Here is a 57671-nt window from a genome sequence, read left to right as displayed (position 1 = left end):
ATCAATGGTAAACGTGGTGCCCTCACCCTTTCGGTTCCGATGCCCGTGGCAACTTCCGCCATCTTTATATTTTGTACGAGTTGTGGATTAATATCCAATTCCAATAAAGGTAGAAACCATCGATAAATTTCCAACGCCTCTTTAATCCTGCCTGCCTTGGCCAATTCGTAGATAGCGCAAGTCTCCGCTGGAAAGGCACATACCAAACCGGCAACCCAACCATCGGCACCCATCAGAATACTTTCTAATCCCAAGGTGTCCACTCCGGTCAAGACTTTTAGCCTATCCCCAAATCTTGATTTAATTCTGGTCACATTGGAGATATCCCTGGTGGACTCTTTAACAGCTCTAATGTTTTCGCACTTTAGAAGTTCCTCGAACATATCTAAGGTTACTTCAATACCATAATCCACAGGGTTGTTATAAATCATGATGGGCAAGCTTGTACTAGTGGCCACCTCCTTAAAATAAGTCACCGTTTCATAATCATTGGCCTTGTATCGCATTGGAGGCAACATCATTAGCCCCATTGCCCCGCATTCCTCGGCAACTTCGGCAGCATGTATGGCGCCCTTTGTCGTCTGCTCTGCAATATTTATAATAACCGGCACCGCTTCCTGTACAATTTTGACGGTTTCCTTTATAAGCGTTTTCTTTTCCTCGTAAGTTAATGTGCTGGCTTCACCCAGTGTTCCCCCAAGTATAATTCCAGACACTCCGGCCTTGAGTTGTGCTTCAATATTAACTTTGAACATTTGCAAGTCCAACGTGTCTTCTGCGGTAAATTTTGTGGTAACGGCAGGCATTACCCCTTTCCATTGTATACTCATCTTAAGGATATTTTTAGTTGATACGAATTTAGGCAAGGACAGTGTAAAAAGAATTCATGAATCTTAACCATATATAAGACTATTTTAACCAAAATTTTGTCTAATTTTAATATCTAAGATAATTTAAGCCCACTATGAAGGTTTATCCTTTTGAAATACCAAAACCAGTAGCCGAAAACCTAACGGTTCAACAGGACAAAGAATATGTGTTTTTTGACAAGCTGCACCAGCACAAAGAAATTCAGATTAGCTTACTGGTCAAAGGCTCAGGTAAATTAATCATAGGAGATAGTGTGCACGGCTATGAACAAGGCGATATTATAGTGGTGGGAAGTAAAATTCCGCACCTTTTCCAAAGTGCTGTTTCCAAGGAACAATCGCACATGATATCACTATTCTTTACCAGAGATTCATTTGGTGCCGACTTTTTTAAGATTTCCGATGTCCAACAATTATCAGGTTTTTTTATTAAATCCGATCAAGGTTTCAAAATTATTGCTCCATCGAATAACTTAAAAGAATTGATACGCCAAATGCCCAATATGGATAAGTTTGACCGATTTGTTCATTTCTTACTTATTCTGAAGAAAATAGAGGAATCTGAAGTAGAAATTTTAACAGGTTTTAGACATCCAAAAGCACTAAAGTCCAACGAAGGAGAACGCTTACAATCAGTCTTGGAATATGTCATGCATCATTTTAACGAAGATATTAGGTTAGAAACCATATCAAAACTGGCCTACATGACGCCTAACGGATTCTGTAGGTTTTTTAAACAAAGAACCAACAAAACATTTTTTCAATTTTTAATAGAACTTAGAATAGAACACGTGTGCCAACTTTTAAATTCTAACAAGGATATTACCATAGCGGAAGCTTCCGAAAAGGCTGGATTTAAATCGATATCAAATTTTAATAGAAAATTTAAGAAACTAAAGGGAATGACTCCTAGTGGGTACATGTCCAAATGGAAAGTGAGAACAACATGAAAAAAAGTGCTGTTTCATATTGCTTCGACAAACTACATATAACTCGCCCCATTTTATTCTATTCGTTTTACTTTGATTTAAGAGATACCTTTTTATCTTTACCAATTGAGAAATTGCCTTGGCCCACGTGGTGAAATTGGTAGACACGCTACCTTGAGGGGGTAGTGTTCGCAAGGACGTGCTAGTTCGAATCTAGTCGTGGGCACTAAAAGCCGGGTCGCGACCCGGCTTTAATCTTTATGAATTTTAACTTCGCTTTTGGGATAAATAATCTTAAAAATTGTAGATTTGTTTAATCCTTTTTAAGAAAACATGAACAATGTAAAAAAGCATTTTAGTATCCGTGATCTTGAAAATCTTTCAGGAATCAAGGCTCATACCATTCGAATATGGGAAAAAAGATATGGTCTTTTAAAACCAGAACGAACGGACACCAACATTAGAACGTACGGTTTAAGCAGTCTACAAAAATTATTGAACGTAACCCTTTTATACCATAATGGGTACAAAATCTCTAAAATTGCCAAGATACCCGAGCAGAATATCCCAATTGTGGTGAGGGAGATAATTGCGAAAAAGAGTTTTAAGAATCATGCCATAAACTCCTTTAAACTTGCGATGGTCAATTTTGACCAGACCATTTTTTTTGAAACCTATAATAACTTAATTAGTGAAGGTTCTTTCCGGGAGGTTTTCAAGAATACCTTTATTCCTTTATTAAACGAAATTGGACTACTCTGGCAAACAGATACCATTAGTCCTGCTCACGAGCACTTTATCACCAATCTCATAAAACAAAAAATATTGCTGAACACGGAAAAACTTCAGCATACGAAACCAACCAAAACGGATAAGGTCTTTGTTGCGTTCTTGCCTGAAAATGAAATTCATGAAATTGGATTACTGTATTTAAATTATGAGATTGTTTTAAGGGGTTATAAGTGTATTAATCTGGGGCAAACCATTCCCATGGAAAACTTAACGGATGTTATGAATTATTTTGATAACATTTACTTCATCTCCTATTTCACGGTAGTTCCGGAAAAGGATAGAATTAAAAAATATATAAGCGATTTTGAAAAACTTGTCTCTGAGTATGACAATCCAAATTTCTGGATTCTAGGTAGGCAGGTACAGCATTTAGATGTCGCAGAGCTACCACCTTTCGTAAGGACATTTACTTCTATTGATGATGTTGTTAGCAAACTCTAATCATTTTGTAAAATCAATACTAATAAATGGATAAAACGGTCATCGTTATCGGTTCTGGTTTTTCGTCGCTTTCAGCTTCATGTTATTTAGCAAAAGCTGGGTTTGACGTAACCATCTACGAAAAGAATTCGACAGTTGGTGGTAGAGCGGCCCAGTTTAAGAAAGATGGTTTTACATTTGATATGGGTCCGAGTTGGTACTGGATGCCGGATATCTTTGACAAGTTTTTCTCAGATTTCGGAAAACAAACCAAAGATTTCTATGAATTGGATAAACTAAGTCCCGCTTATAAAATTTTCTTTTCTGACGACGTTATAACAATAGGCGATTCCATGGACAAGATTTGTATGGAATTTGAACGTGTTGAAAAGGGTAGTTCCAAGTTGCTACGAAAGTTTATTAGGGAAGCTCAAGAAAATTATGATATCGCCATTAATAAAATAGTACTTAGACCAGGTCTTTCCCCATTTGAATTGGTTACCAAAGAAACCATTCTTAAAGTGGATCAGTTTTTTAAGACCATTAGTTCTCAGGTAAGGAAAAAGTTCAAGAATCCTAAACTTGTTTCCACTTTGGAATTTCCTGTTTTGTTCCTAGGGGCAAAACCAGATAATACTCCATCTTTTTATAATTTTATGAATTTTGCCGATTTTGGTTTAGGTACGTGGCATCCCAAAGGAGGTATGTACGAGGTAATAAAAGCGATGGAAAGTTTGGCTAAGGAACTTGGGGTACAAATCAATACAGACCAAAATGTTGAAAATATTCTGGTTCAAAACGGCAAGGCTGTCGGCGTTAAATGTAACGGGATTCAAGTAGATGCTGACATTGTGCTCAGTGGGGCAGATTACCATCACTCCGAACAACTTTTAGAAGAAGGCTCAAGGCAATACTCTAAAAGTTACTGGGAGAATAAAACTTTTGCCCCTTCATCACTACTGTTTTATACAGGATTTGATAAAAAACTCAAAAATATTGAGCATCACAACCTGTTCTTTGATACAGATTTTGAGCAACATGCCCAAGAAATTTATGACGAACCCCAATGGCCTACTGACCCATTGTTTTATGCTAATTTCCCATCCGTAACGGATGAAACAATGGCACCAAAGGACTGCGAAACTGGATTTTTTCTTATTCCACTTGCCCCTGGTTTAGAGGATACACCAGTACTCAGAAAGCAGTATTTTGATTTAATCATGAAAAGATTTGAATTAAGAACTGAGCAAGAAGTCACAAATAATATTATATTCAATGAATCGTTCTGTGTGAACGATTTTATAGAACGGTACAACTCTTACAAGGGAAATGCTTATGGCATGGCCAATACGCTTTCGCAGACAGCCTTTCTACGACCAAATTTGAAGAGTAAAAAAGTGAAAAATCTCTTTTTTACTGGACAACTTACGGTTCCTGGGCCAGGAGTTCCACCTTCTTTAATTTCTGGTAAACTTGTATCAGAATTAATTGTAAAAGATAACTAGTAACAACGTATGAAAATTACTTTTGACAAAGTTTCGTATCAATGTAGCAAAGTTGTTACAGAGAAATATAGCACCTCTTTTGCTTTGGCAACAAAGATGCTACATAGCTCAATAAGGAGCGATATCTATAATATTTATGGCTTTGTGAGATTTGCTGATGAAATAGTGGATTCCTTTCACGATTACGATAAGGAGCGATTGTTCAACAAGTTTGAAGCGGAATTGGAAGCCGCCTTAATAGACAAAATTAGTTTAAACCCCATTTTGAATTCTTTTCAGCATACGTTCCATACCTATAATATTCCAAAACACTTGCTAGATTCTTTTATGAAAAGTATGCGCATGGATCTTTCTAAAAGTATTTACAGAACGGATGAGGAATACAGGCAATACATTTATGGTTCTGCAGATGTTGTGGGTCTAATGTGTCTAAAGGTTTTTGTAAAGGGTCACGAACAATCCTACGAAGAGTTAAAGGATTCTGCCATGGCATTGGGGTCGGCATTTCAAAAAGTAAATTTCTTGCGGGATGTAAAAGCTGATTTCGAAGAACTAAACCGTTCCTATTTTCCCAATACCAACTTGAAGGAATTGGACGAAGCATCTAAAACTCGAATTGTCGAGGAAATTAAGGCTGACTTCCAACTAGGATATACCGGCATTCTTCGGCTACCGGCGGAGGCCAAATTTGGTGTTTACACGGCGTATAAATATTATTATAAACTATTGAAGAAACTTCAAAACACCCCGTCTTTGGAAATAAAAAATGCTCGAATTCGCGTGCCAAACTATCAAAAATTTGGTCTCTTGGCGCGATCTTACGTTAAATATAAAATGAATTTGGTATAATGAGAATAGTACTTTGGATATTGATTTTTATAGGGACTTTTTTAATCATGGAATTCATGGCTTGGTTTACCCATAAGTATGTCATGCATGGATTTTTATGGAGTTTACACAAAGATCATCACCACAAGAATCATGATTCGTGGTTTGAAAGAAACGACGCTTTCTTTATTTTCTACGCCATAGTAAGCATGTCCTTGTTTTACGCCGGCGCTAATGGATTTTGGTATGGTTATCCGTTAGGATTTGGAATTCTTGCCTATGGCGTGGCCTATTTTTTTGTGCATGATATATTTATACATCAGCGCTTTAAGCTTTTTAGAAATGCCAACCACTGGTATGCCAAAGGGGTAAGAAGAGCCCACAAAATACACCATAAGCATCTGGGCAAAGATAAAGGTGAATGCTTCGGTATGCTATTTGTGCCTTTCAAATATTTTAAAAAATAAACATGCCTAAAGCTCTGGTAATCGGTGCTGGTATTGCTGGCATAGCCAGCGCTATGTACCTGTGTAAAAAAGGCTACCATGTTCAGGTATTTGAAGCCAATAGTTTCCCTGGTGGAAAATTACACGCCATTGAGAAAGATGGATACCGGTTTGATTTAGGCCCTTCCCTATTCACCATGCCTCATTTGGTTACCGAACTTTTTGAACTTTTTGATAAGAATCCAACGGAATATTTCAATTACAAAAGAAAGCAGACCCTTTGTAATTACTTTTGGGAGGACGGTCTACGTTTCTCAGCTAAAGGAGATTTAGAGGAATTTACTAAAGATGCATCCGATGCCTTTAGTGAACCTGCAGAAAATATAAAGAATTACGTTGAAAAGAATAAAAGAAAATACGATTTAACAGCATCACTCTTCTTAGAGAAATCGCTCCATAAATTAGACACCTATTTATCGCTAAACACCTTAAAAGCCATACTGAAGATTGGTTTACTCGATGTGAATGCAACCTTGCACGAAACCAACAAAGCCAATTTTCAAAACCCCAAACTGGTCCAATTATTTAATAGATATGCAACGTATAATGGGTCGTCTCCATATAGAACTCCAGGAATAATGTCCATGATACCCCATCTAGAAATGGGCTACGGAACCTTTTTTCCGCATGGGGGTATGCACCAAATTACATGTAGTCTCTATCAATTGGCTTTGGAAGAGGGTGTGAAATTCAATTTCGAAGAAAAGGTTCTTAAGATTAATGTAGACGGAAAAAAAGCTGTAGGAATTATGTCAACAAAAGATAATTATGAAGCGGATTGCATAGTATCCAATATGGATATTTTTCCAACCTACAAGCAACTATTAAAGAATCAGAAATTTCCTAAAAAGACGTTGGCCCAAGAACGTTCAAGCTCTGCTCTAATTTTTTATTGGGGCATTGAAAAGAATTTTCCCGAGTTGGATTTGCATAATATTTTTTTTAGTGAATCATACGAAAGAGAGTTTGATGGAATTTTCAATAAAAAATCGATAATAGATGACCCCACTGTTTATATCAACATATCATCAAAAGAGAACCCCTCTGATGCACCTGTTGGACATGAAAATTGGTTTGTGATGATCAATGCTCCTGGCAATTATGGACAAGATTGGGAACAACTTAAACAAGAAGCAAAAAGGAACATCATTTCTAAATTGAATAGGCTGCTAAAAATCGATTTAGAAAAATTAATTACTACAGAACATATTCTAGACCCTGTGGGTATTGAAACCGATACGAGTTCTTATAGAGGTGCTTTATATGGCGCGGCCAGCAATAGTAAGTTTGCCGCTTTTTTAAGACACCCAAATTTCTCGAGAGCAATTGACAACCTATACTTTTGTGGAGGATCAGTTCATCCAGGTGGTGGAATACCACTATGCCTTTTATCCGCAAAAATCGTTAATGATTTGGTTCCAAAAATTGAAAATCATGAATGATTTTCTTCTTAAACATAAAGTTTGGTTTAGTATAGGTGTCATTTGGCTTTTCCACATTTCTGCCATCATTGGTATTTCCCTTGGCAACGTGAATTGGTTTATTGAAAAGACACCGATAAACCTGGGAATCTGTTTTTTCCTTTTTCTTTTGGTCTATCCTATAAACAATTATAAAAAATTTGGGGCGCTCTTGCTCTTTTTTAGTGGTGGCATGTTCGCCGAATGGCTAGGTGTTAATCATCAGATTTTATTTGGGGAATATACCTACGGCCGTAATTTTGGCCCCAAACTGGACGGTGTTCCTTATTTGATAGGAACGTATTGGGCGCTTTTAACCTTCATAACGGCTAGTATTATGGACTACACGACACTATCCTCTAGCATAAAAATAATAAGTGCAGCTGGTTTAATGGTCCTACTTGATTTTTTTATGGAAAAGAGTGCGCCAGTTTTCGACTTTTGGCACTTTGAAGGTGGTTTGCCAACTCTAGAAAATTATTGGACTTGGTTTCTAGTGGGCATAATTTTCCAAATAATTCTTAAGGCATTTAAAATTAAAGGGGATAAAATTTTCTCTCTCAATCTATATTTGGCACAGCTTTGCTTCTTTCTATTTTTCTTTCTTAAGTCCTAAAAAGGAAGTTTACCTATCTCCTTGAAATATCCTAAGGATTTATAGGGTTGGAATCTTGAAAAAAGTTCCTCACTATACCAATTCAGTTCCTTCGTTTTAACAATTGCTTCAGCATGTTCTTTACTATTGTATGCATAATTCATGAGGGATTCCTTATCCTTCCATATACTAAAGGTTGCCATTTGAAAAAAAGGAACTTCCCCTATTCCTTTTGCATAAAGCAAACCTTCATTGTTTTCCAAAGGCCTCTGTGAGATAGGAACGTAATTCCAAAATTTAAATAAAAGTTTGGTTTTGATAGTGGCTCTAGTAATGACCGCAATGAAAGGATTTTGCGCATCTAGCGTATCGCTTTCCACAAAAGGGTTTTTACCTGACCATGCACCTTTAGCTCTCATATTTTTGAGGAAGAGCGAACAATTTTCCGAGCTTGTAGCCCGATATTTCTTCATTAAATTGGATTCTTCAAAGAAAACTTTTGCCGCTTCTTCATTATCCCAAATTTGAATTAGTGCGTAAACCGACCAGTCGGCAAAGGGATTAAAACCGGGTTTACCGCTTCCCATAAGCTTGTATAACTGTAAACCATTGACCTCTTTCAATGGTTTATGGGCAAATTGCATCATTCCAAAGGCCCATAACTTACTTCCTAGTGTTTTGTATTTGAAAAGAGTTATTGTGGTGATTTGGGACATCTTTTCTATTCTGAAATCAAAGAATTTAAAAGATTATCGACTTTGTCGTTGTCCCAATCGGATATTGCATTTTGATGTACGGCGATTGCGCCGTTTTTATCCAAAATATAAGAACCTGGCGGTTTCAAAATTGTTAACGGACTTGAATCACCAACGATTTGGTAGGTTACTGGAAAGGTATAACCATTTTTAAGCATGAACTCCTCTACGGGCTCCCGCTCCTCATTAGTGATAATATAAAATTTAACCTTGCCCTTATACTTATCGTACAGATATTGCACATCCTTCAGTTGTGCTTTTGAAGGTAGATGCCAAGAAGTCCAAAACGTTATAAAAACTACGTTACCTCTTGCTTCTTCAAAACTAAAAATATTCCAATCTTCATCTTTTAATCTCCAGGAATAATCCTCAATCTTTCCACGGTTTTCTGGCTTTATTATTGTTGGTGCCGTAGACAACCACCTGTTCAAGAGTAATTTACTATAATCACCCAAAGGGGTTACAAAGAAGGAAAGAACTAAGGCTATAACCAAGAGCGTGTAAACGGTCTGTCTTTTCATTAATTTTTGATAGGATTCAAAACTAAAAAACTCCCGATGATTATCAGGAGTTATGTTCAATTATTTAAGAATGTTAAGCAGCATTTTCCCTTTTTATAACGTTTAGGGCAGAGCCTTCATTAAACCATCCTATTTGCGCTTTGTTGTACGTATGATTGGCTTTGATGATATCCTTGCTTCCATCAGCATGAACTACCTCTAGAGTTAGTGGTTTGTCCGGTGCAAAGTCTGCAATATCAACAAAATTAAAGGTGTCATCCTCCTGTATTTTATCATAGTCCTCCTCATTGGCAAAAGTAAGTGCCAACATCCCTTGTTTCTTCAAATTGGTCTCGTGTATACGGGCAAACGATTTTACCAACACGGCAGCTACACCTAAATGCCTAGGCTGCATGGCTGCATGCTCTCGCGAGGAACCTTCACCGTAGTTATGGTCTCCGACAACGATGGATTTAATACCTGCCGCCTTGTAAGCTCTTTGGGTGTCCGGGACGCCATCATACTCTCCCGTCAACTGGTTTTTTACGAAATTTGTTTTCTTATTAAATGCGTTCACAGCACCTATCAAGGTATTGTTCGCAATATTATCCAAATGTCCCCTGAAACGCAACCAAGGTCCCGCCATAGAAATATGATCAGTGGTACACTTACCAAAAGCTTTAATTAATAACTTTACCCCTTGTAAGTTTTCTGGCCTCATCGGTTCAAAAGGCTCTAATAACTGCAAACGTTCAGAATCCTTAGCCACTTTTACTTCCACACTGGAACCATCGTCCGTTGGTGGTAAGAATCCGGCATCTTCTACTGCAAACCCTTTTGGTGGAAGTTCCCACCCCGTAGGCTCTTCAAACTGGACCTCTTGCCCGTCTTGGTTAATAAGTGTATCCGTCATAGGATTAAAATCCAAGCGACCGGCAATGGCTATTGCAGCCGTCAGTTCAGGAGAAGCAACGAAAGCATGTGTATTGGGATTACCATCCGCACGTTTGGCAAAATTCCTGTTAAATGAATGTACAATACTGTTTTTTGGTGCATTCTTAGGATCACTATATCTTGCCCACTGCCCTATACAGGGTCCGCAGGCATTGGTAAATATCTTAGCATCCAATTTTTCAAATACCTGTAGGATACCATCCCTTTCGGCGGTATAGCGCACTTGCTCTGATCCAGGATTGATTCCTAGTTCGGATTTCATTTTCAGGCCTTTATCCAAGGCTTGTTGTGCAATGGATGAGGCTCTGGACAAATCTTCGTAGGAAGAGTTGGTACATGACCCTATTAATCCCCACTCTACCTGGATTGGCCAGTCATTTTCAGTTGCCTTTTTCGTCATTTCCTTACCAACGCCCGTGGACAAATCTGGTGTAAACGGACCGTTCAATAATGGTCCGAGTTTGGACAGGTCAATATCTATTACTTGATCAAAATAATCCTCAGGATTGGCATATACCTCATCATCCGCGGTCAAATAAGGTGCTATCTTATTTGCAGCATCCGCAACGTCCCCTCTTTCCGTGGCACGTAAATAACGTTCCATGGACTCATCATAACCAAAAGTTGAAGTTGTAGCACCAATTTCAGCTCCCATATTGCAGATAGTGCCTTTTCCTGTACACGAAAGTGATTTCGCACCAGGACCAAAATATTCAACAATGGCGCCAGTACCCCCTTTTACCGTGAGTATTTCAGCTACCTTTAATATGACATCTTTTGGTGCGGTCCATCCGGATATGGTCCCGGTAAGTCTTACCCCAATTAGTTTAGGGAACTTTAGCTCCCAAGCCATTCCCGCCATAACATCCACTGCATCAGCACCACCAACTCCAATGGCAACCATACCCAGTCCCCCGGCATTAACAGTGTGGGAATCCGTTCCAATCATCATTCCTCCCGGAAAGGCGTAATTCTCAAGTACTACTTGATGAATAATTCCCGCACCCGGTTTCCAAAATCCGATTCCGTATTTATTGGAAACCGATTCTAAAAAATCAAATACTTCCGCACTTGTGCTGTTGGCAGATTTTAAATCGGCCGCTGCTCCACTCTTTGCTTGTATAAGGTGATCACAATGAACCGTAGTGGGCACCGCGACTTTAGGCTTTCCAGCTTGCATGAACTGCAATAAGGCCATTTGTGCTGTAGCATCTTGACAAGCGATACGATCCGGAGCAAAATCTACATAATCCTTACCACGTACGAATGCCTTGGTAGGATTACCTTCCCATAGGTGGGAATATAAAATTTTCTCGGACAGCGTTAGCGGTTTGCCCACTATTTCTCGAGCCTTATCTACCCGTTCCGCCATATTGGCGTAAACCGCCTTAATCATATCGATATCGAATGCCATTTATATTTTTATTTTAAGATTAAACCAATTCAGTAAAATTAAGAAAATACTAGGGGCAAATAAAATTTTTACACGAAGATTAATTGGGAAATAAAGGCCTATTGTCTATTGAAGCAATCGCCAAGGAGTCAAACATTGGGGGAAAGAAAATTCTAATCTCAGGACTACGAAAAGCTACAACAACTTTTCGATAATATCTTCTTCGGAAATGCCTTCAGCTTCTGCCTTGTAGTTCTTAATGATCCGGTGTCTTAGAATACCTTTTACCACAGCATGTACATCCTCAATATCAGGTGAATACTTTCCATGGATGGCGGCATTTGCCTTTGCTCCCAAAATCAGGTTCTGAGAAGCTCGTGGTCCGGCTCCCCAATCTACATATTGTTTAACAAAATCAGATGTGGTTGCCAAGTTAGGCCTAGTGCTATTGACCAGTTTTACAGCATATTCCACTACATTATCGGGTACTGGAATTCTACGCACCAACTCTTGAACCGTCAAAATTTGTTCCGCATCAAATTGTGCATCTACCGTATAGGTCATGGCAGAAGTAGTGTTTTTCACCACTTGGATTTCTTCTGCAACGGATGGATACGTTAGCTCTATCGCAAACATGAATCGGTCCAATTGTGCCTCTGGCAAGGGGTAAGTTCCTTCTTGTTCTATTGGATTTTGAGTGGCGAGAACAAAATACGGCAATTCTAGTTTGTGTTGAACGCCGGCAATAGTCACCGCGCGCTCCTGCATTGCCTCCAATAAAGCGGCCTGAGTTTTTGGAGGCGTTCTATTAATCTCATCAGCCAGAATAATATTGGCGAATATAGGTCCCTTGATAAACTTGAAGTTTCTAGCCTGATCAAGGACTTCGCTTCCTAGAATATCGCTGGGCATCAAATCTGGGGTAAACTGGATACGCTTAAAATCCAACCCTAATGCTTGGGCAATGGTATTGACCATAAGGGTTTTTGCAAGCCCGGGAACACCTATCAATAGGGAATGGCCACCGGTATATATGGACAGTAGTATTTGGTCGATTACGACTTCCTGGCCGACAATTATTTTTGCAATTTCCTTTTTAAGCGCAATATGTTTTTCAACAAGGAGCTTAATAGCGGCAACATCTGACATACAGTTATTCCTTTATCCAATTATTGGCAAAGTCGCAATCCGTGTTCGCCTCGTTCACACTAATATAAGTATCCTCAATATGCTCATCCATCCATTCTTTAATGGCGTTGAACTGTTTTTCGGTCAGTGCAAGCTGCTGTATTTTAGTATAATCCTTGGCGAAGTCCGCTACGTGTTCATCAAACCTATTGGTCACCTTCAAAATTTTATATTTTGGAGGTCCACCTCGGGGATCCTGCTCTAAAATAGGATAGGAAAGTTCGTTATCCTTCAGATTCCTGACTTGATTATATAAGGCAGGGTCCATTTTTGTCAACTCAAAACGGGAACTAAAATCTTGTGGATTCCTCAAAAGTCCACCATCAAACTTTGTCTCTTTTTCATCGGAAAAATTAAGTGCCGCTTCAGCAAATGTAAATTCCCCGTTCATTACTTTTAAACGGATACTATCCAATTCCGTCTTAGCTTCCTCTAAAGCATTTTCAGATATTTCGGGTTGAATCAAAATATGCCTTAAATCCAATTCTTGACCTCTTATCTTCTCAATAAAAATGATGTGGTATCCAAAAGCAGTCTCAAAAGGTTCTGAAATTTCACCTTCCTGTAGACTAAAAGCCACATCCTTGAATGTTTTGTCAAATCCAGTTTGCTTCGTAATACTATAAAATCCTCCTTTGGATTTAGACCCTGGATCCTGTGAGTATAGAATAGCCTTTACGCTAAAACTAGCATCATTATCCTCAACATCAGCTTTTATCTGATTTAGCTTATCAACCACCTTTTGCTTTTCTTCCTCGGAAGGCTCAGGAGACTTTACAATCTGTGCAATCTCCAATTCTGCCCCAAAAACAGGACGTTCGTCCTCTGGTATCTTATTAAAGAATTGACGTACTTCTTCCGGGGTTATCTCTATCTCTTTAATGATATCCTGTTGCATGCGTTCAGAAAGCATACGCAGTTTGTTAATTTTATAAAGCTCCTCCCTAAAACTGGCCTCATCTGTTTTTTTATAATATTTAAGCACCTTGTCCATAGAGCCAATCTGTTGTACCAAAGACTGGAGTTGACGGTCTCCCGTAGCATTTACTTCGTCATCGGAAACCAAAATACTGTCCTGCACCGCTTGGTGTGCGTACAGACGATCCTCCATTAACTTACCTAAAAGACCGCATCGTGTAATATCTGCCGTATTCGCACCCTGACTTTTTAGATCTATCAACGTTTTCTCAATATCAGAATCCAATATTACATAATCGCCTACCACTGCTGCGATGCCATCGAGTTTGATTCTTTTGAAATTATTGGTTGAATCTTTTTTCTTAGGTGTAGCCTCAGCAATATTTTCCATGGGCTCAACCTGATTATCCGGAACTTCCGGTATAGAATCTTGAGCGGATATTGCGAGTCCGGCACACCATATAGCTGCCAAAACTGCTCCTTTAATCTTTGGTATAAACTTCAAATTCTTTATCCTTGATTGCTTCATCTATGATTTCGGTTTCGAGTTTACGCAGGTAGTCAATTTTTCTGCGACTTAATAAGACTTGCTTTATGGTAGGTGTTACAAAAGATAGCGGTGCAATTTCGTTCAAATCCTTAACATCCTCTATTTTCACCAAATATACCCCGTTAGCATCCTCCAATTCAAAAAATTGTGATTTTTTTAAGTACTTGTTCTGATTTTCAGGGGTTATAGGCGGGATTTCCTCAAATATCCTAGAGGACTTGACCCAAAGAGAATCATTAAAATGTAACTTTTTAAATTGTACGCCTATAGAATCCAAATAGGCCACATCCGCTTCCTTAAAACTCTTAAGTCTTTTGATTACCTCATTCTTATCTAAGAAGTTGTTAGGAATTTCTATAAACCTCAATTGCGCTATTCTTTCCTTCAGCCTAAAATTTTCCTTTTCCCTTTCGTAAAATTCCTCCAATTGATTTGTAGAAATTAGGGAATCTGCCCCTTGCGATACCAATGCCTCTTTATAGGCCCTAGTATATAAATCTACACGATACTCACTGACCAAATTATCAAACTCTGCCAGTTTCTCTTCGGGTAGATTAATTTTCGCTTTGGATAATAACAACTGTTTAGAAGCCCAATTATTAATGTAGTTGGTTACAAAAGATGCACTATCGGATTTAGACATTCCATCCGTCATGAAGGGTCTTATATCCTCATCGTACAGATAGGATTCACCCACTCTGGCCAAGGCCCCTTGCTCTTCTTTTTTCTTGAAAAAAGAGTCACAAGAAAATAGGAGTAGGCCACACAAGCACATGGCAAAACCTTTCTTAAAATGTTGTTGTACTGTCTTTTGTTTTGCAGAAAACATCCTGCAAAAATAGCAATTACATAATCCCTTGCAAGCGTTAACAGCTTTCCTTAACACAATTTTAGGGGAGCATATTAGAATTGATTACTTTAGAAGTTGGATTGGAATTAATTAGTAAAACGAAATATTATGAAATATACGAGCGAGATTGTGGTAAACGTTCCTCTCGACACCTTCATTAAAAAAATGGACAATCCTGAGAACATGAAGCATTGGCAGCAAGGGCTGATAGGCTACAAAGAATTAGATGGTATTCCCGGAACGGAAGGTGCCAAAATGGAATTATCCTATAAAATGGGTAATAGGAACATGGTATTGATTGAGACGATTATCAAACGCAATTTACCACATGAGTTCCATGCTACCTATGATGCTAAAAACGTTCATAACATCCAAAAGAACTATTTCAAATCTATTGACGGGCATTCAACAAAATGGATTTCTGAGAGCGAATTTCAGTTTGAAGGATTTATGATGAAGACTATGGGATTTTTAATGCCCGGTGCCTTTAAAAAGCAGTCTATGAAATATATGAAGGATTTTAAAGCCTTCGCCGAGGACGGAACTTCAGTGACTAAGTCTTAATTTTGTAGAAAAAGGACAAAATTGGCTAGAAAAATAAAATTGATTTGGGATTTTAGAGGACCAACGGCATTTAGAACTGCGGAACATCACGAAAAACATTTGAAGGAATATATTATATCTGAAAACATCTCCCTTAATATAACAGGGCATAAAGAAATAAACGAGTTACACGGTATAGCTTTTATGGTTGTGGAAGAAGAAAATATGATTGCGGTTAGAGATGCCCTAAAACCACATCGTGGAGAAGTTTATAATGAATAATAAAACAAGCCCTTTATAAATTCCTTTGGTACAAATATACCACAAGATGAATCCGGTCCACTCATTATAAAACCGAATTATTAAAATTCAATGAAAAACACAATACCGTTATTTTTACTCACCGTACTATTTTTTGCTTCGTGCCAAAAAACTACACAAAACGAGAACCTGTTGGAGCAAGCACTCTCCTCTCATAGCCCCAAAATAAAAAGGGTTATGGACAGTTTGGAAAAATTTGAGGTGCAAATACGGTATACAAAAATAGATAGGAGAAACGATAGCATAATCTTTACGGATTATGATTTTCAGGTAGATTCCGAGGCCTATTTTTATCCAGCGAGTACGGTTAAATTTCCTATTGCCATTTTGGCCCTAGAGCGCCTTAACGAAACCGATACCTTAAATAGAAATACCAGATATTATATCGAAGGTGATTCTTTAGAGTCTACTTTCGCCAAGGATATATCACAAATTTTTGCAGTCAGTGACAATGGTGCCAATAATAGATTGTTTGAACTTTTAGGACAGGATGCCATCAATACTAATCTGAAGAAAAAAGGGATTGAGAAAATACGTATTTCTCATAGATTGGGTTACCATAGCGAGGATCTAACCACAAAACCTTTGATTGTCTATTTAAACGATAGCACGACCTCACCCACCAAACCAACGGCCAATACTGCTCCAGAACCTTTGGAAATTCAAAAAATAAAAAAAGGTGTCGGTTACGTTGAGGATGATAGTTTAATAAGTACTCCTTTCAATTTTAGTTTAAAAAATTATTATCCCTTAGCATCCCAACATGGAGTGCTGAAAAGGGTAATTTTTCCGGGTAAATTTGAGGCCGACGAACGTTTTAATCTATCAAAGGACCAACACTCTTTCTTATTGAACGCTATGCAGACACTCCCTAGAAATGCTGGTTACGATGTTGAGACTTACTACGACGGCTATTGTAAATTCTTTATCTACGGCGATACCAAGGAAGCAATCCCGGACCATATAAAAATCTACAATAAAGTGGGCTTTGCGTATGGGACCCTAACCGACTGTGCTTATATAACGGATAGAAAAAATGAGGTTGATTTTCTTCTTACCGCAACCATACTAGTGAACAATAACAGGATTTTTAATGATAATGTTTATGAATATGACGAAGTAGGCATACCTTTTCTAGCAGAACTAGGCAGGGAAATCCACCGGTTAGAAATACAAAGAAAAAAATAGTCGCAAAGACCTTAGATTTATGGAAGCTACGCCTAAACAAACCCGAATAAACAAATACCTTAGTGAAGTAGGTTATTGTTCCCGTAGAGCAGCCGATAAGCTTATAGATCAAGGCCGGGTTACTATAAACGGTAAGGTTCCGGAGATGGGAACGAAGATTTCGGAGAACGATACGGTGCATGTGGACGGAGAACTTATTTCCGAACCTAAGGAGAAGCCTGTTTATTTGGCCTTTAACAAACCTATTGGAATAGTGTGTACTACGGATACAGGTGTTGAAAAGGATAATATTATTGATTACATCAATTACCCTACTCGTATATTTCCCATAGGAAGGTTGGACAAACCTAGTGAAGGCCTTATATTTTTAACGAACGATGGCGATATCGTTAATAAGATTCTACGGGCCAGAAATAATCATGAGAAGGAGTATTTAGTTACGGTAGATAAACCTATAACTACTGATTTTCTAGTAAAAATGAGAAATGGGGTACCTATCCTGGATACGATTACCAGAAAATGTGAAGTACACCTAGTAAGCACTTATCAATTTCGTATTATTCTAACCCAAGGCTTGAACAGGCAGATACGCCGGATGTGTGAATATTTGGACTACAGGGTAAAAAAATTAAAACGAATCCGTATAATGAACGTACATCTAGACCTTCCTGTTGGCCAGTGGAGAAATCTAACCCAAGAGGAATTGGATGAAATTAACCGACTAGTGGGAAAATCGTCTAAAACCCATGATTGACTAGACTAATCCTGTATCCTAAAAGACTATATTTTAGGTCACCAAGGACAAATCCCTATACTAAGAGACAAGGTTTTGAAGGTCATTTGCTACATTAGTAGGAGTAACTTTTGAACATGGATTTTATTATTGGTCTTTTTTTAGCATTCGTTGTATTTGGCGTATTGCTGTCCCTAATTTTTCTTAATAAAAAGAAAGGGGACAAATACGCGAATAGTCTTCTTGCCTTGTATACTTTTCTCTTTGCCTTTGAACTGTTAAATAATGTATTACGCTGGTCTGGGGCCCTGCGTACGGAAACCTTTGTTCATTTTAATTTAGTCCATTTTCCGCTGTGGGCCATTTATGGTCCTTTGGTTTATTTATATGTACGCAGGGTTACCAAAAAAATCAGTTTTAAATATACCGATATTCTATTCCTAGTCCCAGTACTCCTTATAGCAGGGACTATCTCTCCTTTCTATTTGCTTGATACGACCAAAAAACTTGGACTTGTAAATGCTGGCGCAGAATTTGCTCATATTCCATGGCCTTCCTATGGTATTTGGTTGGTGATTCTACTTATGTTTTTCTATTCCTGTCTTTCCTATTTCAGTTTTAGAAAAAACAGACAGACGGGGTATCGAGAAAATGTGTGGCTCAAGTGGTTTGTCGGGTCTTATACGGGATTTGTCTTTATGTTTTCGCTTTATATTTTTCTGATCTGGTTCAATCTCATGGACCCCAAATACGACTACTTCGTTGATATTGTTATCGTATTTTTTATTGGACTTTTGACCTTTTTTGGTTTTGTGCAACCAGAGGTCTTTGAGGGTAAGAATATTAGGGAAATACTTCCCTTTATAAAATATAGAAAGACCGGTCTTTCAGATGCACTTTCGTTGCAGATGAAAGAAAAACTTTTGGCCATAATGTTAGATAACAAGCCCTATTTGGACCCGGGACTGCGGTTGGATGATTTAAGTCTATTATTACATCTATCTAGAAACCAAACCTCTCAAATCATCAATGAGCATTTTAATCTTTCTTTTTTTGATTTTTTGAATCGTTACAGGGTCATGGAAGCAAAGAATATGCTTATGGATTTTGAAAATCAAGGGTTGACCATGTCACAACTCGCATATGAGGTTGGATTTAATAATAGGGCTTCCTTTTACAAAGCCTTCAAAAAATTCACTGGTTATAACCCCTCAGCGTATTTGGAACAATCACGAGCCTCATAACTTATTACAATAAAAAAACTTGAAAACTTAAAAACATTGAAGAAAACGAAACCAAATGAAAGAAGTCTTAACACAGGCAAAATATAGCTGACAAATTCTAATGAATTAAATGACTAACCTCTTAAAAACAATAGATAATCACATTAAAATATGGATACAAAATTCATCATAATTTAAGAAAATTTTCAAGGTTATCCACCTTAAAATCATTAACTTAGATAATAAACAAAAAATCTCATTTTAAAACAATATACCATGATACAGAATTTAACAATACCCTTAAACAAATCCATGATCAGGTCGCTTATTCTATCGGCCTTGTTCGTGGTTACTCTTTGTACTACAGCAACGGCACAAGATGTCGACTATAAGGAATATAGCGGCGAAGTCTTAGATGATAAAACGAAAAAGCCTTTGGTATTTGCAACCTTAACCTTAGAAGGTTCCAATGTAAGTACAATTACCAATACGGAGGGAGAATTTTCCCTAAAGGTGCCCCAGCCTAACTTGGGAGAGAACCTTGTCGTTTCTTTTTTGGGCTATAGTACTAAAACTATGCCGATAGCGCAATTAAGTTCCAACAACAATAAAATTTTAATGTCGGAATCGGTAATGGAGCTCTCAGAAGTTAACCTGAGTGTCCCTAAAAACGCTGAAGCATTGGTACGTGAAACACTTAAGAAAAGAGGTGATAATTATATAGATAGACCTACGGTCATGACAGCATTTTACCGGGAAACCATTAAAAAACGTAGAAAAAATGTAAGTCTCTCTGAGGCGGTGGTAAATATTTATAAAGCTCCCTACACTTCAAACAAAACTGATGCAGTAAAATTGTATAAGGCCAGAAAAAGTACCGATTACAGCAAGTTAGATACTGTAGCGCTAAAGTTACAAGGAGGTCCCTTCAACACTCTTTTTGTGGATATGGTAAAATACCCAGACTATATTTTTACCGACGAATCCATCGGCTACTATAATTTCTCTTTTGACGGGTCTACACGAGTGAACGATAAACTTATTTACGTGGTTAAATTTGACCAAAAGCCAGAGATTCTCGATCCGCTTTTCACTGGGAAATTATATATAGATGCTGAGAAGAAAATATTAACGAGCGCCATTTATTCATTGAACATTACCAATAGGGATTTGGCTTCTAGGATGTTCGTCCGTAAAAAGCCAAGAAACGCTGACGTATGGCCTACAGAGGTAGCCTACAGGGTCGATTATAGGGAAAAGGATGGTAAATGGTACTATGGCTACAGTAATGTGCTTTTAGAATTTAAGGTGGATTGGGATAAGCGATTGTTTAATTCGGTTTACAGTATGAACTGTGAAATGGCCGTTACCGACTGGGAAGAAAATGTGACAAACTCCAATTTAAAATCCAAAGACCGTATGAAATCTGATATTATCCTTAGCGATGAGGCCATTGGTTTTGCCGATCCGGATTTTTGGGGAGCTTACAATATCATAGAACCAGAAAAATCAATTGAATCTGCTATTAGAAAAATACAGCGTCAATTGAGACGTGCAAAGGATGACAACAGTGGCACTTCTATTCCTTAAAAGTTAGATAATCGTTTAAAAAATAAAATCCCGCTAAATTTCTTCAGCGGGATTTCTTTATAGGGAACTATTTATACTTATTCCGGCATTACCACTGCATCAATTGCATGTATAACTCCGTTAGATGCGCCTACATCAGCCATAACCACAGTAGACATATTACCTTTCTCATCCTCTAACATTACCTTTCCGTCTTTCAAGGATAATGTGATATTACCGCCTTGTACTGTAGTCACGGGAAAAGCACCGTTATTTCCATTAATCGCCTCTATTACAGCAGCTGCTTCATACTTTCCGGCAACTACGTGATAGGTCAAAATCCCAGTTAGGGCATCCTTACTTTCAGGCTTCAATAAACCATCTACAGTACCTGCAGGAAGTGCAGAAAAGGCATCATTTGTTGGAGCAAAAACAGTGAACGGTCCGTCGCTACTTAATGTTCCTACTAAATCAGCAGCTTTTACGGCAGCTACCAATGTTGAAAAATTATCATTTCCAGCTGCAACACCTACAATGGTTTCGGACTGTGCAAAAGCAGTCGCACCGAATAAAAGCATCGCACTTGCAGTAATTGTTTTAATCATTTTCATCTTTAGTCTTTTAAATTAATAATTATTTATTTTCATAAAGGTAAACGAGAAGGAGTCCTAACTATCACAAAATTTGTTTAATATTTTTATTATTTTGTTAAACAAAATATAATTCTTCAATAAATAGTCCTTTAGATGAACTTATTATCTTTTTTAAGCAGTCCAGACCTCATTTTACTAAAAGCGATTTGGGATTTTCATTGAGTACCTTTCTTCCTCCTTCAATTTGTGCCTGTACATTATTGAAATAACGCATTCTATCTAGAGCCTAAAAAAGCATGATATTATAGGACTTAGTTCACTTGGTAATATTTTTATTCCTGAAGATTAGAGGAACGCTAGAAACACTTAAAAATACGGCGCATATACCGTCACATACTTCTACGATCGACAAGGGCTATGGATATTTTAGTAATACAGATAAAGAATGTATGGCAGATTTAAACCATATGTACGCAAATCAATTAATAGAAGGAATTCTTTGTTCAAGAAGAGGTCTGGGATGTACTCGTGTTCTTCATAAAACAAATTATGAACTCATTAAAAATAACCCCAAGGTCTTGATTGTTTTTAGTGATGTACCCTAAGGACATCAACGCAGAAAGTCGTCCTGTAGAACAACTATCCGATTTCTTGAAAAATAGTAAATAATTAGTTAGCGACTTCGCTTATGAATTTAAGGCGATACAAGCGTAGTTCCTCATCTTCGTACTCTCCATCAAATTCTTTCATTGCCTCTTCCAAATCGTCCGTCTCTGCCTCTAAAAAATAATCGTGAATCTCTTCCTGCTGCTCATCATCCAAAACCTCATCGATCCAATACCCAAGGTTTAATTTTGTACCGCTAAACACGATCTGTTCCATTTCTTTAATCAGTTCGGGAATTTCCAATCCCTTGGCAGATGCAATATCACTTAGAGGTAGTTTCCGATCTACATTTTGAATGATGTACAGTTTAAGTCCTGAATTGGCTCCCGTACTCTTAACCACCAAATCATCCGGTCTTATAATATCATTTTCCTCCACGTAGGAACTTATGAAGTCAATAAAAGGCCTACCGTACTTTCTTGCCTTACCTTCCCCTACCCCGTGAATATTAAGTAGTTCTTCCATGGAGACCGGATATTTAAGTGCCATATCTTCTAAAGATGGGTCTTGAAATACTACAAATGGAGGCACTTTTAGTTTGTTGGCCTGTGCTTTTCTTAGGTCTTTAAGCTGTTTTAAAAGCTTCTCGTCAGCGATACCACCAGATTTCGCAGCACCAACGATGGCATTATCATTTTCCGCATTGTAAACATGGTCCTTGGTCATCATAAAGGATTCTGGCTTCTTCATAAAGTTTTCCCCAGCCTCCGTTAAATGAAGTACACCGTACTGCTCTATTTCTTTTTTAAGCAATCCAGCTACCAGTACTTGTCTCACCAACGCCATCCAGTAACTTTTGTCTCGATCTGAGCCTATACCAAAAAAGTCCTTCTCATTAGTTTTATGGGATGCTATGATTGCATTGCTTTTACCACGGATAGTATTCACAATTTCCTTGGATTTGAACTTCTCACTAGTACCCTTAACCACTTTTAGCAGTTTAAGGACATTGTCTTTTGCTTCTTCCTTTTCCTTTGGGTTTCTGGTATTATCGTCCATATCCGCCCCATCCCCGTTTACTTCGTCAAACTGCTCACCAAAATAATGTAGCATAAACTTTCGACGAGACATAGAGGTTTCAGCATAGGCTACCACCTCTTGTAGGAGGGCATTACCTATCTCCTGCTCCGCTACGGGTTTACCGGACATAAACTTTTCCAACTTCTCTATATCTTTATAGGAATAAAATGCCAGGCAGTGTCCTTCGCCTCCGTCCCTACCAGCTCGTCCCGTTTCTTGATAATAACTCTCTATACTTTTAGGAATGTCGTGATGTATCACAAAGCGAACATCTGGTTTGTCTATACCCATCCCAAAAGCAATGGTGGCGACGACCACATCCACATCCTCCATCAAGAACATATCTTGATATTTGGATCTAGTTTTTGCGTCAAATCCTGCATGGTATGGAACCGCACTTATACCATTTACCTGAAGCACCTGGGCTAATTCTTCTACCTTTTTACGACTTAGACAATATATGATTCCGGATTTACCCGAATTTTGTTTTACAAAACGAATGATATCGGCCTCCACGTTCTCCGTTTTTGTACGGACCTCATAAAATAAATTTGGTCGATTAAACGATGCCTTAAATAGAACCGCATCATTAATTCCTAAATTTTTAATAATATCTTCTTGAACTTTTGGTGTGGCAGTAGCGGTTAGACCAATAATTGGAATATTATCCCCCAAGCGCCCAACAATGGATTTTAAATTGCGATACTCCGGTCTAAAATCATGTCCCCATTCGGAAATACAATGCGCTTCGTCAACCGCTACAAAAGAGATTGTAACGGAACGTAAAAATTCCACATTTTCTTCCTTTGTCAAGGATTCCGGGGCAACGTATAGTAATTTGGTTATGCCGTTGGTAATATCTTCTTTAACCTGCTTTACCTCTGTCTTATTCAAAGACGAATTTAAAACATGGGCAATGCCGACTTCAGAAGATACCCCTCTAATAGCGTCTACCTGATTCTTCATCAAAGCTATCAAGGGGGAAACTATAATGGCTGTACCTTCCTGCATTAATGCCGGAAGTTGATAACATAGGGATTTGCCACCTCCAGTTGGCATAATCACAAAAGTATTATTTCCTTTGAGTATACTTTTTATGACCTCTTCCTGAAGACCTTTGAACTTGGAGAACCCAAAAAACTTTTTAAGATAGACATGTAGATCAATAACATCTAAATCCTTTTCGTGTGTCACGTTTTCTAATTTTGTGAAGAAGCATTTTGTTTGTCGTACTTTGAATGAACTAACATTTGGTTGCTTAAGAGCATTCTAAATTCTTATACCAGAAACATGCTATAAAATTAAGTTTATGTAATTTTGTTATCTTAAAGATAAGACAATCTTTTAGGAATACAATCCATAAATTGAATAATACATTGACAGCTGCGAGCACGATTCTTGATCTTGCTAAAAAAACTATTGAAACCGAACGCGATGCCATTGGCCACCTAGCAAGTCTTTTGGACAACGATTTTGCGGAATCTGTAAACTGTATCCTAAAATCAAAGGGAAGAGTTGTTATATCCGGTATTGGGAAAAGTGCCATAATCGCCGCAAAAATCGTCGCAACACTGAACTCTACCGGAACCCCTGCCATATTCATGCACGCCGGAGACGCCATTCATGGAGACTTGGGTACCATTCAAGAAGACGATGTCGTTATTTGTATTTCCAAAAGTGGTAGTACTCCGGAGATAAAAATGCTCGTTCCATTGATCAAAAGAGGTAGGAACAAGCTTATTGGCATGACCGGTAGTGCAGAATCATTCCTGGCAAAACAAGCAAATTTTATTATTAGCACTTATGTGGATAGAGAAGCTTGCCCTAACGATTTGGCGCCAACTACGAGCACTACGGCCCAATTGGTCATGGGAGATGCCCTTGCCATTGTTCTTTTGGAGCTTAGAGGGTTCAGCAAATCAGATTTTGCAAAATACCACCCGGGTGGAGCTTTGGGAAAAAGGTTATACCTAAGGGTTTCCGATATCGTTCAGAACAACCAAGTGCCGAAGGTGCAACTACAGACGGAAGTGAAAAAGGTTATTGTAGAGATTTCGGAAAAGATGCTCGGTGTTACTGCCGTTCTGGATGGAGAGAAAGTGGTTGGGATCGTTACCGACGGCGATATAAGACGTATGCTGAACGACCATGATAATATTAAGGGGCTAACCGCAAAGGATATTATGACATCCAATCCCAAAACCATTTTGGTGGATACGCTTGCCATAACCGCATTAGAATTGATGCAAGCAAAAGGAATTTCCCAATTATTGGCAATGGACAAAGACCAATATGTTGGCGTAATTCATCTACACAACTTAATTAACGAAGGTATTTTATAATGGCTAAAAAAACCAGCGTACCACACAACGAAATGTCTTTTCTTGACCATTTGGAAGAACTTCGATGGCATCTTATACGCTCCGTACTGGCAGTAGTCATCATCGGTATAGTGGCCTTTGTATTTAGCGGCTTTATTTTTGATGTTATCATTTTTGGTCCTTCACGAATGAATTTTCCGACGTATGAATTTTTCTGCAAGGCAGCGACTTATATTAATATAGAATCGGACTTTTGTAAGGACAAATTACCCTTCACGATTCAAAGTAGAATGATGTCCGGTCAGTTCTCTGCAGATATCTGGACCGCTATTTGGGTTGGCATTATAGTCGGTTTTCCCTATGTTCTATGGGAATTATGGAAATTCATCAGTCCAGGTCTACATCCCAACGAAAGGAAGCATTCCCGTGGGTTCATTTTAATAGCGTCGATCCTGTTCTTCATGGGCGTCTTGTTTGGATATTACGTTGTTGCCCCATTATCCATCAACTTTTTAGGTACGTATCAGGTCAGTGAGATAGTGCTAAACGAGTTTGACTTAGATTCCTATATAGGAACTGTAAGGTCTGCAGTACTAGCTTGTGGAATACTTTTTGAACTTCCTATAATTATTTACTTTTTGACCAAGGTCGGTCTGGTCACCCCGGAAATCATGAAAAAATACCGTAAAATCGCTCTTGTTATTGTCTTAATACTATCTGCGGTAATTACACCTCCCGATGTCGCTAGTCAAGTGATAGTAGCGATTCCTGTATTGATACTTTACCAAGTGAGTATATTTATCTCTAAGCGTGTTTTGAAAAGCGAAGCAAAAAGAGAAGCCAAAAAAGCCAAGAAGAATGTCAAACCCAGTTGAGGAATTTAACGCCTATCGTTCTCGGATGAACGATAAATTATTATCGGACAATAACAAGCTCATCAAACGGATTTTCAACCTAGACACCAATGCCTACGCTCCCGGCGCATTGGATGTAAAGACCAAGGAACTACTTGGTCTAGTAGCCTCTGCGGTACTGCGTTGCGATGATTGTGTAAAGTATCATTTGGAGAGCTCGCATAAAGAAGGCGCAACCAAGGAAGAGGTTATGGAGACCCTGGGCATTGCCACTCTTGTAGGGGGTACCATTGTAGTGCCACACTTAAGGCGGGCCTACGAGTACTGGGAAGCATTGGAAACTAACGAAGGTTAAATAAGTTATAAAACCTTTTTGGACCACTGAAATAAGGTTAGATTTGAAAAGATGAAGCTACGTGCTGAGAACATAATGAAATCCTACCGCGGTCGCCGCGTGGTGAAGGGTATTTCTCTGGAAGTGAACCAAGGGGAGATTGTAGGGCTTTTAGGGCCAAATGGTGCCGGTAAGACCACCTCGTTCTACATGATTGTTGGGTTAATTAAGCCCAATGGCGGAAACATTTATCTTGATGACATGGAAATCACCAATTTTCCCATGTACAAAAGAGCTCAAAACGGAATCGGGTACTTGGCACAGGAAGCATCCGTTTTTAGAAAGCTAAGCATTGAAAAGAATATTTTAAGCGTGCTACAATTAACAAAATTGAGCAAGAAAGAGCAGCTCATGAAGATGGAATCGCTCATAGAGGAATTTGGTCTTGGCCATATCCGTAAGAACAGGGGCGATTTACTTTCCGGTGGAGAACGAAGGCGAACGGAGATTGCCAGGGCTCTTGCGACCGACCCAAAATTTATATTGTTAGACGAACCATTTGCAGGGGTAGATCCGGTGGCCGTGGAGGACATTCAACGTATCGTTGCGCAACTCAAGAACAAAAATATTGGTATTTTGATTACCGATCATAACGTACAGGAAACCTTAGCCATAACGGAACGCTCCTACTTGATGTTCGAAGGGGGTATCCTCAAATCCGGTATTCCCGAGGATTTGGCAGCAGACGAAATGGTACGAAAGGTATATCTGGGGCAGAATTTTGAGCTGAGAAAGAAGAAATTGGATTTTTAATCTTTTTCAGGCAACACTTTTACTGACTGGAGTTCAACCGTATTGTTTTCCTTGTTGAAAACAAACTGCCATCGTTGCCCATACCCTCAATAAATATTTCAAATTCAGTCCGTCCCTTACTATCAAAATCAAAATTAGCCTTACCATTTTTATCTAAGATAATATTGGGTTCCCAATGAACGGTCCCAAAATTAACAAAAGTATCGTCCGTAAAACTGCTGTAATTAGGAACATAAAATTCCTTAATCGCGCTAAACCCTTTTACAACGGTGTGTCTAAAAAACTTAGAATCTTTTTTATCATAAACACTGTCCTCATCGCTCCAAATCCTTCGATATAATCTTATAACCCCACCGCCGGCCCCAGGTTCAGCATTTCCAGATCTATCAATAAAGTAGCTGCTTATTTCCGTGGTAAAAATATCCTCTAACATATTAAAGTCAGGCTGATAAAAATCATCTATATATAATGCTGGACTTGTTCGATTTCTATTACTGGTAATTTGAATTCTATCATAGCCTACGTTGGGAGTAATTACAACCCTGAAACCATTTGAGCGAATAATATCTATTACCGACGGATACATATTCTTTATCTGTTCGGTTACTTTGGTCATCCGACGTTCACTGACAAGTGGGCTGGTTATGTATTTATCTTTCTTTTTCTCCTCAACAATGACTGCTTCGTCCAACGCTATAGTTTTGGGTGGCAATATAAAGTTATCCAGATTATACGGTTCACTACTCTCAGAAGTAATAATTTTGAAATTATCTCTTTTAGGATTATATATTTTATCGGTCGTCAGTCCATTATCTAACTTTACATATAAATTTGGTCTTGACAGATTTCCTTTTGAATTGAAAGTAGTGAATTGTAATTCATCACCTTTTTCCAAATAATAGTCCTTTACAACAAACTCGTCAGACCCTTGGTCAATTTCAATCATTTTAGGGTCTGGCCTATCACCAACATACAACAATAGATTTTCCTTTCTTCCTAATTCAAAATTCAGCTTGCCATATATTTCCACGCCTGACCTAGAGCTATACTTTTCAGAAGGTGGCTCAGCGAACACATTGCTCCAATCATATCTGGACCATCCCTGAGTAAGCAGCAATAAATCCAAATCATTTTCCTTCTCAGTTGACATTTCAGTGAAATAATAAGAAGGATGTTCAATATATCCCTTTACATAAGGGCTAAATAAAAATGTGCTCAGAATATTCTTTTTGTGCTGGTATGCTAGCGTACCCAAGGGTAGAATGGAAACACTTAGAAACTGTAAACTATCAGATTTTTGCTTTTTAAAAAGTGTTAGTTGAACGGAGTCCTCTTGTACCATTTTTAAGGTCGTACTAAGAACATCTTTTTCAAAGCCGTTGGAATTAAAGACCAGCCGCTCCGTAACAGGGTTGCCCTCATCATTGACCAAGGTTACTATATTCATCCTCGGATGCAAGTCCTTAGCATGCAAAATATAAGATACAAATGACTCATCTGGCGGAAAAGTTATATCCCTATGTTTAAGTAGCCCATCCCTATGAAATAATAGTGAAAATGGTTTATTCCCAATTTCATTTCTGGTTAAGTCATTCGTACCTAAGGAAATAAGTATTCTGTTACCGGTAAGCTTTTTGATAATCATCCCTATTCCCCTATCCTCTATTTCCGGTAGCAGAAAGCGTACTTTATTGCCCGCATCATCAATTAAACTAGATTGATAGTTTTCTTCCTTTTTCGGTAAAAAATTAAACTTAGCTAGACCAAATTTGTTGGTCTTAAAACTAGCGACCGTATCCCCCGAAACTTTCACTAAATAACCTTTGAAACCTTGAATCCCTTTACCTGATTGATCTAGCACCTTTACCCCAACAGTTGCCGGGACACCGTCTATCAAATGTCCCCCTTCCGGTAAGAACTGAACGTCAAGGTCGCCCTTGCCACTTTCCACAACGGATTCAGCCCCTTCTATAACTTTGAACTGTTGCACATAGGAATCGTCCTCTTTGAAGTTTCGCATCCAACTAGTAGCGGCTCTTATAAAATAGAGCCCTGGATTAAATGTTGAATCCACCATGATTTGTCCTTGGAAAATTCCGCTTTGACTGATGAAGAGCTCCTTTTTAATCTGATTGCCACTGGAATCATATACACCTACATAGAGGTTCGTAGGTTCATTAAATGGAGTACCCTTCGATCGATTGTACAGATAACCTTTAAACCAAATTTCTTCACCTTTTACATATACACTTTTATTTAAGTGCATGAATACGGAGGTTCTTGGCAAACCGAAATAATCTTCGAACGCAGGTTTTATCTTTTGTTTCACACTTACGTTCTGGGAATACACGTAAATTCCTGAACAAAGGGTACTCGCGAAGAGGAGGATAAACATTTTCTTTAAAAACCAAAATCTTCTCATTTCATCTGTTTAGGTGTTTACCCTTTTTTAAGCTTTTTTGAGCGACATTCTTACTGACTGGAGTCCAACCGTATTGTTTTCCTTGTTGAAAATAAGGTGCCATCGTTGCCCATGCCCTCAATAAATATTTCAAATTCAGTCCAACCCTTAGCATCAAAAACAATAGCAGCCTTACGGTTATCTATTACCATATTAGGTTCCCAATGAATCGTTCCGAAATTGATAAAAGCTTCGTCTGAATAACTTCTGTATTTGGGAACATAGAACTCCTTAATGGGGGTAAAACCGCTTTTTAAAGTATAGGTGAAAAAATTGGGGTCCGGGGTGGCATCGCTATAGGAACCTATTCCAGATTCCCCTCTTTCTCCAGTATAGACCCGAATTACGCCACCAGCAGCTCCAGGCTCACCGTTTCCTGACCTATCTATGAAATAACTTACAATACTTTCAGTAGGAAAATCTTGTAAAATGTTAAAATCTGCATAAGGAATATCGTTTACATACAAGCGTGGCGATGGAGGTGTAAGGGAAAACCTGGAAGGCCTTTTGGAAGTAATCCTAATTCTATCATATCCAGTATTGGGCATTTCCCATATATTAAAACCGCTGGATCGTATCAAATCAAGCAATTGTGGATAATTACCAACAGTTTCCTTAGTGACCAGAGTCAATCTGCTTTCATCAATTATGGGGCTCGTAAAACGTCTCTTTTCTTTCTTTTCTGTCACAATTACCTCTTCTAACTCAATCGTATTTTTTGGCAGAATAAAATCCTTTAAACTATACCTCCCGATTCCTCCAATAATATCTATTCTATGATTTTCCCTACGAGTTTCATAAACCTTATCAGCAGAAACACCATCGTTTATCCTCATATAGAGATTTGGTCTGGACAACCTTCCATTGGCATCTACCACCGTCATTTTGAGCTCGGTGCCCTTCTCAAAATAATAATTGTCCAATTTAAAATAATCCTGTGCGTGTTTAATATCAATCTTCTTAGGCTCCATGATATCTCCAGGATACAGTATTAATTCATGATTTTTAGGTAACTTAAAATTTAGCTTGCCATATAAATCTACCCCCGTCTTAAAATCATAGGTCTTTACCGGAGGATTATCAAATATGTTTTTCCAATCAAAGCGAGACCATCCTTGGGTCAGTAAAAGTAGGTCCAAAGCATTTTCCTTTTCTGTTGAAGTTTCCGTGAAATAATAAGAAGGATGCTCAATAAATCCACGTACATAGGGACTCAATGAAAAGGCACTTAAAATATTCTTTTTGTGCTGATAAGCTTGTGTGCCCAATGGCAAAATCGAAGCGCTTAGAAATTGCAGACTATCCGAATTTTTGTTGTTGAAAAGAGTAAATTGAACGGAGTCCTTTTCTAAAATTTTTAAGGAACTGCTTAATTTACCATTTTCAAAACCATTAGAATTAAAAACTAACCGTTCTGCAACGGGATTGCCCCTATTATCGATCAAGGTTACAATATTCATTCCCTTGTGTAACTCGCTGTTATCCAAAATATAAGAAACATAATGTTCTTTTGGCGGAAAATTTACTTCCATATTTTTTAGGAGTCCGTCCCTATGTATCAGCAGGGAATAAGATTTATTACCAATTTCGCTCCTCGTCACCGGATTTGTACCCAATAATATCATAATACGACTAGAAGAAATTCTTTTGATTAACATTCCTATACCCTTTTCCTTCGTACTAGGAAGTAGAATTCTTTCTTCATTGCCGTTCCCATTTTTTATATATGCCGTGTAGCGCATATTTCTCTTCGGAAGTAAATCAAACTTGGCAAGACCAAAACGATTTGTTGTAAAACTGGCAATGCTATCACCAAATTTGTTTTTTACATGTCCCTCCATGCCATTGATACCGTACCCCAATTCATTCAGAACTTTGACACCAACGGTGCCTTGGACCCCAGCTACCAAATGCCCCCCTTCTGGCAAGAACTGAACGTCAATATCACCTTTACCATTTTCCACAACGGATTCAGCCCCTTCTATAACCTTGAACTGTTGCACATAGGAATCGTCCTCCTTGAAGTTTCGCATCCAACTGGTTGTTGCCTTTAAATAATAAAGTCCACCGGTGAAAGTTGAGTCTATTATGATCTGTCCCTGGGAAATTCCGTTTTCACTGATGAAAAGCTCCTTTTTAATTTGATTACCATTGGAATCATAGACACCGACATAAAGGTTCAAAGGCTCCTTAAAGGGGATGCCTTTCAAGCGATTATATAGATAGCCCTTGAACCAAATCTCTTCACCTTTCACATAAGCACTCTTGTTCAAATGAAGAAATACTGAGGCTCTGGGCAAACCGAAATAATCCTTAAACGCTGGTTTTACCTTATTCTCTACACTCATGTTCTGGGCATCCACAGATGTAGAGTAGCAAACAATAGTTACCAAGAGAAAAAATAACGATTTCTTAAAAAAACAATGTCCTTCCATATAATCAGTCTTCAGGTAAAATACGCAAACCTTACTAAAGATAAGAACTACAACTCGAAAACCAAACAGCGAGCCTTAGACCTTTAAGTATAAGTAACTTTAATAATTCTACCGTTCAATCTACTATCGGACAAAAAGCATTCTTTGATATAAACCAACTCAAATCAGACTAATGAGGAATTAAAATAATTAATTCAAGCCGCAGCTTAATGCTGGCCTAAATAGTTAATCCTAAAATATGAGTTCCTTGAATTGGCCCAATCATCTTATCCTCGAAAAAACATAGTACAACTGAGTGGCAATTTCTAAACTCCGTTCTTCATATTTTTTTATCTGAGAGGGAGTACCATCAAATGCCTTAGGATCATCAAATGTGAAGGGTATTCTTTTTTCAGCACCTGTAATAAAAGGACAATTTTCGTCAGCATGGGAGCAAGTCATTACTGCAGCGAAATTTCCGGAAGGATTAAAAGAATGGTCATAAGTTTTTGAAAAACCAATGCTGGGATGGATATTGGGCGCATATTTGATGCTATAAACAGGATTGTCTCCTACCGATAAGTTCGTAATCTCAAAACCTGTTGTTGTCAAAATTTCTTTCACCGTGGGAAATACGGCGGTAGCCTCAGTGCCGCCGGAATAACAATTGACCCCCTTAATACCAAAATGAAACGCCAAGGTTTGAGCCCAAATTTGGGACAAATGACTTCTTCTGGAATTGTGGGTACAAATAAAGTTTAAATTTATGATCTTCTTAGCATCCCGTTTTTCTTGAATAAATTCAATTAATGCTTGAAGGACAGGTAATCGACTGTCGGCTATCGTGCTTGTATCCAATTGTTCTATTTGAAGCTTGACAGCTTCAAATAACTGACTGTTTTGTTTTCCCATGCCATAAAAATACAATTTGCATGGCTTGGACTAAAACTTCTAAAAAAAGGCTAACGATTATTTAATTTCAAATGTTAATGTAGCCCAATTAGATTCATAGTCTACCGTGTCGCCAGATTTTTTTTCCATATGTATTGTCGCTATATACCATTTCCCTTTCGCCGTTGGCCTAATGCTTAAGAACCCATTTTCATTGGTTTGCGTAGAATTTTCACTGTCATGTGCATCCTGTCCTGGCATACTAGTACTGTAATGTACAATGTGATTGGCCAAGGGCTTTCCATCACGGAGTAATTTAAAAGCAACTGCATCCCCTAATTTAATTTCATATGGATTGTTCAAAGGCACGAATTCTATTGGATAATTTAAAGGCTTCATAAAATCTATTGACCTTACGTCTCCTACTTGTAATAGTGCCTTCACGTGTTTAGAATATCTTTCTTTTGCACCTTTATCCATTAGTTTCATTGCTTTTCTGTCCGCAATTGTGGTTTCTAAACCTTCATGATCTAAATATTCGTTAAACGCCTTTGCATCCATTTCAAGTACTCTGGGAAGTGTGGAGATTCCGGCAACGTACGTACCAGTACCCCCGGTATTTATGTTTAAATAAGTAACCTTATCCTTATCCGTGTAATGTTTTTCGCTAGGTTCAAAAAGAAAATTAGGCCCTACAATTTTGGCATTCACGATACGATCCCGAGTGATTTCATTTTCACTGGTATCGAAAGTACCGTTGAACAGATAAAGCTGGGAGGCCGCGTTTGGCTGTAAAAAATGTGAGTCCGTTTTTAGGAACAATTCGTGCGACATGGAAATATGGGCTATTGCAACTAAGGAAAATAATGCGCCAAGTCTCTTCATGATTTCTGTGTTTAGGTTTATTCTATTTACGACGATAAATTACGTAAGGTTTTATTTTGAGCCAAATAATATCAATTGTACTTTTTTAGATTGTACAATCCCCAAGCAAAAAACAAAAGCTCTAATATCAAAGCTGGGGTAAACAAGGATAATATCCCGTCAAAAACGGTACTCACCATTCGTCCAAATGCGATTCCTCCCATAAAAAGGATATTACAAAGCGTAGCGGCTTTCCAAAAATCCTGCTTTGTTGCCCCTATCAACCAAAAAACACCAATTCCGATATATATGCCCATTACCGCCCTTAGAATATTTTTCAACTCCAAGGCGTTCGCTTCAAAGTCAAAAATCAAAGGCATTAAATACGAAGGATAGCCGCCATATACTAATCCTGCCAAAATAACTATGAAGCCCGATAATAGAAGATGAAGGTTTTTGCTCAAATCGATTATGCTTTTTTGCGATACAAACGGAAGTAAAACCAAGCCGCTATACCCCCGATAAAGGAAAATACGGCCAACATCCAAAATACATGCTGGTGTCCAACCGCCCCAGGAGAATTCTCTAACAAATATCCCATGGCAGGACCAGCAAAAATATCTGGCGTATACCCAACGAGAGAAATAAGACCAACTGCCGTTCCTGTGAGCACGAGAGGGATTCGTCCGCGTTCCATAACCGCAAAATAGAGCGATCGTGCTGCATATACGCCCGTTGCTACCACTAAAATTGAAAGGAAGAATAGTGCGGTTGCAGATGATGAAATGATGCCCGTTGCAAAAAGTAATGCCCCAAAAAATGAAATTGTAAAACTTACCACCAACCAATAGGTCGTTTGAGAACGGTCCGCCAAAATTCCGATTCCTACCCCAATTACCGGTCTAATAAATAACAAGAACGTACCCACTTGGGCGGATTTTACCTGATCGTACAACATGACGTCCTGGGCATAAAGGGAAAAAACATCGGTTATTTTATAGCCTACGTAAGCACAGAGTATTATTACCATCAATAATCCAACAGCGGGTAGCCGCAGTACTTCCCTAAGTTGTGAAACCGTGATTCTATCTAAAATAATGGATTCCTCTACTGTTTTATCCAACCGCATAAATGACCATACAAAAATACCGACCAAGACCACTATTGCGGAAGAAATAAGAATGACATAGCGGAACGCCTCCCGACTTTCCGCGATTGTAGCTTCGGCGATTTCAGCAGTGATAAAAATGGAAAAAATAAGCACACCCATTGCGCCGAACAAAGCACCTACCAAACCACGACCTCCATCCAAAAAACCGAACGCCTTGCCTTGTGAGCTTTCACCTCCCCAAACCCTGGTCGCCTTTATCATGGCCGCCCAGAATAAAAATATGGTAGTAAAACCCCAATAACCATATAGCACTTTTAGAACTAAATAGCTCGGGAAAGTAGCATATACCAAACCACCCAAAGCTGTCATCCATAGCGCTACCGCTATCAGTTTTCTTGGGGGGAATTTATCCGCTAAGGGACCGCCAAAAAGATAGGATACCAAAGCCACGATACCGTATACCGAGAAACAAAAGCCTAACTGCACGTTGTCCAGTCCAAAAACTTCTAGCACCGTTGGCCTGAAGACTCTGGCGAGTACAAAGGGAAGTATAAAAACACTCTCGCCTGCCAAAATGAGTAAAAAGAGATAATACCATGGTGCTTTTTGATTTTCGCTCATACTTGTTTTATGGGAATCCAAATTTCTTCTTCAGAATTAGGGTCATCGTTCTTGTATTTCTTGCCTAAAACTTCAAAATGGGGACGGTCATCCAATTCATATGTTGAAGAAGGTAGCCACTGGTCATAAATATATTGAAAAATAGTTGGGTCAGCACTAGAACCTTTATAATCAAAAACTGCATATGTCCCACCTAATAAGGTGAAGGTTTCCATATTTCCAGGCACGGCAGCAAAATTAGACACCTCAACAGCGGCCCATTTTTGAAATTCACGTTTAGGATTAAAAATGGTATGATACGATTGCGGATAGATTTGCATAGAAATAAAATCCGAGCCTATCCTGTTTTGGATTTCCTTCCTTCTAGGCATAAAATTACTCCATAGAATTGCAGTCAGATTATTCACCAAACTCATCTTCATCTTTTGACCAATAAGTTTCTTTTCTTCTAAACGAATTATTCTAGGTGTCATCTCCTAAGCCTTTGTATCAATTTGAAATAAGCATACCGGGGCTTCCTTATAATGCTCGGGTAAGGTATCCGTATTTTTTAGATTGAACATACCCAAAAAATCAAATCCTGAATTCGTATAGTGTTGAATAAGTTTAGAGTTGTTTCCTAAAGTATCTAGCCGTATAAATCTTATTTCCTTCTCCTCGGCATACGCTTTTGCCCAAGCCACAATCTTACTCACAAAGTTCTTTCCTCTAAAATCTGGATTCGTGGCGATGCGATGGATGTATATTGCCGAATCAGCATTGCGTTCTTCCCAAATCTGCTCATCGCTAAACGTGATGGCCCAAACGCAGGCCACAGCACCACCAAGCAACAACTTAAACTGACGCTTTTCCCAAATTTCTGTTTCCACAAGTTCCCTTTTAAATTTTGGCCAAACCACTACCGTTTTCTTGGTTTTTTGATATTCCGATGCGATGCCGTACAAACGAAAGATTTCGTCAATATCTTCTAGGCGGGAGTTAGTGATGCTTATAGATGGAGAAACCATAGTTTTCAAATTTCCCTATTCTTTAGCTGTGGTTAATTGACTTCCCAAAGAACTCAACACGTAGAAAAGAATAATGAAAGGTATTGCAAGAAATTGCATGGTGACCAAAAGCACCAAGGAAATAATCAGGAATATATAACGTAACGCGTTATCCTTAAAACTCCAATTTTTAAATTTAAGGGCGAATAAGGGCAAGTTACAATTGAGCAGAAATGCACTTAATAAGGTCAATCCTATCAAAAACCATTGATTCAAAATAAACTCGTTCAAAATGCTATTGCTGTGATAAAATAAAATGAGTGGTAAAGAGAGAATCAATAGTGCGTTAGCCGGAGTAGGCAAACCGATAAAAGAGGAGACTTGATTTTCGTCCAAGTTAAATTTTGCCAGGCGGTAGGCTGAGGCCAATGTGATTATAAAACCTGTGAAGGGAATCAAGGAATCAGCCCCAAAGCCATTTGGATGCAAAAGTGATCCCGTTTCCAGACCCCATCCTCCGGTTTGTGACATGGCCAACAATTGAAACATCACTATCCCAGGAACCAAACCACTGGTCACCATATCGGCAAGGGAATCCAATTGCAGACCTAAATCACTTTTTACGTTGAGCATCCGCGCTGCAAGTCCGTCGAAAAAATCAAAGAAAATTCCCAATGCCACAAATAGCGCAGCCATTTCCAACTGATTCAATACCGCATAGACCGTTGCAACACAACCACTAAAAAGGTTTAAAAGGGTAATGAAATTGGGTATATGTTTGCGCATGGTTGGCTTATTTAAATGTATCCTAAAAATAATACAATTCATTTGGTTATCGGTTAAATCTCTTATTATTCGCATCTTTGTTCTCCGATAGTGTACTCGGAACCATGATAAAGAATAGTCTCTTTCTAATTCTCTTGCTTTTACAATTTACCTTGGCCTTTTCCCAAGGCCCTGATCTGTCCCCGGTTTCCAAACTCAGCTTGCTTACAGTAGGGACAGGTGAAGATTTAGCGGCAAAGTTTGGGCATAGCGCCATTCGCATACAAGACCCTACGTTGGGTATCGATCAGGTTTACGGATACGGCACCTATAATTTTGAAGATCCTAATTTCTATTTGAATTTTGTTCGTGGCAAGTTGGACTATACCATTTCTCGCTACCCATATATTTATTTTGAACGAAGTTACATTGCCGAACAACGTTGGATAAAAGAACAAATGCTGGATGTGAACTTGGAGCAGAAAAAGGAAATTATTTCCTTTCTAGAAACCAATCTACTGCCACAGAACAGATTTTATAAATATGATTTCCTTTTTGAAAATTGCGCCACCAAAATTCCTCAAGTCTTTGAAGAATCTTTAGGTTCCGCATTGCAATTTGACTATTCCTATTTGGAGAACCGATATACCTTCCGGCAACTCATCCATCAAAATTTAGAGGTTAACTCCTGGTCCAATTTTGGTATCGATTTGGCCCTTGGTTCTATAATAGATAGAAAGGCCACCCCTTACGAGCATTTGTTCCTGCCACTTTATGTATACGAGCAAATGAAACATACTTCTCTCAATGGAAAACCGATAGTCCAAAGTGAATCGGTTTTATTGGATATACCACCAAGAAAAGATCAAACATTATTTTTTCTAACCCCTGTATTTTGGTTGGGGCTCTTTATGTTTTTCGTGCTTTTCATCACTTATAAAGATTTTACAAAAAATAGTAGAACACGATGGTTGGATGTTTTGCTTGCTTCAGTGACGGGCCTGGCGGGCCTGCTCATTTTGTTTTTATGGTTTTTAACGGACCATAATGCTACGAAAATGAATTTTAATATTTTGTGGGCTTTCGCACCGAATATCATAATAGCTTTTTATTTATCAAAAAAACAGCTTGCTTTATGGGTTAGGACCTATATATTGCTATTGTTTGTTTTATTGATTTTGGTTGTTATACTATGGCTGCTTAAAATTCAAGTATTTTCAATCTTAATGGTTTTTATTTTGATTGCATTGGCCATAAGGTATCTGTTTTTAGTATATCACTTTAGAAAAACTCTCTAGCCCTTTATTATTAAAAAAGTATTGAATTTGAACTTGATACTTGCAAATGAACTTACAGAAGAATGAATTTATTGACCGTTGAAAATATTTCCAAGTCTTATGGAGAATTGGTGCTTTTTGAAAATCTTTCTTTTGGCATCAATAAAGACCAGAAAATAGCCCTGATCGCCAAAAACGGAAGTGGAAAAACCTCTATACTGAATATTCTCTCCGGAGCAGATAGCCCGGACACCGGTCAGGTAAACTACCGCAAGAGCACTCGGGTTTCCTTTCTGGCACAAGAACCGGTTATGAATCCTGATTTGACGGTGGAGGAAACCATTTTTGCCTCGGACAATGAGGTATTGCAGGTAATTTCCAATTATGAAAAGGCCTTGGAAAATCCTGAAGATGCCGATGCTTACCAAAAAGCCTTTGAGGCCATGGACCGTTTTGAGGCTTGGGATTTTGAAACGCAGTACAAACAGATACTTTTTAAATTAAAACTGGAGGACCTCAATGCCAAGGTCGGTAAACTTTCCGGTGGGCAAAAAAAACGGCTAGCTCTAGCCAACGCACTCATCAATAGGCCGGACTTGTTGGTATTGGACGAACCTACCAACCATTTGGATTTAGAAATGATAGAGTGGCTGGAAGAATACTTTGCCAAGGAAAACCTGACGCTTTTTATGGTAACGCATGACCGTTATTTTCTAGAACGAGTCTGTAACGAAATTTTAGAACTGGACAATGGGGTATTGTATCCTTACAAAGGAAACTACACCTACTATTTGGAAAAGAAGGAGGCAAGGATTGAGCAAGAATCGGTAGAACAGCATAAAACGGAACTGCTATTTAAGAAAGAATTGACCTGGATGCGTCGTCAACCCAAGGCAAGAACCACAAAATCCAAATCTAGAATAGATGATTTTAATTCCATAAAAGAGAAAGCAAGCCAACGGAGAAAAGAACATCAGGTACAATTGGAGTTGAATATGGAGCGGATGGGGAGTAAAATCCTAGAGTTCGTAAAAGTTTCCAAATCCTATCCCAACAAGCCAATCCTGGACAAGTTTGACTACAATTTCACCCGAGGGGAGCGCATAGGTATCATTGGCAAGAACGGAACTGGAAAATCCACCTTTTTGAATATCCTTTCCGGTCGTGACCAGCCGGATAGCGGAAAAGTCATTGTTGGGGAGACCATTAAATTTGGCTATTACACCCAAAAAGGCATTAATATAAAAGAAGGACAGAAAGTCATTGATGTGATCCGTGAGTTTGGAGACTATATTCCCTTAATGAAAGGAAAACAGATTTCGGCACAGCAATTACTGGAGCGTTTTCTTTTTGACCGTAAAAAACAATATGATTTTGTAGACAAGTTAAGTGGCGGCGAACGTAAACGACTTTACCTCTGTACCGTGCTCATTCAGAATCCGAATTTCTTGATTTTGGATGAACCTACTAATGATTTGGATATTGTTACGCTAAACGTCTTAGAAAGTTTTCTTTTAGATTTTCAAGGCTGCCTTTTGGTCGTATCGCATGATCGTTATTTCATGGATAAAATCGTAGATCACCTTTTTGTCTTCAGGGGTGATGGTGTCATTGAAGATTTCCCAGGTAACTATTCCGATTATAGGGCTTACGAGGATAGTAAAGTAATTGAGCAACGGGAGGAAAAAGTACAGACGCAAACGTCCAAAAATGAAAAGAACGAATGGAAAAAAACGGATGACTCTCCCAAATTATCCTATCTAGAGCAAAAAGAATACAAACAGCTGGAGCGCGAAATCCAAAAATTGGAGCGTAAGAAAGTGGAGCTACAAGAAAAATTTACGGACACCTCGTTATCGGGAGAAGAAATTGCCGCGCTCTCTATTGAATTGGGTGACTTGTCCAACACTATTGATGAAAAAACCGAGCGCTGGTTTGAGCTTTCTGCCCAAATGGAAGATTAAATACTGCGCATGTAACTTTTCAAGACACATATTCTACCGTTTATCCGCATCTTTTTTCGATAAGCTGTTTGGAAGGTGATTGCAGTTCATCGATTGATTTCTACACTTCATCCCTTCATTTGTAAGACACCGAAAAATATAGGGTTTTCAGCGAAACACCACCCCCAAAAGTACCCTTGCTACCGTTATAATAGTGTAACCAAAGCAAGTCATGAAAACAATAGCAACTATCTTCTTTATCTTTTTTATCGGAACTGCAGCCCAGGCTCAGAACAATATTACTGATGTTAAAGTGGAGACTGTTGAAATGACCATCGTTAACGAAACTGCTTACGAACTTAATTTGGACACCAAAACGGAGGTTGCAAGATTGTACAAGTTTAAAAACTCCAGAGTTAAAAAGGCATTATCCTTTACTACGAAAAGAAACAAGGCCAAAATGGCATAATTAAAATATTATCCCCTCGGGTGGACCCTACCTGCCGAAAGGCAGGTTTAGGGCTATCCATTTCAAACTTACATCATTTTTTTAGCGCCTCTTCAATACCTTTTATCCATCATATAATAATTGTTTATTCACTCTGCAGTTTCGATGAGAGACCTTGGGCATGTCACCCTTTAAAAAACTGTTTCGATATAATAAATAGTACTGTTCGATATTAGTACTTTTGGCGGAAATTGAATTGCTACTGTGTTTCGCTTTATTCGGTATATCAAATTCCTGTTTTCGGCCACTAATCAACATGGGGTACATTCCCCTTTTATTTATGATTTTGTCACCAAATGTTTGTATCAGAGGACAGAAAGAAAACTTCCGGTTACCGAAGAAGTACTCTTCAAAAGCATTACTTATTTTGATTATAAGAACATCGGACTGGTAAATGATTCCGACACTCTTAAAAATCAGATAAGTACGTTATGTAATGGCATCTCATTTACCCAAATGCCATTTGACATGATTTATGCCGATGAAAGTAGTGCCCATTTCAAAAATGTGGCCAAAGATCAAATTCATAACAATAGCATGCTTTTAATCAAGGGCATTTACAATTCTAAAGAAAACGTGGAGAATTGGAAGGGTATAAAAAAGATGGAACAGGTAAGGATAACAGTAGACCTCTTTTATTGCGGGATTGTTTTTTTTAGGAAAGAGCAAGCGAAGGAACATTTTAGAATACGGATATAAACTACTAATTTTAGATAACGCATAATTATGTTATGAATAATACTATTTACATAGTTTTTGGAATTTTAGCTGTTTTATACTTATGGATAGTCTTTAGAAATAGAGGTCGGTCTAAGGAGCGGAGGTCGCGTAAGTTTATGTCAGATTACAAGAGAAAAGAAGATAAGAAATAGGCGAAATCAAATCCACAACTACCAATTACAATTCATACCTTTTTCTGAGCTTGGTACTTGTATTTGAGCTTGGACTTGAACTTTAATTATGAAAATATATACCAAAACAGGAGATAAGGGTACTACCGCTCTTTTTGGGGGTACCCGAGTTCCTAAGCACCATATCCGTATAGAAAGTTACGGTACGGTTGACGAATTGAATTCTTGGTTGGGGCTAATCCGTGATCAAAATATTTCGGAAAGTAGTAAAAATGAGTTAATACAGGTTCAAGAAAAATTATTTACCGTAGGGGCTATTTTAGCCACAGATCCTGAAAAAGCTTTGCTTAAGGATGGACGCGAGCGGTTGAATATACCTAGAATAAGTATAGGGGATATTGAAATTTTAGAAAACGCCATCGATAGTATGGATGGTGATTTACCACAAATGACTCATTTCATACTACCTGGAGGCCATACCACCGTGTCATACTGTCATATTGCCCGTACCGTCTGCAGACGTGCAGAACGTATGGCGACGTTGCTTTACGAAGCGGAACCTTTTGATGAGTTGGTTTTATCCTATCTGAATAGACTCTCTGATTATCTCTTCATGTTGGCACGAAAATTGTCGAAAGAACTACAGGTAGCGGAGGTGAAATGGATTCCGGAGAAAAAGAACTAATAAATCCGTAAATTCTTCGTTATCAAATTATCAATGTAAAAATTATGTTTATAATTAGGTCGAAATAATTGCAAAATATCTTGGCTGTTTACATTTAAAAATTACTTTTGCAAAAATTTAAAATCACACTATTACCATGTATTGGACATTAGAACTGGCATCTTATTTAAGTGATGCACCTTGGCCGGCAAGTAAGGATGAGTTAATCGACTACTCAATTAGAACCGGTGCGCCTTTGGAGGTTGTAGAGAACCTACAGTCCATGGAGGAAGAAGGAGGCGAAATTTATGAGTCTATCGAAGAAATTTGGCCTGACTATCCTACGGAAGAAGACTACCTCTGGAACGAGGATGAATATTAATATATGATATCATAATTACTACTAAAAAGTCTCCTTGGAGGCTTTTTTTTTATGTAATTTTGGCAGTCTATTGACGATTTCTGCTCTAAATTAAAGTCTGGAATACCTTTTGTTCAATAGAGGTCGTCGGTTTTATTTACCGATGTCAAATAATTTATTGAAAATTGGCTGGGAAAACAAGTCCCAGATTTTTCAATTGTAATAGAAAATACCTATGAGTTTTATAAATTCAATCCTAAAGGCCTTTGTGGGTGATAAATCCAAAAAAGACGTAAAAGAACTTCAGCCTTTAGTAGACCAAATAAAATCCTTTGAAGCCGAGCTGGAAAAATTGAGTCATGATGAAATTCGGCAAAAAACCATCGATTTTAAACAGACTATTCAAGATTCGTACAAGGACATTACAGATCAAATAACGGCCCTGGAAAAAGAAGTCGAGGAATCTACCAACATCGACAAGAACGAGGACATTTATGCTGAGATAGATAAGCTAAAGGAAGAGTCCTACAAAATATCGGAAGAAACCTTAAACACTTTGCTCCCAGAGGCTTTTGCAGTAGTAAAAGAAACTGCCAAGCGTTTTGTAAATAACGAGAGCATTACGGTTACGGCATCGGAATATGACCGTAAACTTTCTGGAGATAAGGATTACGTTATTCTGGATGGTGACAATGCGATATGGAGAAATTCATGGGATGCCGCCGGAAAGGAAGTTACTTGGGATATGGTGCATTACGATGTGCAGCTCATTGGAGGTATTGCACTTCACCAAGGAAAAATTGCAGAGATGCAAACCGGTGAGGGAAAAACTTTGGTCGCTACCCTACCCCTATATCTTAATGCATTAACGGGGAACGGTGCTCACTTGGTTACGGTGAACGATTACCTTGCTAAAAGGGATAGTGCCTGGATGGCCCCTATTTTTGAGTTTCACGGACTTTCTGTAGATTGTATAGACCATCACAGACCAAACTCGGACGGTAGAAGAGCGGCCTATAATGCCGATATCACCTATGGCACCAATAATGAATTTGGTTTTGATTACCTAAGGGACAATATGGCGCACACGCCAAAAGACTTAGTACAGCGTCCCCATAATTACGCCATAGTGGATGAGGTGGATTCCGTATTGGTGGACGATGCCCGTACACCACTAATTATCTCAGGTCCAGTTCCTGAGGGAGATCGTCATGAGTTCAACGAGCTAAAGCCAAAGGTGAACGAGATTGTCCAAAAACAACGGCAACACCTTACTGGGGTTTTGGCAGAAGCCAAAAAACTTATTGCGGAGGGTGATACCAAAGAAGGCGGTTTTCTATTGCTACGTGTTTTTAGGGGACTTCCAAAGAATAAGGCATTGATCAAGTTCTTGAGTGAAGAAGGTGTAAAACAGCTACTTCAAAAAACAGAGAATTATTACATGCAGGATAACAATCGGGAAATGCCCAAAGTGGATGAGGATTTGTTATTCGTAATCGATGAAAAAAATAACCAGATAGAATTGACCGATAAAGGCGTTGATTATATCTCAGGAGAACAGAACAGGGATTTCTTCGTAATGCCAGACATAGGTGGCGAAATCGCCAAAATAGAAGAGCAGAACCTTGAAATTGAGAAAGAAGCTGAGCTTAAAGAAGAATTGTTCAAGGACTTTACGGTAAAGAGTGAGCGTATTCATACCATGAGTCAATTATTAAAGGCGTATACACTTTTTGAAAAAGATGTGGAATATGTGGTAATGGACAACAAGGTGATGATCGTAGATGAGCAAACCGGCCGTATCATGGACGGGCGTCGCTACTCAGATGGTCTTCACCAAGCTATAGAAGCCAAGGAGAACGTAAAAATTGAAGCTTTAACCCAAACTTTCGCTACCGTTACGTTACAGAACTACTTTAGGATGTACAGCAAATTGGCGGGTATGACAGGTACCGCCATTACAGAAGCTGGAGAGTTTTGGGAAATTTATAAGTTGGACGTGATGGAAATCCCGACCAACAGACCCATTGCCCGTGATGATCGCAACGATTTAATTTATAAGACCAAGAGGGAAAAGTACAACGCCATCATTGATGAGGTGACCAAATTGAGCCAATCTGGAAGACCTGTACTTATCGGTACGACATCGGTGGAGATTTCTGAGTTGCTATCCCGTATGTTGAACATACGTAAAGTACCGCACAACGTGTTAAATGCTAAGTTACATAAGAAAGAAGCGGATGTAGTTGCGGAAGCTGGAAAACCAGGTGTGGTGACCATTGCCACTAACATGGCCGGTCGTGGTACGGATATTAAATTAACGGAAGAGGTAAAGAAAGCCGGTGGTCTAGCCATTGTAGGTACGGAGCGTCACGATTCCCGTCGTGTGGATAGGCAATTAAGAGGTCGTTCGGGACGTCAGGGAGACCCGGGAAGTTCACAATTCTATGTTTCCTTGGAAGACAACCTGATGCGTTTGTTCGGATCCGATCGTGTTGCCAAGATGATGGATAAAATGGGGCTTGAAGAAGGTGAGGTTATTCAGCATAGTATGATGACCAAATCTATTGAGCGTGCCCAGAAAAAAGTAGAAGAGAACAACTTTGGGGTTAGAAAGCGTCTACTGGAATATGATGATGTCATGAATGCTCAACGGGAAGTAGTCTACAAGCGAAGACGTCATGCCCTCCAAGGAGAGCGTCTTAAAGTGGATATTGCAAATATGGTCTACGATACCTGCGAAGTAATCGTAGAAAGCAATAAAGGCGCAAACGACTATAAGAACTTTGAGTTTGAACTGATCAAATACTTTTCCATGACCTCCCCCGTGACCGAGGAAGAGTTTGGAAAATTGAGTGCTCAAGAGATTACCGGAAGAGTTTACAAAGCCGGTTATGAGCATTACAAAGAAAAAATGGAGCGGAATGCAGCAACTGCTTTTCCTGTCATTAAACAAGTTTACGAGGACAAAGCCAATAAGTTTGAACGCATTGTGGTACCGTTTACGGACGGTATAAAAAGTCTTAATGTGGTGACCAATCTACAGGAGGCCTATGACAGTGACGGTAAGCAATTGGTAACCGATTTTGAAAAGAATATTTCCCTTGCCATCATAGACGACTCATGGAAGACCCATTTGAGAAAAATGGATGAGCTTAAACAGTCCGTTCAATTGGCAGTGCATGAGCAAAAAGACCCATTACTTATTTACAAGTTTGAGGCCTTTGAACTTTTTAAGGGTATGATAGAGAAGGTGAACAAGGAAATCGTATCCTTTCTTTTTAAAGGGGAACTACCCTCTGGGAATTCAAATGAAATCCAAGAGGCACGGAATGAAAAACGTAGAAAGGAGAACCTGCAAACCTCCAAGGAAGAAATTCCGAACAGTGACGAACTTGCTGCACGGAACAGGGCGGCCGGTCAAACACAAGGACAGCGTCCGTCTGTGACCGAGACCATAGTTAGGGAACAGCCAAAAATTGGTAGAAACGAGCGAGTTACCATCAAAAATGTAATGTCCGGTGAAAGCAAGACGGTCAAATACAAACAAGCAGAACCTCTTATTACTAAGGGAGAGTGGGTATTGACCAACGATTAAGCGAAAATATTTAAATCTTAAAAAAAAGGCATCCATAATCGGATGCTTTTTTTGTTGTGAAGAGTTTCAATTTTGCCCGTACTCTATTTATTTTTAACTTTTTATAAAGTATTTGGATTTATATTTAAAACATAATTAGCTTTACAGAACTAAACGTTCCTTAAACCCGGTAACTAATCTAATTTTATGAACGATTTCAATATCGACCAAGAGCGACTTAAGGATAGGATTCAGCTGGTATTAAAGGTTAACTATGTAGCAAGTTTCCTGGCCATCTTATTTGGACTAGTCTGTTTTTTCGTATTGGACATTACACGAATAATCCCCTATGTGTTTGTTGCATTCGGAATTTTAAATCTTTTGAATACCGTAATCTTTAAAAAACATAGTAGCCTAACTTCTACATACAATATTTCTTCTATAATGGCATTGGTAAGTGCCTTGATCATCACGCTTTACAGTGGTGGTATAAGCAGCCCATTTATTTTTACTTTGGCCTTGATTGTCTTTGCAGGATACGTAACCACTAAAAAATACGGTCAGATTTACTTGAACCTTATTTTCTTTTTGGTCATTTTAATATTTTCACAGAGTCTTCCAGATTTTTCTTTTACATACAATGTTGTCCCGGCGTCGTCACAGAACCTTTTCAACCTTTTCTCAGTACTCTTTTCCGTATATCTATTGGGAAACATCTTTGGAAAAACCTTATTGAAAACCCACAATGCCCTATATAAATCCAAAAAGGCCTTGATGCTACAAATGGATGAAAAGGAAACCCTCTTGAAAGAAGTCCATCATAGAGTGAAAAACAATCTACAAACGGTTTCCAGCTTACTTAGTCTTCAATCCAGAAATGTGGAGGAGGCTAGAATGAAAGCATTGTTAAAAAGTACGCAGAATAGAGTAATTTCCATGGCAATGGTCCATGAAATGCTATATATGAGAAAAGACATTGCTCATATTGAGTACAAATCCTATGTACAAGAATTAAGTGAATATTTAATCCGTTCAATTAAAGGATTGGATAGTAAGGTGCAGTTAAACATCGATATTCCAGAAATTAAGTTGGGCATAGATACGGCAATTCCGTTAGGGCTTCTTATCAATGAAGCCGTCACCAATGCCCTAAAATATGGCTTTGCGGATGAAGAGGAAGGTGAAATATACATCGCCCTTAAAAAAGAAATAGACAAACAATACACCTTGAACATCGGTGATAATGGTGTTGGTTATCCAGAAAATGTCACCTATAAGAATACCAAATCCCTTGGCCTAAAACTTATCTATAATCTTACAAGGCAATTGAAGGGCACCATCCAAAGAGATAATAATAAAAAGGGCACGAACTATATCATCAAGTTTAGAGAGGTAAAACAGCAATTATCACCTGTTTCTTAATCGTAGCATACACTTTCCAGCAACTTCGCAATCGGGTATATAAAGTCATTATTCCGGGTTCTTTTTCTTGGGATAATACTTATATTTAAGCGGCTAATTCAAAAACCCGTTTCATGCTAAAAAAATTACTCTTTCTCTTTTTTATTTCGCTAAGTACAACATACGGACAAGATTACTTCTTTCAAAAATATAAACCCTTTAATGCCGAGATTCCATCTCCAGAAGCTTTTCTGGGTTATGGTATCGGGGAACACCATACGCGTCATGATTTGATTGTGGCCTACCTGGAAAAATTAGCCGAAGTTTCCGATAGGGCTTCCATTCACTATTATGGTAAAACACATGAAGGACGAAAATTGGTAATCTTAACTATTACAAGTCAACAGAACCTTACTAATCTTGAAGAAATAAAACAATCGCATTTGGCATTCACAGACCCCTCTAAATCGGTTTCTAATTATGGGGAAGTACCAATTTTCATCAATCTTGCCTATAACGTTCATGGTAACGAGCCGTCTAGCTCGGAAGCCGCACTTTTAACAGCCTATACGTTTGTGGCTTCAGAGAATCCCGAAATCCTCAACTATATTGATAATGCGGTCATTTTCATAGACCCGACGATTAATCCTGATGGCCGCGACCGACATACCCAATGGGCAAATACCTACCAAGGTTCGCCGGAAGTGGCAGACCCACAAGATGCCGAGCATAATGAATATTGGCCCGGCGGTAGGACTAATCACTATTGGTTCGACTTGAATCGCGATTGGTTACTGGCTATAAATCCGGAGAGTCGTGGAAAATTGAATTGGTACCACCAGTGGTATCCCAATGTAGTGACCGATTTTCATGAAATGGGCTCACAAAGCACCTATTTCTTTGAACCCATGAAAACCAACGGCTCCTTAAACCCGATTATGCCTAAGGAGAACTATGAGGATTTGAATACACTTTTTGGTAACGAATTTGCCAAAGCTTTGGATAGCATTGGTTCACTGTATTTTACCAAAGAGGTTTTTGACGGAACTTACCCCGGGTACGGATCTTCTTACCCTGATCTTCAAGGTGGCTTAGGGCTACTGTTTGAACAGGCAAGTTCTAGAGGTCATCGGCAAACAACACCCTTTGGAGAAATTACGTTCCCTTTTACCATAAGAAATCAATATACCTCTAGCATGACGACGGTTAAAACAGCGGTGGCGAATAAAGGCTATATGCGAAAGTATCAACAAGATTTCTTTAAGAGTGCCCTAACTAATGCTGCAAAAAGTAAAATACGTGGCTATACATTTGGAGATGCCTATGACCAAAACAGAAATAAAGCCTTTATAGACAAACTCTTATTACATAAAATAGATGTTTATAAATCTGGAGGCAAGTTTGTTGTGCCAACGCAACAGCCACAGTACAGGATGGTACAAACGATGTTCGAAACATACGATAAATATAGGGATAGTGTTTATTATGACGCATCGGCATGGTCCGTGGCCAACTTCTACAATATGAAGTATAAGGCTGTAAACGGGCTCAATTTAGGGGAGAAAATTACGACTACGGAGAACCTGGTTAAAGTAACCCCAGTGCAAAAATCGGACTATGCCTATGTGATGGACTGGGACGATTATAATGCGCCTGCCGCCGTTTATCATTTGCAAAAAAACGACATTGTAGCCTCCTCCGCAGCCAAGCCTTTCACCGTAAAAATAGGAAGCGGAACTAAAAAGTTTAATTATGGTACCGTGCTCATACCCGTAAGCCTTCAAAAGAAGGAAGCTGATAAGGTCTTTGAAATTATAAAGGAAGTGCAGGATAAATATGATGTTCCTATCTACGCAGTGGAAACAGGGCTGAATTTAGGCGGAGTTGATATGGGAAGTAGATATGTAACTCCTATGAAAAAAACAAAAGCCGCCATGTTAATTGGTGATGGCGTGCGTTCCTATGAGGCCGGAGAAATTTGGCATTTACTGGATACAAGGGTGGGCATGCCCATTACCAAGATTCCCGTGCGCAATTTTGACCGGGCAAATTTGGACAAGTACAATACATTGGTAATGGTCTCCGGAAGGTATGACTTGACCAAGAAACAACAAGAAAAAATTAAGGATTGGACCAGTAAAGGCAATACTTTGATAACTATTGGAACGGCTAGCAAATGGGTCATAGACAAAGAATTGGTAAAAGAAAAGCTGACCAAGGTCGAGAAGGACTCTACAAAAACAACCGAGCGCAAACCTTATGTAGATGCCGGGGAAAATATTGGAAAAGAAAGTGTTGGTGGGGTTATTTTAAAGGCCGATATAGATGTTACGCATCCCCTAGCCTTTGGTTATCGTGACGCTAGCATTCCGATTTACAAGAATAATACCGTATGGTTGGCTCCAAGTACAAATGAATATGCAACCGTGGCCAAATACGCCAGCGACCCACATATTGATGGATTTATTACGGAAAAGAACATGGAAGAATACCTAAAACCATCTGCCTCACTTATCGTAAGCAAATTGGGAAGTGGTCGTGTTGTAATGTTCGCCGATAATCCAAATTTCCGAGGTTCTTGGTATGGTACGAACCGGTTATTTTTAAACGCGTTGTTTTTAGGGGATAAAATTGAGGTTCCTGAATAGAGATAGTTTATTAATGTTGATACTGGTTAGTGGTAACCTAAACTTGCTAAAGAAAAATCACAAAACTAAAATTCTAATCTATCAACACTCTTAATACTGATTACTGATTACTGATTACTGATTACTGAAATAAAATAACCGACCATGAAAAAATCGCCTTTCTTACTATTAATAACATTGCTCTTAATCAACATCACCCAGTCCCAGTCCCTACAAGGAGACGGGCCGCATTCACAATTAATTATAAGAGGCGTGATGCTCATTAACGGAAACGGAGCGCCACCACAGGGACCCATTGATATTGTTGTGGAGGACAACATCATCAAACAGATTCAAGTAGTTGGCTATCCTGGGGTCGCAATCGATGAAACCAAAAGACCAAAATTGATGGCGGGTGGCAAGGAGCTGGATTGTAACGGAATGTACTTACTTCCGGGTTTTATAGACATGCATGGCCACATCGGTGGCACGGCACAAGGTGCTGAACCAGATTACGTATTCAAATTATGGATGGCACACGGGGTTACTACGGTTCGTGAACCCAGCGGCCGAGGCGTCGATTTTACGATGGACTTAAAACGTAAAAGCGCCAAGAACGAGATTATTGCACCCCGCATTATGGCCTACACCGGATTTGGGCAAACCAGTAAGACTTTTAATCCCTTAAACGATATTCCAATTTCAACGCCCGAACAGGCACGCGAATGGGTCCGTGCGAATGCTAAAAAAGGAGCTGACGGCATTAAGTTCTTTGGAGCCGAACCCGCAATTATGGCCGCAGCATTGGATGAAAATAAAAAATTGGGGTTAGGCTCGGCGTGTCATCACGCTCAACTAAGTGTGGCCAGATGGAACGTGTTACATTCCGCAAGAGCCGGACTCACCTCCATGGAGCATTGGTACGGGTTACCAGAAGCGTTATTCGACAATACCACCGTCCAGGATTATCCTTTGGATTACAACTATCAAAACGAACAACATCGCTTTGAAAATGCGGGTAAACTATGGGCACAAGCGGCTAAACCCTATTCCGACCATTGGAATGCCGTGATGGACGAACTACTGGAACTGGATTTTACCCTAGACCCAACATTTAATATTTACGAGGCCAGTAGGGATTTACAGCGAGCAAGAAGAGCCGAATGGCATGAAGATTATACCTTACCTTCCCTTTGGGAATTTTATCAGCCTAGCAAGATATCCCATGGCTCCTATTGGCATGATTGGGGTACGGAACAAGAAGTTGCGTGGAAAAATAATTATGATTTATGGATGACCTTCATCAACGAATATAAAAATAGGGGCGGACGTGTAACTACGGGGTCGGATTCCGGTTTTATATTTCAGTTATACGGATTTGCCTATATACGGGAACTGGAACTTTTGCGCGAAGCCGGTTTTCATCCCTTAGAAATTATTCGTTCGGCCACTTTGAACGGAGCTGAAGCCCTGGGCATGGACGATAAGATAGGTTCCGTTGCTATTGGGAAATTGGCAGACTTTGTTGTGGTAGAAGAAAATCCGCTGGCAAACCTTAAAGTCCTTTATGGAACCGGAGCCATTAAACTTACGGAGGATAATGAAGTAGTACGTGTTGGCGGTGTGAAATACACCATTAAGGACGGGATTGTTTACGATGCCAAAGCACTACTAGCAGATGTAAAACTGCAGGTAGATGAGGCCAAACAAAAAGAAAATTATTCGATAAAACAGCCGGGAATAAAAGACTAGTATTTCAGTGCAAATCTAAACGAACTCAGTCTTACTTAAAACTTTCTTTTATCCACGGGAACCTTTAATGGACGAACTACACCTTTCGTTTTCGGAAAAGTTACGAGATAGGTGACTATTAAAGCAACGGGTACTAAAATTGAAAATAATAACATAGCATTTGTATTTACAAAAGTGATTCGATTCACTTTCGGTATTTATAGTTCAAGGATTATGCCAATTTTGGTCGGCTCTTCTTGGTACTAAAAGTCAACGCTTTTTTAACTCGGGAGTTTTTGTGTCGGTATAAACGAGCTACGCTTTTTTCAGTATGATCCGAAGTTTTCGGAAAACTGAAATCGCCAACATCGCTAGCAACCAAAACAATATCCATTTTAAGAATGTCCACTTTATCATTGCTATTTGAATTTTGGGCTAAAGCAACAGTGCCAAAAAAGAGAACTACTACTAAGGTTAATAAAGATTTCATTATAAGCATTTGGGTCTTATAAATATAACCGTAGAAATGGCCTTACATACTTCCTATGACGCTGAAATACAGGCTTTTTCGGTTACCGTAGAAAATCTAGATAAAGTGCAAAAAAGTATCGATAAATGAAATGGACCTCGAAATCAACACACCGAAAGAATTGGTAATTTATCGGTTGTTTGGGAATCAAAGTGAGCTTTTAAAAGAGAAGCTTAAGTTGTCTTAATATTGATCTTATTAGAAATGACCTTAAATCCAACTCTTCAAACCGCTTACTTGGAGATGAATTTTAACCGATTGGATGATTTACTATCTTTAAAGTAAAGAATACAACTAGAGCACATTTATGGATTCCTTTTCCATATATCACAATCTGACGATCCTCTCCGCACCTCAAAAAGTTTTTGAGGCCATAACGCATCCGGAGCATCTAAATCATTGGTGGACCAAAAAATGTTCGGGAATACCTCGCGAAGGTGAAATCTATAATTTCTTTTTTACGGCGGAGTACGATTGGTATAGCGAAGTCGTGAAATGCAAAACCAATGAGCAATTTTATATTTCGATGACTGAATCCGATGCAGATTGGGACAGCACCACTTTTGGTTTTGACCTTAAGGCAATAAGCGATGGGACGCAACTCAATTTTTCCCACAGGGGATGGCCCCAATGCAATGAACATTTTAAAAGATCTTCCTATTGTTGGGCCATACTACTATTGGGCCTAAAAAGCTATGTGGAGAAAGGCATAATTGTTCCTTTTGAAGAGCGCCAATAAAGACCAATCTTGTAAGCTTATTTTTTTCCTCGTTTTCCGAAATTCTTATCGCCCCGTGTTTTGGGTTTCTTATATTTTTTTTCAATAATACGCCTGTAAGACCCGCCTTGATTTACCTTTCTGTTTTTTTCAGACTTTTCATGGAAACCGGCGCCACGTTCCTCTTCGTTAATTTTAAGAGGGTTATCGTGTTCTATATGCTTGGGTTGCTCGTCATAGGTTAACTGCGTGACAACTTTAACCTCTTCAGGAAGATTTAGTACTTCAATTTGATACGACATTAATTGTTCAATAGCGTCTTTGTCCTCTTTCTCTTTGTCAGAGAATAATAAAATTGAGGTTCCCTCCTTCTCCGCCCTACCGGTTCTACCTATCCGGTGCATATAATTTTCGGGGTATCGGGGCACATCAAAATTGATAACATGGGAAATTTCCGTAAGGTCCAAGCCACGTGCCATAACATCAGTGGTGACCAATATGCGGTTTTTACCGGAATCGAACTGTTGTATGGAGCGCAGCCTATAATTCTGGGTCTTATTGGAATGGATGATACATAGTTCCTCACTAAAAAATTCGGACAATTCCCGAAAAAGCAAATCGGCACTTCGTTTGTTCGAAACAAAAATCAATACTTTATGATAGGCCTCTGAATCTTGAAGTAAATGGACCAATAAATTAACCTTGGTATAAAAATTAGGAACGGCATAGCTCAATTGTTTTATATTCTCCAAAGGAGTTCCACTCACCGCAATGGAAATCTTTTCCACACCAGTGAAAAAATCGTGGATAAGCGTATCTACATCATCGGTCATGGTGGCGGAGAACATAATGTTCTGCCGGCGTGTCGGCAGCAATTCAAAGATATTGGTCAACTGAAACCGAAAGCCCAAATCTAGCATTACGTCCACCTCATCAATAACCAATTTCTTAACGGATTTTAATTGTAGTGCCCTGGCCAATACCAAATCGTATAACCGCGCAGGGGTAGAAACTACGATATCCGTTCCTTCTGCCAAGGCTTCCTTTTGGCGGTTCATGTTCGTACCACCGTAAACGCCCAGCACTCTAACGGAAGCATATTTCCCCAGCTTTTCCGTCTCTTCTACCACCTGCACGACCAACTCCCTTGTAGGCACCATAATCAATACCCTAGGATGTTTTTCTTTAGAGAAGGGCAAGGAGTTTAAAATGGGTAAAAGATAAGCAAAGGTCTTTCCGGTACCGGTTTGGGCAATCCCCACCACATCCTTTCCGCTCATCACCACTGGAAATGCCTGTTCTTGTACCGGGGTGGGATTTTCCAGACCTAAATCCTCCAAAGCATTGCGTAACGGGGTAGAAATCTTAAAATCAGTAAATAAGGACATGAAGTTGACTTTTAATACCGCAAAGCTAGGGGATTAATTGGGAAGTGACGGAAAGTGTTAAGTTTATTGTATTGAGAAAATTGGACTGCAGCTTTTCAGAATGGTCGTTGTTAATCGCTGTTTTACTTTTCCAGCTCTTTAAGTCTGTCAATTGCATGCTGGTTACTGGGGTCCAATTCCAATGACTTCTTGAAGTTAGCAATTGCGTTTTCAGTATCCTTGTTGTAAAAGTAGGCTAAGGCCAAACTATCATATAAATTTGCTGAGTTCGGGTAGATATGTACTGCCAATAAAAAGACGTTTATACCCTTATCCATCTTTCCAGCGTTAAATGATAACCGAAGACCAAGGTTGTTCAACATAGCTTCTTCCAGCTTTAGCGTTGGATTTCTTGCTATTTCTTTTTGATATAATGGAATTAAATCTAGATATCCCTGATTGAGCGCTAAATCATAAAAATCAGGTTCTTTTGTTACTGATTTTTTCATTTTTTTTGAAATCAAGTTTTCCGAAATACCATTTTTATCAGGGCTATTTTCAATGAACTTTTTTGCGTTCTCTTGATTTTTCAAAATGGCATTTAAGAACCCTAAGGTGTGTTCCGAAAGTAGCTTGTAGGACGCCATGATTTTATCATCACTTTTATCTTGTCTTTGGTCCCGGTATGAAAATAAAACGCCAATACTTCCAAAATAGGAATGTGTAAGGTCATGAAATTTATAACTGTAGACATTGCTATATTTTAAAGAGTCGTACAGTTGAAATTTATAATTCAACGCTGCAGGAATTTTATCGCTAGTCAAAACTTCTTCTGGAATATCTTTTTGTGCAAAATGGATATAAGGTATGTCAAACCTATCCAAATTGAAATAAGGTGATTTTTCTAGTACAGGATAATTGTATCTTTCGGTCCCATCCAAACTCACTATTGCGCTTATACCCTGATTTTTCATGACCGTTATAGCGTTTACCAGCCCACCAAAGCTAAAACCCATAAGCGCTATGCTATCGGAGTCTATATATTCGTACTTATGAATTTCTTTCAAAAGAAATTCCACATCTCTAGATTGTGTTTCCATATCTTTAGTGGTTCCTCCTTCTAGCCATCTTGTTTCCGTTCCTCTTGAAGGACTCGAAATCACGACAAAACCATTACTTGCCAAATATTCAAACAAGACAAAATTTTCAATGGACGAAGCTTGATAGCTCGGTGCATAAACTACGACCGGGAAGTTACCTTCTAAAAAATTGGTGTTTGTGAAAGCATTTACTTTTTCGGTCAGATGGTTCCTATTTTGAGGGGTATTCCCTAATTCAGGAAACCAATCTAACAACAACTCGTTTGGTAAATTTTTCGATTCTTCCTCTTCCTTTAAAATCTCCAAATAATCCAAAACCTTTAACTGTTTGGAATTTTTATTTTTAATTACAGCTGGATACCATATGCTAATTGGTATTGGCCTAAAAACTAATTTATTATTAAAGTCATTTTTCACCTGATAAGTCCTCGTACTGTCAATAGCTACATAATGCTTAAAACCTACGTTATACGCTCCTTTTTTTAGATTTATATTATCTAAAGATGTCTGTCCTTTAATTGAACCTATCTGAAAAAAGATAAAAATTACTAAAGCCGTTGTCCGCATTATTATAGTTTTAGTATTCATATTTTGCATATGACCGTTTTATGATTTTAAGAGGCCTTTTTTAGCTTGCAGGTAACGGTTGGGCTAAGGTTCGTTGATGTAATTCGTCCGAACCCCGATAGCTATCGGGGCAGCTGAACCTAAAGATAGCTTTTTGCGCATGATTTCCGTTTAGGAAATCCGCAAGCAATGAATGTTAGCCTTTGTTGTTCTTAGTTATTTTTCAGGCGGTATAGTCCTTTTTACTTTCAGTATTATGTCTTGTGTTGAAGCCCAATTATTTAACTCCAAATTATGTTCAGATATTTTCTTTTCTAGTCCTGTCTCCAAATCCTTTACCACTCCTTTGAAATCCAAGTATAATTGAGAAATGTTTATTTCAGTCTTCTGTTTTTTATCTACCGTTTCTAAGTAAATATTCTCAATTAACCGATTTTCATCAAAATTCACGAAATCCACCTTTCCAGGGTCTCCATATAGTATTCCGCTAATAGCTATGAATCGATATGCTTCTTTAGATATTTTATCGTGATAAGTCCATTTTAATTTTCCATAAAAGGGTTGCCGATTGTCAATTAGAGACTCGTCAATCCTTGCCTCCATATGTTGATATGTATTCCTAGAATCATTAACATATTTTATAGGTTCAATCATCTCATAGTTGTCATCTGTTGCAAGAACCTGAAAAAGCATTATAAATCTTCTAATGCTATCTAAGAAACACCATGTATAGTTAAAAAGCTGAGGAAATTTTTTGTTTTCCTTACCTTCCGAAATTTTTAAAATCCTGTTTTCAATGTTTTCATAATTATAATCGACTATGTCAATTGTGAACCGTAAAGAATCCAATATTAGAAGTTGTTTCTCTTCTATCACTGAAGGTATTTTTCGGAGTACTGATGATTCTTTAAGTAACATTTTTATAATTAACCACAATGGTCTTGTGTATGGTTAGTTGCGTGGTTTGAGCGATAAAGTTAGCAAATAAATCACCGATAGAAAGTCCGCGAGGATTTTCAGAAGTAGGCAAGAACAAGCAATTAATTATAGCCATTGTTGTGCAACGTTTTTTATGTTTTTAATTCCTTTTGTTTGTCGGTAAATATTGAAATTAATAGCAAAATCGCCCAAATAATGTCAATTAAAT

At 38.6% G+C, this 57671-nt stretch carries 52 protein-coding genes and 1 tRNA gene (2 of these 53 only partly in view); 30 read left to right on the top strand and 23 right to left on the bottom strand.

Going from position 1 to position 57671, the window contains the following annotated elements; translation table 11 throughout:
- A protein-coding gene (locus N8A89_RS14010) for a dihydrodipicolinate synthase family protein (protein ID WP_281542798.1) crosses the window boundary here: on the bottom strand, positions 1–830 show its 5' portion. 100 nt of this gene lie to the left of the window's left edge; only the first 830 of its 930 coding nucleotides appear in the window; it begins with the start codon at positions 828–830; its stop codon lies off the left edge, out of view.
- Positions 831–964: 134 nt separating this feature from the next.
- Between N8A89_RS14010 and N8A89_RS14005 the strand changes: the two genes are divergently transcribed.
- From N8A89_RS14005 to N8A89_RS13970, 8 genes are all read left to right on the top strand, one after another.
- Complete coding sequence (locus tag N8A89_RS14005) at positions 965–1819, top strand: AraC family transcriptional regulator (RefSeq protein WP_281542797.1); 855 nt, start codon at positions 965–967, stop codon at positions 1817–1819.
- Between the two features lie 121 nt (positions 1820–1940).
- Positions 1941–2024 (top strand) — tRNA-Leu (locus tag N8A89_RS14000).
- A gap of 107 nt (positions 2025–2131) precedes the next feature.
- Positions 2132–3031 carry a MerR family transcriptional regulator gene (locus N8A89_RS13995; protein ID WP_289644486.1) on the top strand — a complete coding sequence of 300 codons (900 nt, stop codon included), beginning with the start codon at positions 2132–2134 and terminating at the stop codon, positions 3029–3031.
- A gap of 26 nt (positions 3032–3057) precedes the next feature.
- Complete coding sequence (locus N8A89_RS13990; RefSeq protein WP_281542796.1) at positions 3058–4515, top strand: phytoene desaturase family protein; 1458 nt, start codon at positions 3058–3060, stop codon at positions 4513–4515.
- Between the two features lie 9 nt (positions 4516–4524).
- On the top strand, positions 4525–5364 hold the full coding sequence (locus N8A89_RS13985) for a phytoene/squalene synthase family protein (RefSeq protein ID WP_281542795.1): 840 nt from the start codon (positions 4525–4527) through the stop codon (positions 5362–5364).
- Positions 5364–5810 (top strand): sterol desaturase family protein, encoded by a 447-nt coding sequence (locus tag N8A89_RS13980; protein WP_281542794.1) that lies wholly within the window; start codon positions 5364–5366, stop codon positions 5808–5810. The genes N8A89_RS13985 and N8A89_RS13980 overlap by 1 nt, the downstream gene beginning before the upstream one ends.
- Positions 5811–5812: 2 nt before the next feature.
- Positions 5813–7291 (top strand): 1-hydroxycarotenoid 3,4-desaturase CrtD, encoded by a 1479-nt coding sequence (crtD, locus tag N8A89_RS13975; RefSeq protein ID WP_289644485.1) that lies wholly within the window; start codon positions 5813–5815, stop codon positions 7289–7291.
- The gene (locus N8A89_RS13970; RefSeq protein ID WP_281542793.1) at positions 7284–7925 is read left to right on the top strand and encodes a carotenoid biosynthesis protein; all 642 of its coding nucleotides are present in this window, start codon (positions 7284–7286) and stop codon (positions 7923–7925) included. Before crtD ends, N8A89_RS13970 begins: the two co-directional genes overlap by 8 nt.
- Here the strand turns inward: N8A89_RS13970 and N8A89_RS13965 are convergent.
- The 6 genes from N8A89_RS13965 to N8A89_RS13940 form a co-directional block, all read right to left on the bottom strand.
- The gene (locus N8A89_RS13965; protein WP_289644484.1) at positions 7922–8620 is read right to left on the bottom strand and encodes a DUF3291 domain-containing protein; all 699 of its coding nucleotides are present in this window, start codon (positions 8618–8620) and stop codon (positions 7922–7924) included. The two genes, N8A89_RS13970 and N8A89_RS13965, sit on opposite strands and share 4 nt — an antisense overlap.
- Before the next feature lie 5 nt (positions 8621–8625).
- The gene (locus N8A89_RS13960) at positions 8626–9180 is read right to left on the bottom strand and encodes a TlpA family protein disulfide reductase (RefSeq protein ID WP_289644483.1); all 555 of its coding nucleotides are present in this window, start codon (positions 9178–9180) and stop codon (positions 8626–8628) included.
- A gap of 73 nt (positions 9181–9253) precedes the next feature.
- Positions 9254–11527, bottom strand: coding sequence for an aconitate hydratase (locus tag N8A89_RS13955; protein ID WP_281542790.1), 2274 nt, complete (start codon positions 11525–11527; stop codon positions 9254–9256).
- 174 nt (positions 11528–11701) lie between these two features.
- Positions 11702–12655: an AAA family ATPase gene (locus N8A89_RS13950; protein WP_281542789.1), complete on the bottom strand. Its 954-nt coding sequence runs from the start codon at positions 12653–12655 to the stop codon at positions 11702–11704.
- A 4-nt stretch (positions 12656–12659) separates the two neighbouring features.
- Positions 12660–14141 (bottom strand): peptidylprolyl isomerase, encoded by a 1482-nt coding sequence (locus N8A89_RS13945; RefSeq protein ID WP_430682008.1) that lies wholly within the window; start codon positions 14139–14141, stop codon positions 12660–12662.
- A complete protein-coding gene (locus tag N8A89_RS13940) occupies positions 14095–14991 on the bottom strand; it encodes a peptidyl-prolyl cis-trans isomerase (RefSeq protein ID WP_289644482.1) in 897 nt (298 codons plus the stop codon). Before N8A89_RS13940 ends, N8A89_RS13945 begins: the two co-directional genes overlap by 47 nt.
- Positions 14992–15120: 129 nt before the next feature.
- On the opposite strand from N8A89_RS13940, the gene N8A89_RS13935 reads away from it, so the two are divergent.
- The 6 genes from N8A89_RS13935 to N8A89_RS13910 all read left to right on the top strand — a co-directional run bounded on the left by N8A89_RS13935 (position 15121) and on the right by N8A89_RS13910 (position 20610).
- On the top strand, positions 15121–15576 hold the full coding sequence (locus N8A89_RS13935) for an SRPBCC family protein (RefSeq protein WP_281542787.1): 456 nt from the start codon (positions 15121–15123) through the stop codon (positions 15574–15576).
- Between the two features lie 21 nt (positions 15577–15597).
- A complete protein-coding gene (locus N8A89_RS13930) occupies positions 15598–15837 on the top strand; it encodes a hypothetical protein (RefSeq protein WP_281542786.1) in 240 nt (79 codons plus the stop codon).
- A gap of 90 nt (positions 15838–15927) precedes the next feature.
- On the top strand, positions 15928–17064 hold the full coding sequence (locus N8A89_RS13925; RefSeq protein WP_281542785.1) for a serine hydrolase: 1137 nt from the start codon (positions 15928–15930) through the stop codon (positions 17062–17064).
- Positions 17065–17083: 19 nt separating this feature from the next.
- Positions 17084–17818 (top strand): 23S rRNA pseudouridine(2604) synthase RluF, encoded by a 735-nt coding sequence (gene rluF, locus N8A89_RS13920; protein ID WP_281542784.1) that lies wholly within the window; start codon positions 17084–17086, stop codon positions 17816–17818.
- A gap of 116 nt (positions 17819–17934) precedes the next feature.
- Positions 17935–19041, top strand: coding sequence for a helix-turn-helix domain-containing protein (locus tag N8A89_RS13915; RefSeq protein WP_281542783.1), 1107 nt, complete (start codon positions 17935–17937; stop codon positions 19039–19041).
- A 255-nt stretch (positions 19042–19296) separates the two neighbouring features.
- A complete protein-coding gene (locus N8A89_RS13910) occupies positions 19297–20610 on the top strand; it encodes a carboxypeptidase-like regulatory domain-containing protein (RefSeq protein WP_281542782.1) in 1314 nt (437 codons plus the stop codon).
- Between the two features lie 77 nt (positions 20611–20687).
- On the opposite strand, the gene N8A89_RS13905 is transcribed toward N8A89_RS13910, so the two are convergent.
- Positions 20688–21167 carry a fasciclin domain-containing protein gene (locus N8A89_RS13905; protein WP_281543288.1) on the bottom strand — a complete coding sequence of 160 codons (480 nt, stop codon included), beginning with the start codon at positions 21165–21167 and terminating at the stop codon, positions 20688–20690.
- Positions 21168–21502: 335 nt separating this feature from the next.
- On the opposite strand from N8A89_RS13905, the gene N8A89_RS13900 reads away from it, so the two are divergent.
- Entirely contained in the window at positions 21503–21787 is a 285-nt protein-coding gene (locus tag N8A89_RS13900; protein ID WP_281542781.1) for an LD-carboxypeptidase, read from the top strand.
- Between the two features lie 64 nt (positions 21788–21851).
- Here N8A89_RS13900 and recQ read toward each other — a convergent pair whose 3' ends face one another.
- Positions 21852–24062: a DNA helicase RecQ gene (gene recQ, locus N8A89_RS13895; RefSeq protein WP_281542780.1), complete on the bottom strand. Its 2211-nt coding sequence runs from the start codon at positions 24060–24062 to the stop codon at positions 21852–21854.
- A gap of 170 nt (positions 24063–24232) precedes the next feature.
- On the opposite strand from recQ, the gene N8A89_RS13890 reads away from it, so the two are divergent.
- Genes N8A89_RS13890 through lptB form a run of 4 tightly spaced genes read left to right on the top strand, consistent with a single transcriptional unit; the run spans position 24233 to position 27190 of the window.
- Entirely contained in the window at positions 24233–25210 is a 978-nt protein-coding gene (locus N8A89_RS13890) for a KpsF/GutQ family sugar-phosphate isomerase (RefSeq protein WP_430682006.1), read from the top strand.
- Positions 25210–26064 carry a twin-arginine translocase subunit TatC gene (gene tatC, locus N8A89_RS13885; RefSeq protein ID WP_289644481.1) on the top strand — a complete coding sequence of 285 codons (855 nt, stop codon included), beginning with the start codon at positions 25210–25212 and terminating at the stop codon, positions 26062–26064. Before N8A89_RS13890 ends, tatC begins: the two co-directional genes overlap by 1 nt.
- Positions 26048–26398: a carboxymuconolactone decarboxylase family protein gene (locus N8A89_RS13880; protein WP_289644480.1), complete on the top strand. Its 351-nt coding sequence runs from the start codon at positions 26048–26050 to the stop codon at positions 26396–26398. The genes tatC and N8A89_RS13880 overlap by 17 nt, the downstream gene beginning before the upstream one ends.
- Before the next feature lie 51 nt (positions 26399–26449).
- Positions 26450–27190: an LPS export ABC transporter ATP-binding protein gene (gene lptB, locus N8A89_RS13875; RefSeq protein WP_281542779.1), complete on the top strand. Its 741-nt coding sequence runs from the start codon at positions 26450–26452 to the stop codon at positions 27188–27190.
- A gap of 19 nt (positions 27191–27209) precedes the next feature.
- Here the strand turns inward: lptB and N8A89_RS13870 are convergent, their stop codons facing one another.
- The 9 genes from N8A89_RS13870 to N8A89_RS13830 all read right to left on the bottom strand — a co-directional run bounded on the left by N8A89_RS13870 (position 27210) and on the right by N8A89_RS13830 (position 37324).
- Positions 27210–29612: a hypothetical protein gene (locus N8A89_RS13870; RefSeq protein WP_281542778.1), complete on the bottom strand. Its 2403-nt coding sequence runs from the start codon at positions 29610–29612 to the stop codon at positions 27210–27212.
- Between the two features lie 50 nt (positions 29613–29662).
- Positions 29663–32086: a hypothetical protein gene (locus tag N8A89_RS13865; RefSeq protein ID WP_289644479.1), complete on the bottom strand. Its 2424-nt coding sequence runs from the start codon at positions 32084–32086 to the stop codon at positions 29663–29665.
- 261 nt (positions 32087–32347) lie between these two features.
- A complete protein-coding gene (locus N8A89_RS13860; protein WP_281542775.1) occupies positions 32348–32977 on the bottom strand; it encodes an arsenate-mycothiol transferase ArsC in 630 nt (209 codons plus the stop codon).
- A gap of 57 nt (positions 32978–33034) precedes the next feature.
- On the bottom strand, positions 33035–33841 hold the full coding sequence (locus N8A89_RS13855; protein ID WP_289644478.1) for a DUF4198 domain-containing protein: 807 nt from the start codon (positions 33839–33841) through the stop codon (positions 33035–33037).
- A 71-nt stretch (positions 33842–33912) separates the two neighbouring features.
- On the bottom strand, positions 33913–34284 hold the full coding sequence (locus N8A89_RS13850; protein ID WP_281542773.1) for a DUF4345 domain-containing protein: 372 nt from the start codon (positions 34282–34284) through the stop codon (positions 33913–33915).
- 5 nt (positions 34285–34289) lie between these two features.
- Complete coding sequence (locus N8A89_RS13845; RefSeq protein ID WP_289644477.1) at positions 34290–35552, bottom strand: MFS transporter; 1263 nt, start codon at positions 35550–35552, stop codon at positions 34290–34292.
- Positions 35549–36025, bottom strand: coding sequence for a GyrI-like domain-containing protein (locus N8A89_RS13840; RefSeq protein WP_281542772.1), 477 nt, complete (start codon positions 36023–36025; stop codon positions 35549–35551). The genes N8A89_RS13845 and N8A89_RS13840 overlap by 4 nt, the downstream gene beginning before the upstream one ends.
- A gap of 3 nt (positions 36026–36028) precedes the next feature.
- Positions 36029–36559 carry a GNAT family N-acetyltransferase gene (locus tag N8A89_RS13835; RefSeq protein ID WP_281543285.1) on the bottom strand — a complete coding sequence of 177 codons (531 nt, stop codon included), beginning with the start codon at positions 36557–36559 and terminating at the stop codon, positions 36029–36031.
- 15 nt (positions 36560–36574) lie between these two features.
- Positions 36575–37324: a CDP-alcohol phosphatidyltransferase family protein gene (locus tag N8A89_RS13830; RefSeq protein ID WP_281542771.1), complete on the bottom strand. Its 750-nt coding sequence runs from the start codon at positions 37322–37324 to the stop codon at positions 36575–36577.
- A gap of 104 nt (positions 37325–37428) precedes the next feature.
- Here N8A89_RS13830 and N8A89_RS13825 point away from each other — a divergent pair, with 104 nt between their 5' ends.
- The 10 genes from N8A89_RS13825 to N8A89_RS13780 all read left to right on the top strand — a co-directional run bounded on the left by N8A89_RS13825 (position 37429) and on the right by N8A89_RS13780 (position 52264).
- On the top strand, positions 37429–38601 hold the full coding sequence (locus tag N8A89_RS13825; RefSeq protein ID WP_289644476.1) for a lipoprotein N-acyltransferase Lnb domain-containing protein: 1173 nt from the start codon (positions 37429–37431) through the stop codon (positions 38599–38601).
- A gap of 62 nt (positions 38602–38663) precedes the next feature.
- Positions 38664–40544, top strand: a complete 1881-nt coding sequence (locus N8A89_RS13820) for an ABC-F family ATP-binding cassette domain-containing protein (RefSeq protein WP_289644475.1) — start codon at positions 38664–38666, stop codon at positions 40542–40544.
- Between the two features lie 211 nt (positions 40545–40755).
- On the top strand, positions 40756–40992 hold the full coding sequence (locus N8A89_RS13815; RefSeq protein WP_281542769.1) for a hypothetical protein: 237 nt from the start codon (positions 40756–40758) through the stop codon (positions 40990–40992).
- A 339-nt stretch (positions 40993–41331) separates the two neighbouring features.
- Entirely contained in the window at positions 41332–41730 is a 399-nt protein-coding gene (locus N8A89_RS13810) for a hypothetical protein (protein WP_281542768.1), read from the top strand.
- Between the two features lie 261 nt (positions 41731–41991).
- Positions 41992–42567 (top strand): cob(I)yrinic acid a,c-diamide adenosyltransferase, encoded by a 576-nt coding sequence (locus N8A89_RS13805; protein WP_281542767.1) that lies wholly within the window; start codon positions 41992–41994, stop codon positions 42565–42567.
- 136 nt (positions 42568–42703) lie between these two features.
- Entirely contained in the window at positions 42704–42928 is a 225-nt protein-coding gene (locus tag N8A89_RS13800) for a DUF2795 domain-containing protein (protein ID WP_027064442.1), read from the top strand.
- A 214-nt stretch (positions 42929–43142) separates the two neighbouring features.
- Positions 43143–46505 (top strand): preprotein translocase subunit SecA, encoded by a 3363-nt coding sequence (gene secA, locus N8A89_RS13795; protein ID WP_289644474.1) that lies wholly within the window; start codon positions 43143–43145, stop codon positions 46503–46505.
- Between the two features lie 186 nt (positions 46506–46691).
- Positions 46692–47906 (top strand): sensor histidine kinase, encoded by a 1215-nt coding sequence (locus N8A89_RS13790; protein WP_281542766.1) that lies wholly within the window; start codon positions 46692–46694, stop codon positions 47904–47906.
- A gap of 113 nt (positions 47907–48019) precedes the next feature.
- A complete protein-coding gene (locus N8A89_RS13785) occupies positions 48020–50533 on the top strand; it encodes a M14 metallopeptidase family protein (protein ID WP_281542765.1) in 2514 nt (837 codons plus the stop codon).
- 144 nt (positions 50534–50677) lie between these two features.
- Positions 50678–52264: an amidohydrolase family protein gene (locus N8A89_RS13780; protein ID WP_281542764.1), complete on the top strand. Its 1587-nt coding sequence runs from the start codon at positions 50678–50680 to the stop codon at positions 52262–52264.
- A 211-nt stretch (positions 52265–52475) separates the two neighbouring features.
- Here the strand turns inward: N8A89_RS13780 and N8A89_RS13775 are convergent, their stop codons facing one another.
- Complete coding sequence (locus tag N8A89_RS13775; RefSeq protein WP_281542763.1) at positions 52476–52733, bottom strand: hypothetical protein; 258 nt, start codon at positions 52731–52733, stop codon at positions 52476–52478.
- A 346-nt stretch (positions 52734–53079) separates the two neighbouring features.
- Between N8A89_RS13775 and N8A89_RS13770 the strand changes: the two genes are divergently transcribed.
- Positions 53080–53511 (top strand): SRPBCC family protein, encoded by a 432-nt coding sequence (locus N8A89_RS13770; protein ID WP_281542762.1) that lies wholly within the window; start codon positions 53080–53082, stop codon positions 53509–53511.
- A gap of 17 nt (positions 53512–53528) precedes the next feature.
- Here N8A89_RS13770 and N8A89_RS13765 read toward each other — a convergent pair whose 3' ends face one another.
- The 4 genes from N8A89_RS13765 to N8A89_RS13750 all read right to left on the bottom strand — a co-directional run.
- A complete protein-coding gene (locus N8A89_RS13765; RefSeq protein WP_289644473.1) occupies positions 53529–54878 on the bottom strand; it encodes a DEAD/DEAH box helicase in 1350 nt (449 codons plus the stop codon).
- A gap of 122 nt (positions 54879–55000) precedes the next feature.
- Positions 55001–56524: a tetratricopeptide repeat protein gene (locus N8A89_RS13760; RefSeq protein ID WP_281542761.1), complete on the bottom strand. Its 1524-nt coding sequence runs from the start codon at positions 56522–56524 to the stop codon at positions 55001–55003.
- Between the two features lie 216 nt (positions 56525–56740).
- Positions 56741–57442, bottom strand: a complete 702-nt coding sequence (locus N8A89_RS13755) for a hypothetical protein (protein WP_281542760.1) — start codon at positions 57440–57442, stop codon at positions 56741–56743.
- 152 nt (positions 57443–57594) lie between these two features.
- Positions 57595–57671 carry the 3' portion of a DUF6804 family protein gene (locus tag N8A89_RS13750; RefSeq protein ID WP_281542759.1) on the bottom strand. Its footprint extends 232 nt past the window's final position, so only the last 77 of its 309 coding nucleotides appear in the window; the start codon falls outside the window, past its right edge; it ends in the stop codon at positions 57595–57597.

Source organism: Maribacter aestuarii, assembly GCF_027474845.2.
Taxonomy (GTDB): domain Bacteria; phylum Bacteroidota; class Bacteroidia; order Flavobacteriales; family Flavobacteriaceae; genus Maribacter; species Maribacter aestuarii.
The sequence above is the reverse complement of the archived record's forward strand: the minus strand, read 5'-3'. Positions and strand labels throughout refer to the sequence as shown.

Bases quoted from the DNA above. Each gene is read 5' to 3' on its own strand.
- N8A89_RS13940 (WP_289644482.1), bottom strand. From the start codon at position 14,991: ATGTTTTCTGCAAAACAAAAGACAGTACAACAACATTTTAAGAAAGGT.
- N8A89_RS13945 (WP_430682008.1), bottom strand. From the start codon at position 14,141: ATGAAGCAATCAAGGATAAAGAATTTGAAGTTTATACCAAAGATTAAA.
- N8A89_RS13800 (WP_027064442.1), top strand. From the start codon at position 42,704: ATGTATTGGACATTAGAACTGGCATCTTATTTAAGTGATGCACCTTGG.
- N8A89_RS13765 (WP_289644473.1), bottom strand. From the start codon at position 54,878: ATGTCCTTATTTACTGATTTTAAGATTTCTACCCCGTTACGCAATGCT.
- N8A89_RS13880 (WP_289644480.1), top strand. From the start codon at position 26,048: ATGTCAAACCCAGTTGAGGAATTTAACGCCTATCGTTCTCGGATGAAC.
- tatC (WP_289644481.1), top strand. From the start codon at position 25,210: ATGGCTAAAAAAACCAGCGTACCACACAACGAAATGTCTTTTCTTGAC.
- N8A89_RS13785 (WP_281542765.1), top strand. From the start codon at position 48,020: ATGCTAAAAAAATTACTCTTTCTCTTTTTTATTTCGCTAAGTACAACA.
- N8A89_RS14005 (WP_281542797.1), top strand. From the start codon at position 965: ATGAAGGTTTATCCTTTTGAAATACCAAAACCAGTAGCCGAAAACCTA.
- N8A89_RS13860 (WP_281542775.1), bottom strand. From the start codon at position 32,977: ATGGGAAAACAAAACAGTCAGTTATTTGAAGCTGTCAAGCTTCAAATA.
- rluF (WP_281542784.1), top strand. From the start codon at position 17,084: ATGGAAGCTACGCCTAAACAAACCCGAATAAACAAATACCTTAGTGAA.
- N8A89_RS13775 (WP_281542763.1), bottom strand. From the start codon at position 52,733: ATGAAATCTTTATTAACCTTAGTAGTAGTTCTCTTTTTTGGCACTGTT.
- N8A89_RS13995 (WP_289644486.1), top strand. From the start codon at position 2,132: ATGAACAATGTAAAAAAGCATTTTAGTATCCGTGATCTTGAAAATCTT.
- N8A89_RS13870 (WP_281542778.1), bottom strand. From the start codon at position 29,612: ATGAGAAGATTTTGGTTTTTAAAGAAAATGTTTATCCTCCTCTTCGCG.
- N8A89_RS13905 (WP_281543288.1), bottom strand. From the start codon at position 21,167: ATGCTTTTATTCGGTGCGACTGCTTTTGCACAGTCCGAAACCATTGTA.
- N8A89_RS13805 (WP_281542767.1), top strand. From the start codon at position 41,992: ATGAAAATATATACCAAAACAGGAGATAAGGGTACTACCGCTCTTTTT.
- N8A89_RS13815 (WP_281542769.1), top strand. From the start codon at position 40,756: ATGAAAACAATAGCAACTATCTTCTTTATCTTTTTTATCGGAACTGCA.
- N8A89_RS13865 (WP_289644479.1), bottom strand. From the start codon at position 32,086: ATGGAAGGACATTGTTTTTTTAAGAAATCGTTATTTTTTCTCTTGGTA.
- N8A89_RS13755 (WP_281542760.1), bottom strand. From the start codon at position 57,442: ATGTTACTTAAAGAATCATCAGTACTCCGAAAAATACCTTCAGTGATA.
- N8A89_RS13820 (WP_289644475.1), top strand. From the start codon at position 38,664: ATGAATTTATTGACCGTTGAAAATATTTCCAAGTCTTATGGAGAATTG.
- N8A89_RS13825 (WP_289644476.1), top strand. From the start codon at position 37,429: ATGATAAAGAATAGTCTCTTTCTAATTCTCTTGCTTTTACAATTTACC.
- N8A89_RS13915 (WP_281542783.1), top strand. From the start codon at position 17,935: ATGGATTTTATTATTGGTCTTTTTTTAGCATTCGTTGTATTTGGCGTA.
- N8A89_RS13970 (WP_281542793.1), top strand. From the start codon at position 7,284: ATGAATGATTTTCTTCTTAAACATAAAGTTTGGTTTAGTATAGGTGTC.
- N8A89_RS13770 (WP_281542762.1), top strand. From the start codon at position 53,080: ATGGATTCCTTTTCCATATATCACAATCTGACGATCCTCTCCGCACCT.
- N8A89_RS13965 (WP_289644484.1), bottom strand. From the start codon at position 8,620: ATGTCCCAAATCACCACAATAACTCTTTTCAAATACAAAACACTAGGA.
- secA (WP_289644474.1), top strand. From the start codon at position 43,143: ATGAGTTTTATAAATTCAATCCTAAAGGCCTTTGTGGGTGATAAATCC.
- N8A89_RS13935 (WP_281542787.1), top strand. From the start codon at position 15,121: ATGAAATATACGAGCGAGATTGTGGTAAACGTTCCTCTCGACACCTTC.
- N8A89_RS13990 (WP_281542796.1), top strand. From the start codon at position 3,058: ATGGATAAAACGGTCATCGTTATCGGTTCTGGTTTTTCGTCGCTTTCA.
- N8A89_RS13760 (WP_281542761.1), bottom strand. From the start codon at position 56,524: ATGCGGACAACGGCTTTAGTAATTTTTATCTTTTTTCAGATAGGTTCA.
- N8A89_RS13790 (WP_281542766.1), top strand. From the start codon at position 46,692: ATGAACGATTTCAATATCGACCAAGAGCGACTTAAGGATAGGATTCAG.
- crtD (WP_289644485.1), top strand. From the start codon at position 5,813: ATGCCTAAAGCTCTGGTAATCGGTGCTGGTATTGCTGGCATAGCCAGC.
- N8A89_RS13830 (WP_281542771.1), bottom strand. From the start codon at position 37,324: ATGCGCAAACATATACCCAATTTCATTACCCTTTTAAACCTTTTTAGT.
- N8A89_RS13950 (WP_281542789.1), bottom strand. From the start codon at position 12,655: ATGTCAGATGTTGCCGCTATTAAGCTCCTTGTTGAAAAACATATTGCG.
- N8A89_RS13840 (WP_281542772.1), bottom strand. From the start codon at position 36,025: ATGACACCTAGAATAATTCGTTTAGAAGAAAAGAAACTTATTGGTCAA.
- N8A89_RS13780 (WP_281542764.1), top strand. From the start codon at position 50,678: ATGAAAAAATCGCCTTTCTTACTATTAATAACATTGCTCTTAATCAAC.
- N8A89_RS13835 (WP_281543285.1), bottom strand. From the start codon at position 36,559: ATGGTTTCTCCATCTATAAGCATCACTAACTCCCGCCTAGAAGATATT.
- N8A89_RS13845 (WP_289644477.1), bottom strand. From the start codon at position 35,552: ATGAGCGAAAATCAAAAAGCACCATGGTATTATCTCTTTTTACTCATT.
- N8A89_RS13960 (WP_289644483.1), bottom strand. From the start codon at position 9,180: ATGAAAAGACAGACCGTTTACACGCTCTTGGTTATAGCCTTAGTTCTT.
- lptB (WP_281542779.1), top strand. From the start codon at position 26,450: ATGAAGCTACGTGCTGAGAACATAATGAAATCCTACCGCGGTCGCCGC.
- N8A89_RS13985 (WP_281542795.1), top strand. From the start codon at position 4,525: ATGAAAATTACTTTTGACAAAGTTTCGTATCAATGTAGCAAAGTTGTT.
- N8A89_RS13980 (WP_281542794.1), top strand. From the start codon at position 5,364: ATGAGAATAGTACTTTGGATATTGATTTTTATAGGGACTTTTTTAATC.
- N8A89_RS13855 (WP_289644478.1), bottom strand. From the start codon at position 33,841: ATGAAGAGACTTGGCGCATTATTTTCCTTAGTTGCAATAGCCCATATT.
- N8A89_RS13910 (WP_281542782.1), top strand. From the start codon at position 19,297: ATGATACAGAATTTAACAATACCCTTAAACAAATCCATGATCAGGTCG.
- N8A89_RS13955 (WP_281542790.1), bottom strand. From the start codon at position 11,527: ATGGCATTCGATATCGATATGATTAAGGCGGTTTACGCCAATATGGCG.
- N8A89_RS13925 (WP_281542785.1), top strand. From the start codon at position 15,928: ATGAAAAACACAATACCGTTATTTTTACTCACCGTACTATTTTTTGCT.